The 56,141-nt window shown below is 70.3% G+C and carries 48 protein-coding genes and 3 pseudogenes (2 of these 51 cut by a window edge); 24 read left to right on the plus strand and 27 right to left on the minus strand.

Translation table 11 applies throughout. The features are described from left to right. From ACF1B9_RS27205 to ACF1B9_RS27215, 3 genes and pseudogenes are all read right to left on the minus strand, one after another. Nucleotides 1-889 (minus strand): annotated as a pseudogene (locus ACF1B9_RS27205) (DUF4139 domain-containing protein) (its annotated part extends 38 nt beyond the left edge of the window); the annotation flags it as partial. Continuing rightward, entirely contained in the window at nt 808-1,764 is a 957-nt protein-coding gene (locus ACF1B9_RS27210; RefSeq protein ID WP_391745032.1) for an aldo/keto reductase, read from the minus strand. The gene ACF1B9_RS27210 and the pseudogene ACF1B9_RS27205, both read right to left, overlap by 82 nt. After that, entirely contained in the window at nt 1,761-3,662 is a 1,902-nt protein-coding gene (locus tag ACF1B9_RS27215) for a hypothetical protein (RefSeq protein WP_391745030.1), read from the minus strand. Before ACF1B9_RS27215 ends, ACF1B9_RS27210 begins: the two co-directional genes overlap by 4 nt. Before the next feature lie 161 nt (nt 3,663-3,823). Between ACF1B9_RS27215 and ACF1B9_RS27220 the strand changes: the two genes are divergently transcribed. The 3 genes from ACF1B9_RS27220 to ACF1B9_RS27230 all read left to right on the plus strand — a co-directional run bounded on the left by ACF1B9_RS27220 (nt 3,824) and on the right by ACF1B9_RS27230 (nt 6,584). Continuing rightward, complete coding sequence (locus tag ACF1B9_RS27220; RefSeq protein WP_391745028.1) at nt 3,824-4,645, plus strand: amidohydrolase family protein; 822 nt, start codon at nt 3,824-3,826, stop codon at nt 4,643-4,645. Between the two features lie 101 nt (nt 4,646-4,746). After that, nucleotides 4,747-5,733 carry an acetylxylan esterase gene (locus ACF1B9_RS27225; RefSeq protein ID WP_391745027.1) on the plus strand — a complete coding sequence of 329 codons (987 nt, stop codon included), beginning with the start codon at nt 4,747-4,749 and terminating at the stop codon, nt 5,731-5,733. 113 nt (nt 5,734-5,846) lie between these two features. Next, entirely contained in the window at nt 5,847-6,584 is a 738-nt protein-coding gene (locus ACF1B9_RS27230) for a GntR family transcriptional regulator (RefSeq protein ID WP_391745025.1), read from the plus strand. 206 nt (nt 6,585-6,790) lie between these two features. Here ACF1B9_RS27230 and ACF1B9_RS27235 read toward each other — a convergent pair whose 3' ends face one another. The 6 genes from ACF1B9_RS27235 to ACF1B9_RS27260 all read right to left on the minus strand — a co-directional run bounded on the left by ACF1B9_RS27235 (nt 6,791) and on the right by ACF1B9_RS27260 (nt 14,607). Then, nucleotides 6,791-8,779 carry a right-handed parallel beta-helix repeat-containing protein gene (locus tag ACF1B9_RS27235; protein ID WP_391745024.1) on the minus strand — a complete coding sequence of 663 codons (1,989 nt, stop codon included), beginning with the start codon at nt 8,777-8,779 and terminating at the stop codon, nt 6,791-6,793. A 55-nt stretch (nt 8,780-8,834) separates the two neighbouring features. After that, entirely contained in the window at nt 8,835-9,746 is a 912-nt protein-coding gene (locus tag ACF1B9_RS27240; protein ID WP_391745023.1) for a carbohydrate ABC transporter permease, read from the minus strand. Nucleotides 9,747-9,755: 9 nt separating this feature from the next. Beyond that, entirely contained in the window at nt 9,756-10,712 is a 957-nt protein-coding gene (locus tag ACF1B9_RS27245; RefSeq protein ID WP_391745021.1) for a carbohydrate ABC transporter permease, read from the minus strand. Next, nucleotides 10,691-11,938, minus strand: a complete 1,248-nt coding sequence (locus ACF1B9_RS27250) for an ABC transporter substrate-binding protein (protein WP_391745019.1) — start codon at nt 11,936-11,938, stop codon at nt 10,691-10,693. The genes ACF1B9_RS27245 and ACF1B9_RS27250 overlap by 22 nt, the downstream gene beginning before the upstream one ends. 693 nt (nt 11,939-12,631) lie before the next feature. After that, nucleotides 12,632-13,324, minus strand: coding sequence for a hypothetical protein (locus tag ACF1B9_RS27255; protein WP_391745018.1), 693 nt, complete (start codon nt 13,322-13,324; stop codon nt 12,632-12,634). Beyond that, nucleotides 13,321-14,607: an alpha-L-fucosidase gene (locus tag ACF1B9_RS27260; protein WP_391745093.1), complete on the minus strand. Its 1,287-nt coding sequence runs from the start codon at nt 14,605-14,607 to the stop codon at nt 13,321-13,323. Before ACF1B9_RS27260 ends, ACF1B9_RS27255 begins: the two co-directional genes overlap by 4 nt. A gap of 108 nt (nt 14,608-14,715) precedes the next feature. Between ACF1B9_RS27260 and ACF1B9_RS27265 the strand changes: the two genes are divergently transcribed. Next, nucleotides 14,716-15,501: a ribonuclease activity regulator RraA gene (locus tag ACF1B9_RS27265; protein ID WP_391745017.1), complete on the plus strand. Its 786-nt coding sequence runs from the start codon at nt 14,716-14,718 to the stop codon at nt 15,499-15,501. A gap of 190 nt (nt 15,502-15,691) precedes the next feature. Here ACF1B9_RS27265 and ACF1B9_RS27270 read toward each other — a convergent pair whose 3' ends face one another. Then, entirely contained in the window at nt 15,692-16,963 is a 1,272-nt protein-coding gene (locus tag ACF1B9_RS27270) for an FAD-dependent oxidoreductase (RefSeq protein ID WP_391745015.1), read from the minus strand. A gap of 186 nt (nt 16,964-17,149) precedes the next feature. On the opposite strand from ACF1B9_RS27270, the gene ACF1B9_RS27275 reads away from it, so the two are divergent. Further along, complete coding sequence (locus tag ACF1B9_RS27275) at nt 17,150-17,404, plus strand: LapA family protein (protein ID WP_361453022.1); 255 nt, start codon at nt 17,150-17,152, stop codon at nt 17,402-17,404. Nucleotides 17,405-17,579: 175 nt separating this feature from the next. On the opposite strand, the gene ACF1B9_RS27280 is transcribed toward ACF1B9_RS27275, so the two are convergent. After that, nucleotides 17,580-18,398 carry an isocitrate lyase/phosphoenolpyruvate mutase family protein gene (locus ACF1B9_RS27280; protein WP_391745013.1) on the minus strand — a complete coding sequence of 273 codons (819 nt, stop codon included), beginning with the start codon at nt 18,396-18,398 and terminating at the stop codon, nt 17,580-17,582. Nucleotides 18,399-18,770: 372 nt separating this feature from the next. On the opposite strand from ACF1B9_RS27280, the gene ACF1B9_RS27285 reads away from it, so the two are divergent. The 3 genes from ACF1B9_RS27285 (at nt 18,771) to ACF1B9_RS27295 (ending at nt 21,069) form a co-directional block, all read left to right on the plus strand. Beyond that, nucleotides 18,771-19,364, plus strand: coding sequence for a fasciclin domain-containing protein (locus ACF1B9_RS27285; protein WP_391745011.1), 594 nt, complete (start codon nt 18,771-18,773; stop codon nt 19,362-19,364). A 597-nt stretch (nt 19,365-19,961) separates the two neighbouring features. Next, a complete protein-coding gene (locus ACF1B9_RS27290) occupies nt 19,962-20,426 on the plus strand; it encodes a GNAT family N-acetyltransferase (RefSeq protein ID WP_391745009.1) in 465 nt (154 codons plus the stop codon). A 325-nt stretch (nt 20,427-20,751) separates the two neighbouring features. After that, the gene (locus ACF1B9_RS27295; RefSeq protein ID WP_391745007.1) at nt 20,752-21,069 is read left to right on the plus strand and encodes a MazG-like family protein; all 318 of its coding nucleotides are present in this window, start codon (nt 20,752-20,754) and stop codon (nt 21,067-21,069) included. A gap of 208 nt (nt 21,070-21,277) precedes the next feature. Here ACF1B9_RS27295 and ACF1B9_RS27300 read toward each other — a convergent pair whose 3' ends face one another. Next, a complete protein-coding gene (locus tag ACF1B9_RS27300) occupies nt 21,278-22,150 on the minus strand; it encodes an undecaprenyl-diphosphate phosphatase (RefSeq protein ID WP_391745006.1) in 873 nt (290 codons plus the stop codon). A gap of 196 nt (nt 22,151-22,346) precedes the next feature. Beyond that, a complete protein-coding gene (locus ACF1B9_RS27305; protein ID WP_391745005.1) occupies nt 22,347-23,060 on the minus strand; it encodes a TVP38/TMEM64 family protein in 714 nt (237 codons plus the stop codon). Nucleotides 23,061-23,259: 199 nt separating this feature from the next. On the opposite strand from ACF1B9_RS27305, the gene ACF1B9_RS27310 reads away from it, so the two are divergent. From ACF1B9_RS27310 to ACF1B9_RS27325, 4 genes are all read left to right on the plus strand, one after another. Then, nucleotides 23,260-23,400: a hypothetical protein gene (locus ACF1B9_RS27310; RefSeq protein ID WP_391745003.1), complete on the plus strand. Its 141-nt coding sequence runs from the start codon at nt 23,260-23,262 to the stop codon at nt 23,398-23,400. 92 nt (nt 23,401-23,492) lie between these two features. After that, nucleotides 23,493-24,662, plus strand: coding sequence for an elongation factor Tu (gene tuf / locus ACF1B9_RS27315; RefSeq protein WP_365692149.1), 1,170 nt, complete (start codon nt 23,493-23,495; stop codon nt 24,660-24,662). 74 nt (nt 24,663-24,736) lie between these two features. Further along, nucleotides 24,737-25,582: a patatin-like phospholipase family protein gene (locus ACF1B9_RS27320; protein ID WP_391745001.1), complete on the plus strand. Its 846-nt coding sequence runs from the start codon at nt 24,737-24,739 to the stop codon at nt 25,580-25,582. Between the two features lie 22 nt (nt 25,583-25,604). Beyond that, nucleotides 25,605-26,450 (plus strand): spermidine synthase, encoded by an 846-nt coding sequence (locus ACF1B9_RS27325; RefSeq protein ID WP_391744999.1) that lies wholly within the window; start codon nt 25,605-25,607, stop codon nt 26,448-26,450. Here ACF1B9_RS27325 and ACF1B9_RS27330 read toward each other — a convergent pair. Both ACF1B9_RS27330 and ACF1B9_RS27335 read right to left on the minus strand, forming a co-directional pair. Then, nucleotides 26,412-27,713, minus strand: coding sequence for an MFS transporter (locus ACF1B9_RS27330; protein WP_391744997.1), 1,302 nt, complete (start codon nt 27,711-27,713; stop codon nt 26,412-26,414). The genes ACF1B9_RS27325 and ACF1B9_RS27330 overlap by 39 nt on opposite strands. Before the next feature lie 60 nt (nt 27,714-27,773). Further along, complete coding sequence (locus tag ACF1B9_RS27335; RefSeq protein ID WP_391744995.1) at nt 27,774-28,868, minus strand: hypothetical protein; 1,095 nt, start codon at nt 28,866-28,868, stop codon at nt 27,774-27,776. Between the two features lie 153 nt (nt 28,869-29,021). On the opposite strand from ACF1B9_RS27335, the gene ACF1B9_RS27340 reads away from it, so the two are divergent. Continuing rightward, nucleotides 29,022-29,459 (plus strand): DUF4442 domain-containing protein, encoded by a 438-nt coding sequence (locus ACF1B9_RS27340; protein WP_391745091.1) that lies wholly within the window; start codon nt 29,022-29,024, stop codon nt 29,457-29,459. 161 nt (nt 29,460-29,620) lie between these two features. Beyond that, on the plus strand, nt 29,621-30,280 hold the full coding sequence (locus ACF1B9_RS27345; protein ID WP_391744994.1) for a DedA family protein: 660 nt from the start codon (nt 29,621-29,623) through the stop codon (nt 30,278-30,280). Between the two features lie 83 nt (nt 30,281-30,363). On the opposite strand, the gene ACF1B9_RS27350 is transcribed toward ACF1B9_RS27345, so the two are convergent. After that, nucleotides 30,364-30,894 carry a gamma carbonic anhydrase family protein gene (locus ACF1B9_RS27350; protein ID WP_391744993.1) on the minus strand — a complete coding sequence of 177 codons (531 nt, stop codon included), beginning with the start codon at nt 30,892-30,894 and terminating at the stop codon, nt 30,364-30,366. Between the two features lie 154 nt (nt 30,895-31,048). Between ACF1B9_RS27350 and ACF1B9_RS27355 the strand changes: the two genes are divergently transcribed. Beyond that, nucleotides 31,049-31,804 (plus strand): acyltransferase, encoded by a 756-nt coding sequence (locus ACF1B9_RS27355; RefSeq protein WP_391744991.1) that lies wholly within the window; start codon nt 31,049-31,051, stop codon nt 31,802-31,804. Between the two features lie 20 nt (nt 31,805-31,824). On the opposite strand, the gene ACF1B9_RS27360 is transcribed toward ACF1B9_RS27355, so the two are convergent. Further along, nucleotides 31,825-32,691 (minus strand): EamA family transporter, encoded by an 867-nt coding sequence (locus ACF1B9_RS27360; protein WP_391744990.1) that lies wholly within the window; start codon nt 32,689-32,691, stop codon nt 31,825-31,827. 92 nt (nt 32,692-32,783) lie between these two features. On the opposite strand from ACF1B9_RS27360, the gene ACF1B9_RS27365 reads away from it, so the two are divergent. Next, nucleotides 32,784-33,356 (plus strand): XRE family transcriptional regulator, encoded by a 573-nt coding sequence (locus ACF1B9_RS27365; protein ID WP_351085716.1) that lies wholly within the window; start codon nt 32,784-32,786, stop codon nt 33,354-33,356. A 44-nt stretch (nt 33,357-33,400) separates the two neighbouring features. Beyond that, nucleotides 33,401-33,961 carry a YbaK/EbsC family protein gene (locus ACF1B9_RS27370; RefSeq protein ID WP_391744989.1) on the plus strand — a complete coding sequence of 187 codons (561 nt, stop codon included), beginning with the start codon at nt 33,401-33,403 and terminating at the stop codon, nt 33,959-33,961. A gap of 2 nt (nt 33,962-33,963) precedes the next feature. On the opposite strand, the gene ACF1B9_RS27375 is transcribed toward ACF1B9_RS27370, so the two are convergent. Together ACF1B9_RS27375 and ACF1B9_RS27380 are read right to left on the minus strand one after the other, a co-directional pair. Further along, complete coding sequence (locus ACF1B9_RS27375; protein WP_391744988.1) at nt 33,964-34,821, minus strand: aminoglycoside N(3)-acetyltransferase; 858 nt, start codon at nt 34,819-34,821, stop codon at nt 33,964-33,966. Between the two features lie 73 nt (nt 34,822-34,894). Further along, complete coding sequence (locus ACF1B9_RS27380) at nt 34,895-35,305, minus strand: CoA-binding protein (RefSeq protein WP_391744987.1); 411 nt, start codon at nt 35,303-35,305, stop codon at nt 34,895-34,897. A gap of 58 nt (nt 35,306-35,363) precedes the next feature. Between ACF1B9_RS27380 and ACF1B9_RS27385 the strand changes: the two genes are divergently transcribed. The 4 genes and pseudogenes from ACF1B9_RS27385 to ACF1B9_RS27400 all read left to right on the plus strand — a co-directional run bounded on the left by ACF1B9_RS27385 (nt 35,364) and on the right by ACF1B9_RS27400 (nt 41,519). Next, nucleotides 35,364-35,990, plus strand: coding sequence for a YigZ family protein (locus ACF1B9_RS27385; RefSeq protein WP_391744985.1), 627 nt, complete (start codon nt 35,364-35,366; stop codon nt 35,988-35,990). An 87-nt stretch (nt 35,991-36,077) separates the two neighbouring features. After that, nucleotides 36,078-37,024, plus strand: a pseudogene (locus ACF1B9_RS27390) (ornithine cyclodeaminase family protein). Nucleotides 37,025-37,200: 176 nt separating this feature from the next. After that, nucleotides 37,201-38,367, plus strand: coding sequence for an exonuclease SbcCD subunit D (locus tag ACF1B9_RS27395; RefSeq protein ID WP_391744983.1), 1,167 nt, complete (start codon nt 37,201-37,203; stop codon nt 38,365-38,367). Further along, a complete protein-coding gene (locus ACF1B9_RS27400) occupies nt 38,364-41,519 on the plus strand; it encodes an AAA family ATPase (RefSeq protein WP_391744981.1) in 3,156 nt (1,051 codons plus the stop codon). The genes ACF1B9_RS27395 and ACF1B9_RS27400 overlap by 4 nt, the downstream gene beginning before the upstream one ends. Here the strand turns inward: ACF1B9_RS27400 and ACF1B9_RS27405 are convergent. Further along, entirely contained in the window at nt 41,509-41,955 is a 447-nt protein-coding gene (locus ACF1B9_RS27405; protein ID WP_376217742.1) for an Lrp/AsnC family transcriptional regulator, read from the minus strand. The genes ACF1B9_RS27400 and ACF1B9_RS27405 overlap by 11 nt on opposite strands. A gap of 94 nt (nt 41,956-42,049) precedes the next feature. Here ACF1B9_RS27405 and ACF1B9_RS27410 point away from each other — a divergent pair, with 94 nt between their 5' ends. Beyond that, nucleotides 42,050-42,535: a rhodanese-like domain-containing protein gene (locus tag ACF1B9_RS27410; protein WP_391744979.1), complete on the plus strand. Its 486-nt coding sequence runs from the start codon at nt 42,050-42,052 to the stop codon at nt 42,533-42,535. Between the two features lie 105 nt (nt 42,536-42,640). On the opposite strand, the gene ACF1B9_RS27415 is transcribed toward ACF1B9_RS27410, so the two are convergent. Both ACF1B9_RS27415 and ACF1B9_RS27420 read right to left on the minus strand, forming a co-directional pair. Further along, nucleotides 42,641-44,326, minus strand: a complete 1,686-nt coding sequence (locus ACF1B9_RS27415) for a DUF885 domain-containing protein (protein ID WP_391744977.1) — start codon at nt 44,324-44,326, stop codon at nt 42,641-42,643. Nucleotides 44,327-44,374: 48 nt separating this feature from the next. Next, entirely contained in the window at nt 44,375-44,872 is a 498-nt protein-coding gene (locus ACF1B9_RS27420; protein ID WP_391744975.1) for an Lrp/AsnC family transcriptional regulator, read from the minus strand. 59 nt (nt 44,873-44,931) lie between these two features. Here ACF1B9_RS27420 and ACF1B9_RS27425 point away from each other — a divergent pair, with 59 nt between their 5' ends. Then, nucleotides 44,932-46,086: a trans-sulfuration enzyme family protein gene (locus tag ACF1B9_RS27425; RefSeq protein ID WP_391744973.1), complete on the plus strand. Its 1,155-nt coding sequence runs from the start codon at nt 44,932-44,934 to the stop codon at nt 46,084-46,086. A 97-nt stretch (nt 46,087-46,183) separates the two neighbouring features. Here the strand turns inward: ACF1B9_RS27425 and ACF1B9_RS27430 are convergent, their stop codons facing one another. The 5 genes from ACF1B9_RS27430 to ACF1B9_RS27450 form a co-directional block, all read right to left on the minus strand. Further along, nucleotides 46,184-47,623 (minus strand): GNAT family N-acetyltransferase, encoded by a 1,440-nt coding sequence (locus tag ACF1B9_RS27430; RefSeq protein ID WP_391744971.1) that lies wholly within the window; start codon nt 47,621-47,623, stop codon nt 46,184-46,186. Between the two features lie 391 nt (nt 47,624-48,014). Further along, entirely contained in the window at nt 48,015-50,744 is a 2,730-nt protein-coding gene (locus ACF1B9_RS27435) for a DUF6493 family protein (RefSeq protein WP_391744969.1), read from the minus strand. Continuing rightward, on the minus strand, nt 50,741-52,114 hold the full coding sequence (locus ACF1B9_RS27440; RefSeq protein WP_391744967.1) for an SWIM zinc finger family protein: 1,374 nt from the start codon (nt 52,112-52,114) through the stop codon (nt 50,741-50,743). The genes ACF1B9_RS27435 and ACF1B9_RS27440 overlap by 4 nt, the downstream gene beginning before the upstream one ends. Nucleotides 52,115-52,187: 73 nt before the next feature. After that, nucleotides 52,188-53,768 carry an alkaline phosphatase D family protein gene (locus ACF1B9_RS27445; RefSeq protein WP_391744965.1) on the minus strand — a complete coding sequence of 527 codons (1,581 nt, stop codon included), beginning with the start codon at nt 53,766-53,768 and terminating at the stop codon, nt 52,188-52,190. 117 nt (nt 53,769-53,885) lie between these two features. Beyond that, nucleotides 53,886-55,355: a PLP-dependent aminotransferase family protein gene (locus ACF1B9_RS27450; protein ID WP_391744963.1), complete on the minus strand. Its 1,470-nt coding sequence runs from the start codon at nt 55,353-55,355 to the stop codon at nt 53,886-53,888. 47 nt (nt 55,356-55,402) lie between these two features. Here ACF1B9_RS27450 and ACF1B9_RS27455 point away from each other — a divergent pair. Next, nucleotides 55,403-56,141 (plus strand): annotated as a pseudogene (locus tag ACF1B9_RS27455) (DMT family transporter) (its annotated part continues 110 nt past the right edge of the window); the annotation flags it as partial.

Raw genomic sequence — 56,141 nt, forward strand, 5'->3', positions numbered from 1 at the left:
TCTCCTCCTCGCGCAGTTCGACGTCGACCGTGCGGCGCTCCGCTGCGGAGCGGTCGTTGAGCGTCAGCCGGTCCTCGTCCAGCCGTGGCGGATCGGTCGCCGACGCCGAGCGGGCCGTCGACTGTGTCAGCCGTACATCCGACCAGTCCTCCCCGGTGCGCTGCCAGACCATCGCGTCGGTCTCCAGGGTCAGGGAGTCCCCGTCGAGCGCGGCCCGGTACGCGGGGCGCCACAGCGCACACGGGGTGAGGTGGCTCAGGCGCAGTGCGACGGGCCCGGCGACCGCGGCCTTCACGGTCAACTCGATGTGGCCGACCAGCTCGGCGGGCTCCTCCTCGGAGAGATCCATGGCCCGCCGGGCTTCCCCGAGTTCGACCGCGAGGGCGGCCAGCCGGGCCTCCACGGCACGCAGTCGCTCGCCCTGCATGTCACGCTCGTGGTCCACCCGGTCCAGTTCGCGGGCCCAGCGGGGCCGTTCGCGCTCCCCGGATCCGGCGCCTTCGCCGATCTCCCGCAGCACGTCGGCGGCGAGGCGGCCGAGCAGGTCGAGGCGGGCATGCAGCCGGTCGCGTCGCTGCCCCAGAGCAAGCGGCTCCTCTTCGAGGGTGTGCACGCGGTGGCGCAGGGCGGAGTCGTCGGTGGACGGCAGCGGCCCGAACCCTCCGGCGCCACGGGCGCGCTCGGGCGTCGGAGAGGTCTGCTGCCAGTTCCCTGTCCGGACGGGATCGCCATGACCGGCGACCGCCTCCACCCGGGCGGACCCGCCCCGGCCGACGGACGGGCCGGGGCGGGTCCGAGCCTGTCCGGCTAGACGGCCGGCAACTGCGAAGGCACGAAACCCTCCGCGGCGAGCCGTTGCCACAGCCGGTCCGGGATCGGGAACCGGGATGCCGCGGCGTTCGCCGTGACCTCGGCAGCCGACCGGCAGCCGACCACGACCGACGTGACGGCGGGATGCAGGTACGGGAACTGGATCGCGGCCGCGGCGAGCGGAACCCCGAACTCGGCGCAGATCTCGCGGCACCGCTGTGCGCGAGTCAGCGCCTCCGCCTGCACCGGCCGGTAGTTGAACATGGCGTCGTCCGACGGGTCGGCGAGCAGACCGGTGTTGAAGACCCCGCCCACGACCACGGCGGTGCCGGTTTTCGCGCACAGCGGCAGCAGCGTCGTCAGCGCCTCGTGGTCGAGCAGGGAGAACCGGCCGGCGATGAGGACGACGTCCACCTCGAACTCCGCCACGTACGCGGCGAGGCGATCACCGTGGTTCATTCCGAACCCGATCGCCCGGACCAGCCCCTCGTCCCTGAGGCGGCGTACCGCCGGGTAGGCGGTACGCCGGATCTCGTCCGGGTAGTCGTCCGGGTCGTGCAGGTACAGGATGTCGACCGACGGGCGCCGCAGCCGCGTCAGACTCGACTCCAGCGACGCGCGGATCCCGCGCTCCGTCCAGTCGGTCACCACCGTGCCCGGCGAACCGTCCGGCTCGGGCCGCAGCAGCCACCCCGTCTTCGTGGAGATCACCGGCTCGGCGATCCCGGCCGGCGGCAGCAGCCGGCCGAGACGGTCCTCGGCCTGCCCGTGCCCGTAGCGCGGGGCGGTGTCGAAGTAGGTGATGCCGGCCGCGGCGGCGGCCTCCAGCGTGGCGGCCGCGTCCTGTTCCGACACCTCCTGGAACAACCCGCCCAGCGGGGCCGTGCCGATCCCGAGCCGGGGCAGGTCGAAGGGCAGCCGGGAAGGCGCGCCGTGCGCCGACGCGCCGGTCATCGGGCCACCTCCCACGGGGACCGGTACGTCGGCCGGCCGTCGCGCAACGCCATCGACAGCGTCAGTCGTACCCGCGTGGCTCCGGGCAGGTCCACCCGGCAGTACGGCCCACCGACATCCTGCGCCGGTCCGTCGTCGACGCGGACGGTGTGCACGAGGTGTTCTGCGAACGAACCCGCCTGCACGACCACCGAGCGATCGGCGCCGCCGAGGTTGACCAGCTCCACCACGGTGTGGTCCGGGCGGATGTCGGACACGAGCGCCGCGACGTCCGGGGGCAGGCCGGGCCGTGGGTCGAGGGCGTCGTGGTAGCGCAGATGCAGTTGGGTCAGGCCGCCGTTGTAGAGCACCTGCGGCGATCCGGTGGTCAGTTGCAGCAGGGCCTCGGTGACCACGGGATTGAGATGCTGCCAGTGATGGATGTCCAGGGCATCAGGGCCCACGGCCGGATCCACCGGGTCGTTCTCGATGGCCTCCGTCCGTTCGGCGCAGGAGGCCATGGCGCTGAGCAGCATCCGCTCGGGGAAGTCCGGATTGCGGCCCTGGAGGAACTCGTACCACGGCTCCTCGTGCCCGGCCTCGTCCTTGATGCGCTGAGTGTGCACCGCTGTCCAGTCCCAGTTGGATCCGGCCCGCAGCTGCTCGATGCGTTCCTGATCCACCGCCTCGCGGCTGAAGTGCCAGAGCGACATGGGTAGTTGGCCGGGCATGATCGTGAAGTCGAACCAGCCGGAGTCGTTGTGCCGCTGGGGCACCATGAGCGTGCGCTCGTCGGCCATCGCCCGCAGGTGCGGCTCCCAGCGCTCGCCCAGGGTTCCCATCTCGTCGGCGCTCCGGTGCTCGGCCCGGCGCAGCACCGCGTCCAGCGGGTTGCGGGCGAGGTCGAGGAAGGACCGGTCGCCGGTCAGCAGCGTGGCGTTGGACGCTCCGGCGAGGGTGGCGCTGGCGACCGGAGAGAGCCCGTGCGGCCACGACCAGCCGTAGTGGCCGCCGTACCACCGGCCGTCCAGATACTCGCCCACCTCACCGTGCAGCCCGGCGTTGTCGGGTACGACGTCGTGCCCGGCGAGCCGCTCCCGCCACGCGCCGACGTACTCGGCCACCCAGTCCGCGTAGCGCTGGTCCCCGCCGAGCAGGTACGCGTTGGTGGCGAGCCCCGTCGCGGCCAGGTTCACGAGGGTGTCGCCGCGGCCCATGCGGTCCCACATCGCCCGGCCGTAGGCGCGAGCGCGCTCGGGGGAGGCGGCCAGCTCGTCGAAGGACGTGACGTCGTCGATCCCGTCGAGCGGCAGCCCGTAGGGGCGCAGGGCGAGACTCCACGGAAAGTACGTGTCGTGGTCGCTGAAGCCCCAGCGCGGGCCGGCGGAGCCGTTGTGCGGGGCACGGATCACCCGGTGCCCGGCGTCGTAGTTGGGACCGCCCGGCAGGTAGAAGTCGGCGAAGTGGCAGGCCATTTCGCGCAGTTGGGCGTCGCCGGGGTCGGCGAGGCACAGGCCGTAGAAGAGGAGCAGCCCCTCGCCCTGGTGGAACCAGTCGTAGCCGCGCTCAAGGCCGCTCTCCAGCATGCCCATCTCCGTGAGCTGCTCGGAGACCCCGTGCCAGTGCCGCCGTGCCGCGGTCAGCAGATCCGCGCTGCCGCCCAGCAGGTAGAGCGTCGGCCAGTTGAAGAACGGCTCGTAGAAGTCGTCCACGCCGTCGCGGCCGTCGAGACCCTCTCCCAGTGCGCCGCGGAAGACGAGGCGGCCGTCGCGTTCGGTGTAGCGGTCGGCGAAGACGCGCCACGCCTTGTCCTGGACGGCGAACAGTTCCCTTTCGAGTGCGGCCCACCGGGGAACGTCGGTGACACGGCGGGTCGCACGCGCATGCGGCACGTGCGCGGCGTCGGCGGTGGTCGTCATCGGTGCGCCACTCCTGCCACGGACGTGCCACCGATTCGCCCGGTTATGAGCATCAAGAACACCCGGCCCCTCACAATCGCCCATCGATTACCGATGGCTAGACTCACTGGCGGGGGCTGACGTGTCAATACTCGGCAACGCCTCCGGAAAGGAAGCCGTCGGTGATCGACTGCCATGCTCACCTGTGGAATCCGCAGGAGGGGTTCCCCTGGATCCGTCCGGATTCCGTGCACCATCGGTCGTTCTCGTCCGGGGATCTGGAGGACGCGGGTGCCGGCCTCGGTCTGACCGGAACCGTCCTGGTCGAGGCGTCCCGCGGCGACACCGGCGAGACGCTCGCCCTGCGCGACCTGCGTCTGCGACGGCCTGATCTCGTCGCCGGATACGTGGCGAACCTGCACGTCCACGGGAAAGCCGGCCCGGAACGCTTCCGGGGACTCCTGGACGGCCTGGGCGACACACGGCCCAACGGGATGCGTCTGGGCGGACCGGCCTGGGCCGACACGCCGGCGTCGGCCCGCGCGCTCGTCCCGGTGCTGGCCGAGGCGGGTGTGGTGCTCGAACTCAACCTCGCCACCGGCGCCCTGCGGGCCGCAGCCGACGTGGCCGCCCGGCATCCCGGGCTGACCGTGGTCGTCGACCATCTGGGCAACCCCCCGAACCTCAGGGCGGATCCGGGGGACTGGTACCGGGACGTCGAGCGCACGGCCACGACGCCCCACGTGGCCGTGAAGATCTCCGGCCTGCTCACCCAGCAGCACGGGGTTCCGGCCGACCGGGTGGCGCATCTGGTGCGGCACGTGGTGGACGCCTTCGGCCCGGATCGCTGCCTCATCGGCTCCGACTGGCCGATCTGCCTGCCGCGAGGCTCCCGGGGCGACTCGCTGGCGGTGGCGCGGCTCGGACTGGCCCATCTCCCCGCCGCTCAGCTGGAACGTGTGCTGCACACCACCGCCGAACGCGTGTACGGACTGTGTGGTTGACAGCGCTGAGAGTGCCCTGCTTCGATTCGTGGGTCATCGATAGGCGATAAGTGGTCGCCTTCTTCCGGCCGAGCCGGCCCCGACCCACGCGGAGACCCGAGATGGCTTTCTTCGACCTGCCCCAGGACGAGCTGGAGAGATATCGCCCCACCCTGGCCGAGCCGGCCGACTTCGACGAGTTCTGGCGACAGACCTTCGCGCAGCAGGGGGAGTTCGAGCTCGCCGCGACGTTCGAGCCGGTGCACAACGGGCTGGCCACGATCGACACCTTCGACGTGACCTTCGCGGGCTACGGCGGGCATCCGGTCCGCGGCTGGCTGCAACTGCCCGTGACCCGCACCGGGCCGCTGCCGGCCGTCGTGGAGTACCTGGGCTACGGAAGCGGCCGCGGCGCCCCGCACGAGAAGCGGCTGTGGGCGTGCGCGGGGTACGCGCACTTCATCATGGACACCCGCGGCCAGGGTGCCGAGACCCCCGACCCGGACCCCGCCACCGGTGACATCGCGGCAGCCGGCTTCCTCACACGTGGCGTCCTCGATCCGCACCGCTACTACTACCGCCGCCTGTTCACCGACGCGGTGCGTGCCGTCGATGCGGTCCGCACGCATCCGGCCGTCGACCCGGCACGCGTCGTGGTCACCGGCACCAGCCAGGGCGGCGGGATCGCGCTGGCCGCGGCGGGTCTCGTCCCGGACCTCGTCGCCGTCATGCCGGATGTGCCGTTCCTCTGCCATTTCCCGCGCGCCACCACGATCACCGACCACCAGCCCTACGTCGAGGTCTCGCGGTTCGTGAAGCTGCACCGGGAGCACGCGGCCACGGTGGCCCGCACGATGTCCTACTTCGACGGTGTCACGCTGGCCCGCAGGGCGAACGCGCCGACCTTGTTCTCGGTCGGGCTGATGGATCACATCTGCCCGCCCTCGACCGTGTACGCGGCGTTCAACCATTACGGCTCGGAGCGCCAGCTCGACCAGGCGGACAAGCAGATCAGTGTGTATCCGTTCAACGACCACGAGGGTGGCGGACCCGCGCACGAGGTCCTCAAACTGGAATGGCTGGCGAAGCAGCTGGAAACCGTGGAATGAGGATGAGAATCCCCGCAACTTATTGGACCGCGTCTTGGGATCTCACCATCGATAGACGATGAGCGCGTATCATGGCACAACTGGCTCTCCCCCCATCGCAGGATTGGGAATTCATGGCATCGAATGCGTCGGCTGGATTCGTCTCCACGCTGGCCACCAACAAGGACCGCTTCCGCAAAACCCTGATCTCCGACCAGGTGTACGAGTTGCTCCGCAAGGCCATTGTGGAGGGCGACCTCGCACCGAACGACCGGGTGGTCGAATCGGAAATCGCGCGGCGCCTCGGGGTGAGCCAGGCCCCGGTGCGTGAGGCGGTCAAGCAACTGGCCCGCGAGGGCCTGCTGATGCACGTCCCGCGCCGTGGCCACTTCGTGATCGAGATCTCCTCGCAGGACGCGGAGTACGCCCGCCAGGTGCGGGAGCCGCTGGAGCGGTTGGCGGCTCAACTCGCCACCGAGCGCATCACCGAGGAACACCTGAGTGAGCTCGACGCGCTCGTGGAGCAGATGCACGAAGCCGTTGCCGCCAACGACATCAGCCGGTTCCGCGATGTCGACATCGAGTTCCACACCCTGGTCGCCCAGATTGCCGGAAACCCGTTCCTGGCCCGGATGTGGGAGGTCATCGAGCCGAGTCTGCGTGCGCTGCGCGCCATCTCCGACCCGCTCTTCGAAGGTGACCGGCACGCGATGGCCGACGAGCACGGCCGCCTCGTGAGCCTGCTGCGCGCCGGCGACGCCGACGTGGCGGCCGCCGCGTTCGCCGACCATGCGGCCGGGCGCGGACCGGTGCCCGACGCACGCGCGGCGCGGAAGCCGCGGAAGGCTCCCGCAGCCAGGAAGAAACAATAGGACCTCTCGTGCGGTTCAGACGGGGCGCGTGTGCGTGGGCACACGCGCCCCGCCGCGTTCGGTGTCCCGGCCCGTTCACTGCCCCACTGGTGGGCTCGAGGGCCGATGCCCGGCGGGCGAAGGCCGGTGGCCCGGGGGAGGAACGGCGAGGCGCGTGGGGCCCGAGCCGGACATCCGGCTCGGGCCCACTTCTTGCTGCTCAGTTGCTACCGGCGGGCGCCCGCCGTCCACTTCGGCGCACCGTACTGGTAGGCGCCGAGGCTCGGGGTCGTGTCGGTCGACCCGTCGTTGATGCCCGGCAGCGGTATCGCCTGGTTGCGTGCGGGGGAACCCTCGGACAGCCGGTAGTCGCGCTGCGCCGCGTCGACGAACAGCGGATCCGTCTCCGCGGGCAGGTTGTTCGACAGCACCAGTCCGCCCTCGGTGGCACCGGCCAGGCCCCGGATGGCGCCGATGTTGTTGTAGATCCTGGTACCGGTGGACTGCCCCGGTTCCTTGACGTAGAACAACGTCATGCCACCGGTGTTGTTGTACACACCGTTGTTGTGCGATCCGGTGCCGAGGCCGTTCAGCATCACCGTCCCCTCAAGGTTGTTCCAGCCCGCGTTGTTCGCGATCACGAGGTTGCTCTGCCCGTTGTCCGCGTAGACACCGGCCACCGCGAACGGGGTGACGCCCGGGGTGGGCGTGCCGTCGTGCAACAGGTTGTGATCGATCGAGGACCCCATCATGTCGGCGCCGCAGCAGGTGTAGATCCCGGCGGTGTCGAGGCTCAGCCGGGCGTACTGGGAGATGTCGTTGTAGGCGATCCGGTCCGGCCCCGGTGTGAGGCCCTCGGTGGTGCCCCACTGCAGGTTGATCCCGCTGCGGCCGACCCGGTGGATGGTGTTGTGCATGACCGTCTGGCTGTTGCCCTGCACGGCGATGCCGGCAGCGTACGTACCCAGGTAGTCGACATCGTGGATCACATTGTCCGTGGCGGTGTTGTTCTGCCCGCGCAGCGCGATCCCGTTGCCGGCGCTCAGCGACAGATCGCTGTTGACGATCTTGTTGTGCGTTCCGTCGATCACGATGCCGGTGTCGCCGACACCGCGGGTCACGGAGCTGCCGCAGTCGGTGGTGCCGCGAGTGATGTCGGTGTAGTGCGACAGGTACGTGCCTGTGATGCCGTCCAGGGTCACGTTCGTGCTGGACGGGCCGGTCCTGATCGTCGAGGCGAACAGGCCGATGCCCTCGACCGTGGTGTGGCTGGTGTTCGTCAGGTCGAACGCCAGCGGCCTGGTCTTCGCCTCGATCCGGTGCAGAGCGGGGTCGTCCGTGCTGTACACGTACAGCCGCTTCGATTCCGGGTCGTAGAACCACTCGCCGGGCTTCGAGAGTTCCCCGATCTTGCCGGAGAGCGAGTAGCGGGTGTCCTTCGGCACCACCTTGTGGACGCACGGCGGCGCCGCGTCCAGTTCCACCGATCCGACGCCGGAGCTCTTCACGGTGGTCGTGGCAGACACGTACCAGTAGCTCGTCAGCGCACGCGCGCCGTTCCAGTACCCCGCCGGGCGGGTCAGGTCCGCGTCGGCGATCGTGGCGTCCGCACTGCCCGCACCGGCGTACTGGAGCTCCGGGTCGAGCAGGTCGAGGCCGGGATAGGGCCACTGGGCCTCGATGCCCATCTTCTTGTCCGTGAAGACCTGCACGGTGGTCACGTCGGATCCGAGGTCGACGTCCGTGCTGTAGACCCGGCCCGCCTCGACGGCCTCGCCGAACGCCGAATTCAGCGCGTAGGGGTCGGTCCTGCCGATCTCGGCGACATCGTCGCCGGTGACCGGCGACCATCCCTGGACCCGTGTGGCGCCGCTCAGCGTCACCTGGGCGCCCTTGGCGGCGCGGTAGGTGATCGGCTTCTCCGCCGTGCCCGAACGGGCCGGCACGACCGTCTCCTCGTACGTGCCGGACGCGATCACGCAAGTGTCTCCGGGAGCCGCCGTGTCGGCGCACTCCTGGATGTTCCGGAACGGCGTCAGGAGCGTGCGGCCACCGGCCGTGTCCCGTCCCCACGGTGCGACGTAATAGGTGCGGCCGTCCTTGCCCCAGGCCGGATGGGCGCCGGCCGGGACGGCGGACGCCACCACGCACATGGACGCCAGCACGGCGGCGGCTGCGGGCCACAGCCCCCGGTGGGGCCGTGACAACCGTTTCATCAGCACTCCATTGTCCTCTCTCCTTTGCTGGATGGATGGAACCGGTTCGCCCGGATCATCCCTTCACCGCACCGACCGTGAGGCCGCTGATGATGTGGCGCTGCATGTAGATGAAGAAGATGATCACGGGAGCGATCGCGAGCAGAAGGTTGGGGAACACCTTCGTCAGATCCGTCGAGTACTGGCTGATCCCGGCGTAGATCGCCGTCGTCACCGTGTAGTGCCCGGAGGACGGGCTGAGCAGGATCTGCGGGCTGATGAAGTCGTTCCAGATTCCGATCGAGTTGAGAATCAGCACCGTGACGACCGCCGGGCGCATCAGCGGGAAGATGATCGTCCAGAAGGTCCGGTACCTGCCCGCGCCGTCGATCGTCGCCGCGTGGTCGATGTCCACCGGGATGGTGCGGATGAAGCCGACGAACAGGAAGATGCTCACCGGCAGGGTCGACGCCACGTCATGCGCGACCAGACCGGTCACGGTGTTCGCGAGCCCGATCTCACGGAGCACGTAGATCACCGGGATGATCACGGCCGCGCCGGGGATGAAGGTGCCGGCCAGGAAGTACAGCAGCACCAGCTGTGTGCGCCGTTTGAGGCTGCGCGCGATCGCATAGGCCGCCGGTCCTGCGAGCGCGATGCACAGCACGTCCACGACCACGACGAGGAACAGCGTGAACCCGTAGCCGCCGATGACGTTGTACTGGGGGCTGTTGACGGCGGCGGACAGATGCTCCAGCGTCAGACCGCCCAGCGGCAGCGAGAACGGGTTGTCGAGGATGTCGTCCTGCGACTTGAACGCGTTCACCAGGAGCAGGTAGACCGGCACTATCATGATCACGAACAGCAGCGCCAGCATCACCCAGCGCACGACCGAGCGTGACTCCCGCTGTTCCGTGCTCCGGGGAGCGTCCTCGGGATCCGGCGGCTGCGTGCGCTTGTCGCGGATCTTTGCCTCTAGTACCACCACCACCGGCTCCTAACCCGTCGCAGCTTGATCTTGTCGGTTGCGCAGCGCCGTCACGATGAGGGCCAACGCGGCGGACACGACCATCAGGAACACCGCCTGAGCGGTTGCGTAACCGACCTTGGTGCCCTCGAAGGACCGGGCGAGAATGAGGTACGAGAACGTCTGCGTCGAGCCGGCGGGCCCACCGCCGGTGAGGCTCACCACGATGTCGTAGGCACGGATCAGACCGACCAGGTTCAGCACGGTCGCCACGGTCACCACCGGCGCGATCATCGGGATCACCACCCGCAGGTTCGTCTGGCGCCGGGTGGCGCCGTCGATCGCGGCGGCCTCCAGCAGTTCGGCCGGCACCGTCTGCAGGGCGGCCACGAACAGCACGACGTTGAACCCGAACCCGGCCCAGACGATCACGCCGATCAATGTGATGAGTGCGAACTGCTCGTCGAAGAGGAACCCGACCGGTTCGATACCGAACCTGGCGAGCGTGTTGTTGATGGCACCGTTGGTGCCGAGGATCGCCGCCCACAGGTATCCGAGGATCAGGGCGCTGATCACGTGCGGGAAATAGGCCACCGCACGGAAGAACGAGTTGGACCGCGACCGTCCCTTGAGGACCAGTGCGTACGCCAGTCCCAGGCCGACCATGAGCAGCGTGCCCACGGCGGCGATGAGGGCGGTCACGTACCAGGAATCGGTCGAGCTCGGGTCGTCGAACAGGTGCCGGTAGTTGTCGAGCCCGATGAACTCGGCCGCGGAGAATCCGTCCCAGTTCGTCAGACTGAGATACACCGCGACGACCACGGGCACGACGGTCATCACCGTGTAGAGCACCACGGCAGGTCCCATCAGGCCCAGGGAGACGGCTGCCTCCCGGAACCGGGCACGCCGGCGGTCCGCATCACGCCCCGCCCGGGCGGGGGCGGCGCCGGACCGCCCCCGCCGTGTCAGCTCTGCGAGTTCCACCACTTGTCCAATCCGCCTGCGGCGTCCTTCGCGGACGCGCCCGTGTACAGGGACTGGATCTGCTTGTTGAGCTCGTCGCTGAACCCGGCGATCGGCTGGCTGGGCCCGGACTTGACGATCACCGACGGCGCCTTGTCCAGGACCTTCTGCACCTCGGTGCCGAGGCTGGACATCGGATAGCTGAAGCCGCCCCGCAGATTGCCGTCGGCGGCGAGCTGGCTCTTGATGGCCTCCCGGTCGGTGACCAGCCACTTGACGAACTCGATCGCCTCGGCCTTGTGCGGCGACTTGTCGACCACGACGTACGGGTTGGAGATGTTGCCGAACTGGCCCGAGGGGTACGCGCCGTCGGTCGGCATGGTGAACACGCCGATGTCGTCGCTCTTCTTCGCGGCGTCCGCGGCGGGCACGAAGAACGAGCCCATGATGTACATTGCGGACTTGCCGCTGAGGAACGCGGTCTGGCCGTCCGCGTAGGTCAGGCCCAGGGCGCTCTTGTCCAGGTAGCCGGAGCCGATCCAGCTCTTGTAGTGCTCCAGGTAGGGCACGTAGCCGCTGTCGGCGAAGGAGACCTTGCCCTCGTTGCGCTTGACCGTCCACTTCGGGTCCTCGGTGAGGACACCGGCGTCGGCCATCATCGAGAACTGCGAGCCCGTCACCCACTGGCCGGCCGTCTGCAGCGGCTTGTAGCCCGCGGACTTCAGCTTGCCCATCGCGGTGGTGAACTGGTCCATGGTCCGGATCTGCGTCGCGTCGACCCCGGCCTTGGTGAAGGCGGCCTTGTTGTAGAAGACGAGCGACTGGATCTGCTCGCCCACGCCGACCAGGTACCGCTTGCCGTCGAGGGCGTACTGGTCGACCAGCGGGGTGTCCTTGGCCCACGGCTGGTCCGACAGATCGGCGAACAGTGAGGCGTTCTCCGCGGTCGGCGTGATCTGCTGTGCGATGTCGGGCGGGTCGCCCGCGGCCAGGTCCTGGGTCAGCTTCGCATTCGCCGAGATCGTGCCCGTCAGCTCCAGCTTCACCTTCACATCGGGGTGGCTCTTTTCGTACCGGGCGAAGAGTCCGGACCAGTACTTCTCGGTCAGGTTGGGCGTGATGTTGACGATGACGCGGAGGGTCGTCTTTCCCGCGGCGTCTTCGGAGTCGTTGCCACCGCAGGCGGCGGCCGACGCCATCACCAGCGGAGCCACTGCGAGTGCGCAGGCGCGGCGCCACATTTTTCTCATTCGGGACACGCTCCATTGCTGAGTCAATGAATAATCGATTGTCGAGATCGAAGCACAGGCGTTTCGGCAAGGTCAACAAGTAGAAGAAAGCGGAGACCCCGCCAGGGGGCGCGCGGAAATCGTTATATCGCACCGTTTGACGAAACCGCAGATCAAGTGCTGGTTCGTCGGAAATCATGATTCCCGATGTGACGTCCACGCATTTCCGACATCACCGATGTCGAAGATGATTTCCGTGCCTGGAGTTCTGGTGATACCAGGCATGTGTGACCCGCCTCGTTCCGGGACGGGGCCGTCTGCTTCCACCGATTCTCTGCAATCGCCTGCTCGGGCGGCGCGGCGAGAATGTCCTATGGGTTTTCGGTGGCTCTTTCCGGGTCAGGAATTCGGCCCTGCCCGTTTTCGGCACAGATGCCGGCCTCCGCGGGCCATCGGCCGCGCGGCGCCGGACGGACGGGAGTGCGATCGGCGACGAAGTGCCGGTCGCACCGTGGTTCCTCGAGAGTGACACGCGGCAGGGTGTCGCATCGGTGCGGGCCGCCGCTCTCGCAGTGGCGCGTCCGGTGACACGGCGACAGCCCGCCACCCCCGAAGGAGTCGCATCGGTCATCACCCCCATCGCTATCGTCTATCGATTACTGATGCTATGTGGGTCACCCCGAATGTTTCAAGAGTGCTGCGGCAACCCTCTCTTCACTGTTTCGTTGCCACCGCACGGCGACCCGGCCCTCGGCGGCGGGCTGTCCGACCGTCAGCGTCAGCCGGCTGAGCCGGTCTCCCCAACTCCGTCTCAGCTGTGGGTCGTCCAGGGCCCAGTGTTCGACCGAGGCGACGGCCACGTGCGGATCCCGGAGCATCCGCAGCCCTTCGCCCCCGGCGCCCGTGACGGTGGCCCACCCCTCGCCGCACTCGACGCCGTCGGCCGTCGTCGCAGAGCAGCAGCGCGGCGGCGACCACAGCGCTGTGGATCCAGGGGTTCCAGTTGTTCGCGGTGCCGTCGGCGCCGATCCAGTGCCAGTCCCGCTTCCGTTCGAACGGGGTGAGCACCCGCCGGTCCACCTCGCGTCGCAGACGACGGCGCAGTCCCGGCATGCGTCGGTCGAGGTGGGACCCCAGTACGTGGTCCGCCCAGGCGAAGAGCGCCGTGACCTCGGCCGCCCCGAGGTCGAGGAACGGGTCGTCCGGGTCGGGCACCACCTCCTCCCGTGCGGCGGTGATGCGATCGTGCGGAGCCCAGCACCAGGTGCTCGCCTCGGCGAACGCGACGAGCCCGTCGACCGCGGCGTCCAGATGGGGGCAGTCCCCGGACGCCGCGGACGAGGCCGCCACCTCGCCGGTGAGCACGGCCGCCAGCACCAGCAGGCTCACCCGTTCCTGCTGGATCACTCATCCCCGAGGAGTTCGAGCTCGACCACCGGAAGCAGCACATCGGGCCGGGCGATCGGCAGGGTCAGCGTGAGCGTGCCCGCCGCCTGGCTGGGCGGGGCCAGATTGTTGTGCTCGTGTTGCGTGCCGTCCAACTGCTGGAACCGGATCTCCGAACCGTCGTGCAACAGTTGGGCGTAGCGCACCCGCCCGGCGAGACCGGGCAGGTGGATCTGCTTGAGCGGCCACGCGAGCAGATGCAGATACAGCCGGCGCCCGGCCTGGGTGTAGAGGGCGTTCGCGGGTGCCTCGAAGGTGCTCGGCCCGGCATCACGTACGGCCCGCTCGTGCAGGGCCGTCCAGTCGGCGATGGCCGCCAGCGTGCCCCGGGCCCGCGGATCCAGCGCACCGCGGCCGGTGGGCCCGACGTTGAGCAGCATGTTGCCCCCGCACGCGACGGACTGCACCAGCATCCTGACCAGCATTGCGGGGTCCTTGTACTCGTGGTTGTCCCGGTCGTAGCCCCACGAGCCGTTGAGCGTGTGGCAGGCCTCCCACATCACCGGGGCGCCGTCCCGCTCCAACGGCCGGTCGGGCTGGTACTGCTCCGGTGTCACGTAGTCACCCGGGATCCCGAGCCGGTCGTTGACGAGAATGTCCGGCTGCAGCTCCCGGACCGTGGCCATCAGCTCCTGTGCTCCCCACTCGGCCGGCCCCTTGTCGGGATACGTGAAGTCGAAGAAGAGCAGGTCGATCGGCCCGTAGCCGGTGAGCAGTTCGCGTACCTGGCCGCGCAGGTACGCGCGGTAGCGCTCCATGTCCCGCGGCTCCTGCTCGGCCGGCGTCCCGCGGAGCGGGTGATAGCGGTCGACGGTGAAGTCCGGGTGGTGCCAGTCGAGCAGGGAGTAGTAGAGGCCGACGTGCAGGCCCTCGGCACGCATCGCCTCTGCGAACTCGGCCACCAGGTCCCGGCCCGTCGCGCGCACCGAGGTGTAGTCGGTCAGCGACGAGTCGAAGAGGCAGAAGCCGTCGTGGTGCTTGGCGGTCAGCACGGCGTAGCGCATGCCGGCCTCCCGGGCCGCCCGCGCCAGCTTCCGCGCGTCGAACAGGTCCGGGTCGAACCGTCCCAGGTAACGGTCGTAATCCTCCTGCGACATGGCCTCCCGGCTGCGCACCCACTCGTGCCTGGCCGCGAGGCTGTAGAGGCCGAAGTGGACGAACAATCCGAAGCGCGCGGCCTCGAACCACCCGATGGATGCTGTGGGCACTGAACTCTCCTGTCGCGGTTGACAGTCCTTATCGATCGGCTGTTATCTACCATCGATAGGCGATGATGTCACTGGTGGTGCGTGCGACGGAGTGCGCGGAGAGGCATGTGAATGAACCCGACTGGGGATCAAGGAGCGCCGTCGATGGAGGAGGCGCAGACCTACGACTCGATGCTGGCGCCGGTCCACACCGCGTCCTTCAAGCGCCCGACCGCGCGCATGGTGGAGGCCCTCACGGACGTGAGCGCGGCGACGGCCTGCGCGAAGCTGCATCAGATGGGCATCACACGGACCTTCATCGACGGGCCAGTGCCGTTGCACCGCGAGCCGGACGTCAAGATCACCGGCGGCGCCGTGACCCTGCAGTTCCTTCCGCAGCGCGAGGACGTCTTCTCCGGCGCCGACCAGGAGGACGCCGAGCGCAAGACGGCGTTGTGGGGCGTCCTGGAGTCCGTGCAGCCCGGTGACGTACTGGTGGTATCGGCGTACGCGAGCCACTTCACGGGCTGTCTCGGCGACATGCTGGTGCGCTATTTCAAACTGCGCGGCGGCGCCGGCATCGTGGTGGACGGGCGGGTGCGGGACGCGGCACGGATCCGCGCGCTCGGTGTGCCCGTCTGGTGCACCGGAGTGACCCCGCACTACGCCTCGCAGACGGAGCTCTTCCCGTCGGCCTTCAACGTGCCGGTGGGTGTCGGAGGCGCTTTGGTCACGCCGGGGGACCTCATCGTCGCCGATGAGGACGGGGCCGTCGTCGTGCCGCAGGAGAAGGCCGTCCCCTTGGCCGAGGACTCGCTGCTGCACCAGGACCGCGAGGCGTTCGCGCGTCGGCGCCTCGACGAGGGTGGGCGGCTGTCCGACTACTACCCGCTCACCGGGGCCGGCCTCACCGAGTATCTGGCAAGCCGCCCCGCCGACGGCAGCGCGTAGCCGGCGGGTCCGCGGTCACCCGCAGCGTTCTCCCCGCCTGGCCGCGTGACGCCCGGCAACGGCACTGCCCCCGCGGGCGGACCCGGACGCGCATCCGGCGGGGCCGTGCCCGCGCGCTCGTCCGTGTGCAGTAGTCCGTACGGGACAGCCCATACCCTTGCCCCGGGGAGCACACGGACGGGCCCCCGGCTCAGCGCACCGAAGCGGCCGGCGGGCGCTCACGCAGCGCGCCGTAGGCGAGGAAGTACGCCGGCACGCGGTTCAGCCACCGCGAGCGCGTGACGAGCTCGCTCAGCCGCCGGGCGCGCTTCGCGTCGCCGAACGCCGGACGGCCCGAGAGGACCGGCGCGATGACGTTCCGGTGGGCGAAACACTGCAGGGCCTGCGTCGCGACGGTGGTCGGCAGGCGGCGGCGCTGGATGCTGCGTACGGTCCGCAGGCCGACCGAGCCCCCACGCAGGGGTTCGACGAGATGGCGGGCGGCGGCCACGGCGTCCTCGACGGCCAGGTTGATACCGATGCCGAAGACCGGTGACATCGCGTGTGCCGCGTCGCCGATGCACAGCAGCCCCGGACGGTGCCAGCGCCGGAGACGGTCGAGCCGCACGTCGAGCAGCTTCACGTCGTCCCACGAACCCAGTGTGTGCACCCGGTCCGCGAGCCACGGGACGGCGGCCGTGAACTCGTCCATGAACCGCCCGAGGCCGGCGGCGCGGCGCCGACCGTCGGTTCCCTTGGGGATCAGCACGGCGCACTGCCAGTAGTCCCCACGGTCGATCATGGCGCTGACGAACCGGTCGCCCACCCCTCCCACGAGCCCGTGCGGATCGTTCTCCCGCCGCGGCAGCCGGAACCACCAGGCGTCCATCGGGCAGGCGAACTCCCGCAGCCCCAGTTCGGGCAACGACCTGGCCAGCGAGTCCCGCCCGTCGCAGGCCACGGTGAGGGTGGCGCGCAGCTCGCCCGTACGGCCGTCGGACGTGCGGTAACGGACCCCCGTGACCCGCCCCTGAGCTCTCGGCTCCGCTCGACCAGGAGGAACCTCGCCGTGCTCCACCAGGAAGTCGGTCGCCTCGGTGTTCATCCGCAGGGAGAAGGACGGCTCGCGCCCGGCCTCGTCCACGAGGAGGTCGAGCAGATCCCACTGGGGCACCATCGCAATGTAGTTGTACGTGCCCCGCAGCGCGCCGATGTTTCCGACGGTGACCAGCGAACGGTCCGGGCCGAGCGGCAGCTGGACCGTCTGCACACGCCGCTGCGGCAGTCGGCCGAACCGCTCGGCCAGCCCCAGGTCCTCCAGCAGCGCCAGAGTGGAGGGGTGCACGGTGTCGCCGCGGAAGTCGCGCAGGAAGTCGCCGTGCTTCTCCAGGACCGTGACGGCCACTCCCGCCCGTGCCAGCAACAGTGCGAGGACCATGCCGGCGGGGCCACCGCCCACCACACAACAGGTGGTCCGCTCCATGGCAACCGCTCCTTCCGGTGACGTCACCCGGCCGGTGACGGGGCGATGAACTCCGAATCCTTCGTCGTCAGGGCCGCCTGCCGGAAACCGTACCTACTGTCCGTGACAGTACTGTGCGTCCACCGACAGTGCCGGATGAATTCGACTTGTCAGGACTAATCATCCGGACCGCTTGATACTGGGACCATGGCACAGAAAACCTCTCGGCCGCACGCCCCGCCGACCCTCTCCGTCAAGGGCCGCGATGTACGGATACGCACCATCGGGCTCGTGGTGCTGGCGGGGCTCGCGATCTGGTTCATCGCCGTGAACACCGAATCGGTCGGCATCCGGTTGTGGGTCACCACGGTCACCCTGCCGCTCTGGGCGGTCCTGACAGTCACCCTGCTGGTCGGGTTGATCATGGGCGCGATCCTGGCCCACCGCCGTGCGAAGCGCTGAGTCCCCGAACGGGCGGTCCGTCCGGATGGTCGTCGATGCGCCGGGCGAACCCGGCGGCCGGAGTCCAGTGAGTGTCCGCACCTGCAGGGCGGTTGTGGCTCAGCGCGTCGATGGGTCTTTCCGCGGTGGGAAGTCGGCCACTCCTCCAGGGGTGAGGGACCGGCCGGTGGGCCGGTCAGCGGGACTCGGAGAAGAGCGCGTCGAGTTCCGGGAACGCCATGCCGTCGGCGAGGGAGGCGTAATCGCCGGCGGCGAAGAGCTCTCGCGCGGCGCGACGGGCGGCAGCGTAGGCGACCTGCGCCACGCCCGAACCCAGACTGACGCGGGCCACACCGAGCGTGCCGAGCTCGCCGACGGTCGGGGCGCCGGCGCCCGCCATGACGTTCAGCGGTACCGAGATGCCACCGGCCAACGCCGAGATGGCGGCGGCGTCGGTGACGCCGGGGACGAAGATGCCGTCGGCGCCCGCATCGACGTACATGCGCGCCCGGGTCAGGGTTTCCTCCAGCCGGGCGTCCGGGTCGCCGAGCCCGAACAGGAAGGTGTCGATACGGGCGTTGAGGAACAGGTCCGCGCCTGCCCGGTCGGCGGACTTCCGGGCCGCGGCCAGCCGTGTCGCGAGCTCGACCGGAGGACGGGAGCCGTCCTCGATATTGACGCCGACGACTCCCGCAGCGAGCACTCCCGAGACGGTCTCGGCAACGTCGGCTGCGTCCTTCCCGTACCCGCCCTCGATGTCGGCGGTGACCGGAACCGCGACGGCGGCGACAATCCGGCCGATCACCTTCAGCGCTCGGTCGCGTTCAAGGAGGTCGCCATCCGGAGAACCCAGCGACCAGGCGACGCCGGCACTGGTCGTGGCGATCGCGGGGGCGCCCGCGGCCTCGATGACGCGCGCGCTCGCAACATCCCAGGCGTTGGCGAGCGCGAGAGGTGCGGACGGGGTGTGCAGGGAACGGAAGAGATGGGCACGGTCCGGCTGCGTGATGGTCATGGGCGCAGTCAAACATCGACTGCCGCCCACCTTCTGGCGAGAATCCGACATCACGTCGATCGTGAGCCGGGCAGTGGGGCCGGGCGGTCCGTGACGTCGAGTCCGGCACTCATTCCCCCGGAGTACGTCCGCTCGACCGCTCGTGCCTGCCGTGAATGTAACGGCTCCGGGTGTGGTGGGCGCGTGGTGCGAGCGGCCGATCGTTCTCGGGGTGCGCCCCACACTGAATGGTGTCTAGGCTTGATCCGGTGGTCCACGAGGCATGCCGGAGCGGTGCAGACGACACCCCGGCCAGGACGGCCACAGTCCCCGTCCTTCGAGGGGCGCCATCGACACCTCACGGACCTTCGCCTAGAGGGAAGAGGAATCGGTATGAGGTCACATCGCATCCGCACGAGCGCCGCAGCGATCACCGCTGTGGTGGCCCTCCCGCTCTCGCTCGGCGCTTTCGCCCCGCAGGCGTTCGCCGGTAACGCAGCATCCAGCACACCGAGCCCGTTCGGCCCGGGATGCTCCAAGCTGCCGCACAGCGGCAAGGGCAGTGCCACCGGCATGTCCAAGGAGCGCGTGGCCACGGCGGCGGCCAACAACCCGAAACTGACCAAGCTGGCACTCGCGTTGAAGGACGCCGGGCTCACCACCAAGCTCAACGATGCGAAGCACATCACGGTCTTCGCTCCCACGAACGCGGCCTTCGACAAGATTTCCAAGACGCAGCTTGCCGGCCTGCTCAAGGACAAGCCGAAACTCAAGAAGGTCCTGACCTACCACGTCGTGGACAAGACCATCACCCCCAGCGAGCTTCCCAACGGCAGCTTCAAGACGCTGGAGGGCTCCAAGCTCAAGACCTCCGGGTCGGGAACGTCGTTCAAGGTCAACGACACCGCCAAGATCGTCTGCGGGGACGTCAAGACGGCCAATGCCACCGTCTACCTCGTTGACGAGGTGCTCATGCCCCCGTCCTAGGACCAGCTCCGCTTCGGGCCTCGATCGGCCGGTGACAGGTGTACGGTCCCGCCTCCCGCTCCCAGGGAGGCGGGACCACCGGCCCGGGGCAGCCGAGACCGATGTCCCGGCGAAAGTGCCCGCAGGCCCGCAGGCCTCGTCACCTTGGGCTCTTCGCGAAGCACTCCGATTCTGGCTGTTGGTTCCAGGCAACGTCTGGTCATGCTGCTCGTGACCGAGAGGGGCGATTTCATTGCCTGATTGATCTGATCTCTGACATCAGGCCGGGCTTCTTCTGGCCTGCGTAGATGGGGGTCTCCTGGTGAGTGCTATGCGTGATATCTGGCATTCACCTGGTGTGAAAGGTCGCGGCAGCTGGCGATGAAGTCGTTTGCGGCTTCAGGAGTGACCAAGGTAAGGGTGTGCGCTGCTCTGTCCCAGAGGTCTTTCAGCGACATGTTGCCGGTATGACGCCTGCTCAGCTGCACACGACGACAGACGATGTCCGGGTGTTCCCGGCCGGTCTGACGCTGCCAGAGGGCCAGAGGGCCAGAGGGCCAGAGGGCCAGAGGGCCAGAGGCAGAGCAGGCCATCGGTGCGAACTGACAGCATGGCCCCATGGATGCAGTGGATCTCAGCAAACTCGTTGTGCGTCGCGTCAGGGAGTCGGAGGCAGACGCGCTGGTCGGTATCGACTCGGTCGCGGTTGAAGGTGACAGGGAGCGAGTGGCGAGTATCCGAAGGTGGTGTCAGCAGGGCCTGGTGGTCGTAGCGGAAGGTGCGTCTGGCCTGGTTGGTTACTGTGTAGTTGAGTACACATTCTTCGAACAGGGCTTCGTCACGATGCTGATGGTTGCACCATCTGCTCGCGGCAGAGGCGTTGGGCGTCGGTTGCTGGACGCCGTGGCGGCCTCGTGCGAAACCCAGAAGTTGTTCACCTCGACCAACGTCTCCAACCAGCCGATGCAGCAGCTGCTGCAACGAGCTGGGTGGAGGCCAGTCGGCCTTCTCCACGGCCTTGATGAGGGTGACCCCGAACTGTTCTACCTCTGCCAGACGCAGACCAGGACAATGCACCTGTGACCCGTGACGTGACGGCGGCCGCACGGGTTCTTCGAGTGCGACCAAGAAGTGGGCCGGTGCGGCCTTACACCTTCCGCGTGTACCCGAAGGTCCTCAGCGTGCCGCGCTGGCCCGGCGTTCGGGTGCGCCCGAGTCGTGTTCAACGACGCGTTGCGCGCCCGCAAGGGGCCGAAGATCGCTGAGCCCCGGTTCAAATCCCGCAAGGACAGTCGGCAGTCGGTCCGCTTCACCCGGAACGCGCGGAGGGCGGTCAGGGCCGCGACCTGCGCCGCTGCTCCGGTAGCTCGACCCGATCACCACCCTTGTAGGCCGACGAGGAGAAATCATGGACAGAACGATGTGGGACGGGGTGGAGAAGTTGCGCGGGTGGCTCGACGCCGAGGATCAGGCCGCGGCCGGTGACGTGAGGCTGCTGCGAGTCCTCAAGATCGCGGAGGAGGTTGGGGAGGTCTCCGAGGCCGTCACCGGCGCCCTCGGCGCCAACCCTCGCAAGGGCGACAGCCATGGTTGGTCGGACGTCGAGAAGGAGTTGAGCGACGTCATCGTGACCGCTGCAGTGGCCCTGGCCACGATCAGCCCGGACCCGGAGAAGGCGCTCGCCGAGCGCGTCCAGGGCCTACTGGCCCGCCTCGACCTGGACTGACCCGGACGCGGACGTCGCGTAGAAGGGCCTGCACAGCCGCTTGAGGCTGTGCAGGCCCTTCTACGGGTCCCCTGATGTGCTGTCGCACAGCCGTTCAGCCGCGCGTCTCCCACGTCTCCCGAGTGGGAGAAGAGTGGGAGACGATCATGACGCGTGGATGTGCGAAAGCGTCAGATTGTGCTAGGTGGTGCTGGGTGTGGTGACTCGGTCAACCGGCGGACTCGCCCGCGTGCGGGCTCAGAACCCCGGCGCCGACCAGGATGAAGAGCAGAATGCCCAGAATGATTCGGTAGACCACGAAGGGCATGAAGCTCTTGGTCGTGATGAACTTCATGAACCAAGCGATGACGGCGTAGCCGACACCGAACGCGATCAGTGTGGCGAAGACGGTCGGCCCCCAGGACACATGTCCCTGGCCCGCGTCCTTCAGTTCGAAGACCCCCGAGGCCAGCACCGCCGGGATGGCCAGCAGGAAGGAGTAGCGGGCCGCCGCCTCGCGGGTGTAGCCCATCAGCAGACCGCCGCTGATGGTGGCGCCGGAACGGGAGACACCCGGAACCAGCGCCATCGCCTGGCAGAAACCGAAGATGAGACCGTCCTTCACCCCCAGCTCCTTGAGCGTCTTGCGCTCCTTGCTGGCCCGGTGCCTGCCGCCCGCCTCGTCGCGGGCGGCGAGACGGTCCGCGATGCCCAGGACGATGCCCATCACGACCAGCGTGGTGGCGATCAGCCGCAGATCCCGGAACGGGCCCTCGACCTGGTCCTTGAGCGTCACGCCGAGCACGCCGATGGGGATCGAGCCGACGATGACCAGCCAGCCCATCTGTGCGTCGTGGTCGCTCCGCATCGACCGGTCGACCAGTGAACGGAACCAGGCCGAGACGATCCGGACGATGTCCTTGCGGAAGTAGATGAGGACGGCCGCCTCCGTGCCGATCTGGGTGATGGCGGTGAACGCCGCACCCGGGTCGTGCCAGCCGGCGAACGCTGAGGTGAGTCGCAGATGCGCGCTGGAGGAGATCGGCAGGAACTCGGTCAGTCCCTGAACGAGGCCCAGGACGAACGATTCGAACCAGCTCATGGGGCTTTGGCCATCCCGGAGGTGATCGTGCATCGGCCGACGGCCGTGAGAGCCGTCGGCAGCGTGCGGATGAGGAGAATGAGGGCACGGCTGCGCCGCGCCCGGATATTTCGGTCGGTCGCGGGCAGGGTATCGCCCTCAGATGAACAGCATTACGTATACCCCCGCGCCGCTGCACGCCCCCGCGCGTACCGGATCACTCGGCGGCGAGGCGGTGGCGCTTGCGCCAGGCGACGACGGCCGCGCCGACCCCCGTGAGCACGATGAACCCGGTCGCGGCCAGGAACGCGGGCGACGTCGGTGACGAGGCCTCGCTGCCCGCGACGACATACGCGGCGGTGTTCGGGACCGAACCGAGCCCCGTGGCCACGAGGAAAGGCGAATACCTCATGCGTGAGACCGCCGCGCAGTAGTTGGCCGCCGCGAAGGGCACACCCGGAAACAGACGCAGGGCCAGCATCGAGCGGAATCCGTGCCGGCTCAACTGACCGTCCGCCGCCTTGAGCCAGCGCCCGCGCAGCAGCGTACGGAGCGCGTCCTGCCCCAGTACCCGGCCCAGCGCGAACGAGATGCCCGCGCCGAGCACCGTGCCCGCCAGCGAGGCGGCCAGGCCCGCCTGCGAACCGAACAGCGCACCGGCGGCGAGGTTGAGCAGCGGCCGCGGCACGAAGGCCACGGTGCACACGCCGTACGCGACGGCGAACAGCACGATCGCGGTGGCGCCCCCGCTCAGCCGGGTGGGCCAGCCGGTGGCGAGCAGCCGTTGGGGGTCGAGGAGCAGCGTCGTCGCCGCGGCGCCCAGAAGCACCGCCACGAGCAGTGAGAACCGGGACCAGGGCGAGAGCAGAGCCCTCGTACAGCGCACGGCGAGGCCGGGGGCGGGCCGGGCGGCGGGGACGGGGTCGAGCATGCGGGGAGACTAACCGACACCCGTGTGTGATCGCCGTCATGCGAACGGTACGTACCGGGCGGCCACCCGCGCCGACGCCGACGTCCTGGGGCGACGCGGCCGGGGCGCCGGGGCGGAGGCCGAACTCCCTTGTCCACCCGCGCCGTCCGCACGGGAAAACCATTCGACGTCACCATGTCCCTCGGCCATCATCGGAGCCATGTTCCGGTACGCCTTCCTCGCAGCGTCGTCCGCAGTCGCGGACGCGCCGAAGGCTGCCGTGAGCCCCGTCACCGCAGCGGCAGTCGTCGCAGCAGCGTTCGCCGCTGCCGCAGCGCCCATCGGCGGCGCCCGAAGCTGACCCTCCCCCGACAGTCCGGCGGACCCCGCAAGGGGAGGGTCGGCGGGGCCCTGGGGTCTTCTCACTCAGCTTCGAATTCCAAGGAATGAGCCATGCCCAAGACGGCATACGTGCGCACCAAGCCCCACCTCAACATCGGCACCATGGGCCACGTCGACCATGGCAAGACCACCCTGACCGCGGCCATCACCAAGGTCCTCAGCGACCGGGGAACCGGGACGTACGTCCCGTTCGACCGGATCGACCGGGCGCCGGAGGAGACGCAGCGCGGCATCACCATCAACATCGCGCACGTCGAGTACGAGACCGACACCCGTCACTACGCGCATGTCGACATGCCGGGGCACGCCGACTACATCAAGAACATGGTCACCGGCGCCGCCCAGCTCGACGGGGCGATCCTGGTCGTCTCCGCGCTCGACGGCATCATGCCGCAGACCGCCGAGCACGTACTGCTCGCCCGCCAAGTGGGCGTCGACCACATCGTCGTCGCCCTCAACAAGGCCGACGCGGGCGACCCGGAGCTGACCGACCTCGTCGAGCTCGAGGTCCGCGAGCTGCTCTCCGCGCACGGCTACGGCGGTGACTCCGCCCCCGTCATCCGGGTGTCGGGCCTCAAGGCCCTGGAGGGCGACCCGCGCTGGACCTCGGCCGTCGAGGCGCTGCTGGACGCCGTCGACACGTATGTGCCGATGCCGGTCCGCTACACGGACGCGCCGTTCCTGCTGTCGGTGGAGAACGTTCTGACCATCACCGGCCGGGGCACCGTCGTCACCGGGGCGGTCGAGCGCGGCACCGTGCGGGTCGGCGACCGGGTGTCGGTGCTGGGCCCGGACATCGAGACCGTCGTCACCGGTCTGGAGACCTTCGGGAAGCCGATGGAGTCCGCCGAGGCCGGCGACAACGTGGCCCTGCTGCTGCGCGGTGTGGAGCGCGACCGGGTCCGCCGCGGCCATGTGGTGGCGGCCCCCGGCAGTGTGACGCCGAGCCGACGCTTCACCGCGCAGGTGTACGTCCTGTCGGCGCGGGAGGGCGGTCGGACCACCCCGGTCACGACCGGCTACCGGCCGCAGTTCTACATCCGCACCGCGGACGTCGTCGGAGACGTCGACCTCGGCGCGGTGGCGGTGGCGCGACCCGGTGACACGGTCGACCTGACCGTCGAACTGGGCCGTGACGTCCCGCTGGAGACCGGACTCGGTTTCGCGATCCGCGAGGGCGGCCGCACCGTCGGCGCGGGCACCGTCACCGGACTGCTCTGAGACGTGCCGCACCAGGGGCCCGCCTCCCGTACCCCACGGGAGGCGGGCCCGATGTCGTGCGCGAGACTGACGGCATGACAGAGACTGCACTTGTGCTCGGTGCCGGCGGTGTCACCGGCGGCGCCTGGGAGACCGGAATTCTGCACGGGCTCGCGAAGGCGGGCGTGGACCTCGGCGGCGTCGACGTGATCATCGGCAGCTCGGCGGGCGCGGTGGTCGGCGCGCAGCTGGCCTCCGGGCTGGTCGGTCTTCCCGAACTGTACGAACTCCAGCTCGCCGATCCGCAGGGCATGACCGGCGGCAGGCTCGGCGTGCCGACCCTCCTGCGCTATACGGGAGCCGTGCTGTCCTCGCGTACTCCCGAGGCGTACGGCCGGAAGCTGGGCCGGATCGCGCGAGGCGCCCGCCTCGCTGTCACGGCGGAGCAACGGCGCGCGGCCATCGCCGATCGCCTTCCGTCGTCCGACTGGCCCGAGCGGGCCCTGCGCGTCACCGCGGTCGACGCGGCCACAGGCGAACTCCACACGTTCGACAAGGACAGTGGAATCCCGCTCGTGGACGCAGTCACCGCGAGTTCCGCCGTCCCGGCCGTCTGGCCCCTCGCCACCGTCGACGGGCGGTCCTGGATCGACGGAGGAGTGCACTCCACGGCCAACGCCCATCTCGCCGAGGGCTACGGACGCGTCGTCGTCATCGCTCCGGCGGCCAGTGGCAACAAGGTCGTCGTCTCGCCGCGCTCGCAGGCGGCCGAGCTCGCCGCGAAGGGCGCCCGCGTGGAGGTCATCACCCCGGACGCGGCGGCGAAGAAGGCCTTCGGGCGCAACCCCCTCGACCCGGCGTGCCGGGCCGCGGCGGCCCGAGCCGGGCTCGCGCAGTCGGCCGCGCACACCGAAGCCGTCATCGCGGTCATGAGCGGCTGATCGTTCACCGCACAATGGGGGAGTGAACGAGTCGATACCCGTCATCAGGGACGTGGACCAGGGCACCGCCAGGCTCCTCCCGGACGTCGACCGGGACAGGGCCTGGCTGCTCACCGTCGACGGCGCACCCCAGTCGTACGTCGACCTCGACGCGCCGGACCATCTCGAATTCGAGTACGTACGACGCCTCGCGCACGTCGTGGACTGCGCCGCGGCACCGGGCGCACCGCTGGACGTGCTCCACCTCGGCGGTGGTGCGCTCACCCTGCCCCGCTACGTGGCCGCGACCAGGCCGGGATCCCGCCAGGACGTCGCGGAGGCCGACCTCGGGCTCCTCGCCCTGGTCGCCGAGCAACTGCCGGTCCCCGACGGCAGCGGGATCGCCGTGCACGGCGAGGACGCTCGTAGCCGGCTGGAACGGACGCCGCCGGGATCCCTCGACGTCCTGGTCGCGGATGTCTTCGGCGGCTCCCGGGTACCCGCCCACCTCACCACCGTCGAGTACGCCGGGGCCGCCCGCCGGGCGCTGCGCGACAGGGGGACGTACGCCGCCAATCTCGCGGACGGCGTACCGTTCGACTTCCTCCGCTCTCAACTGGCCACCTTCGCGGCCGTCTTCGAAGAGCTCGCGCTGATCGCCGAACCGGCGGTGCTGCGCGGTCGGCGCTTCGGCAATGTCGTCCTGGTCGCCTCCCGAAGCCCCATCGACACCGCGGCGCTGACCCGCCGCTGCGCCGCCGACGCCTTCCCCGCCAGGGTCGAGCACGGCCTCGCGCTGGACCGGCTCACCGGAGCCGCCCGGCCGGTCGGGGACGGTGAGGCGGTCGCCTCACCCGAGCCGCCCGACGGAGCCTTCGGCATCGGCTGAGGACGACCGCGGGGCCTTGGCCGCCACCACCTCGGTGGTGGTGGCACGGGTCAGATTGCGTACCTCGGGCACGAACAGCACGGCGCCGGTGACCAGCACGATCAAGGCCGCGCAGCCCCAGAGGGCCTGGCTGCGCCCGACCAGGGCCTCGATCGGACCGGCGAGCGCGGTGGCGACCGGCATCATGGCGACCGAGCCGAACCAGTCGTACGCCGAGACGCGCGACAGTTTCTCCTCCGGGATCTCCTGGTGCATGGTCGTCATCCACGAGACTCCGAACACCTCGATGGCGACGCCGCTGACGAACATCACCATGCAGAGCCCGGCCACCGGCAGCGGGACCGCGAGCCCGGCCGACGGCAGGGCCAGCGGGAAGACGCAGAGGGTTCCGGCCAGCAGCAGCCGTCGGGGCTTCCAACGCGTCATCAAGAACGCGCCGCCCAGCGTGCCGACCCCGAACGCGGCGAGCGCGAAGCCCCAGGGACGGGCGCCACCGAGCTCGTCCCGGGCGACCAGCGGCCCGTACACCGACTCGGCGGCCCCCACAGCTGCGACCACCACCGAGAACTGGGCCACGATGCTCCACAGCCAGGGGCGGCCGATGAACTCCCGCCAGCCGTCGCGCAGATCGGCGAGCAGCCCGCAGCCCGGCGCGCGCGGGGGAATGTGGCGGACGTCGAGGAAGGCGCGGAGCGCACCCGCCACCGCGAAGGACGCGGCATCGATGGCCAGCACCCAGCCCGGATCCATCGCGGCGATCATGGCGCCGCCGAGCGCCGCCCCGCCGATCGTCGCGCCCTGCATGGCCATCCGGAACAGGGCGAAGGCGCGGCTCGCCTGCTCACGGCTGACGCTGGACATCAACATGCCCTCGGCCGCCGGGTTGAAGAACGCCTGCCCGGTCCCGCACAGCGCGGTGAGCAGCATCATCTGCCACAGCTTCGGATCGCCGGCGAGCACGAGCCAGGCGAAGGCGGATTGCGAGACGCAGTTGAGGGCGTTCGCCGCGACCATCACACGGTGGCGGGGCAGGCGGTCCGCGACCGCCCCGCCGATCAACAGGAAGAGCACCAGCGGTGCGGCCCTGGCGGCGGCGACCAGACCGACGTCGCCGCCGTCGCCGCCCGACTCGAGAACGGCGAACGCCGCCGCGATCAGCGCGCCATGGGTGCCCAGGCCCGTGATGATCGCGGCGGTGGTCAGGAGCCGGTAATTGCGGTCGGAGCGGCGCACAGGGGGAGCGGGGGCGGAAGCTGCAGTCACCAACGGACTATCGCCGCCGCGCCCTCGTCGTGCCAACTGCTTTCCCGGCGGCGGTGAGGGTCAGGAGGACGGGGCGACGTCCACCAGCCGCACAGTGCTCAGGATCTGCTGGATCGTCGTGTCCGGGAGTTCGTCCTTGACGTTGTGGGCTCCGTAGAGGACCCAGGAAGCGAACTCGCCCTTCTTGTTCTTGAAGGTGAAGGCGATCGTCTTGCCGTCGCTGTCACACTTCTTCCGCTTCGTGACATTCGGGGCGGTGGCTGTGACGACCTGGCCGGTGAGACCCGACTTGGTGGTGTACTGCTTGGCCTCGGTGAACTTGATGGTGCTCTGCGGCATGTGCTGCGCGTAGGCGGCCCACGCCCAGGTGCCGGCCTCGCTGTGGGCGTTCTTGGCCGCGTCGGTGGCGCCCTGGGCGCCCCTGGTGCCCGCGCTGGCCAGGCTCATGTCCTCCTTGGTGCCGTCCTTGTCGGAGTCGTCCACGCACCACTTGCTCTGGTAGTACGACGGTGCGGAGAAACCGATGAGGGGCGAGCCGTCACCCTTCTTGTCGTCCTCGAAGTACGAGAACGTGCCGGGAGAGCCGACCTCCCAGTCCCCGGGCACGTCGAACTGCGTGCCCCACTTGGGGTTGGTGACGACCTTCCAGCCGGCGATCAGGGGCTTGGCGTCCCCGTCGGTGCCGCGCGGATTCGCCTCGGACTCGGATTCGGACGGCTTGGCGGGCGCCGAGGAGTTCTTGTCGTCCGCGACGTCCTTGCCCTTGTTGTCGTCCTTGTTCATCACGACGACACCGGTGACCACGGCAGCCACGACGACGGCGGTGGCCGCGACGATCGCGATGGCGGTGGTCTTCTTCTTCCCGCCGTCCGGCTGCGGACCACCGGGAGGGCCGGGGACCGCGTACTGCGGCACGGTCGGCTGCTGGTACGGGTTCGGCTGCGGGTAGCCGGGCTGCTGGCCCGCTTGCGGATACCCCGGCTGCTGACCCGATTGCGGATACCCCGCCTGCTGTCCGGGGTGACCCTGCTGCTGATACCCCGGCTGCTGGTAGGGATTCGGCTGCTGGTACCCCGGCTGCTGATACGGGTTCTGGTTCTGGTTCTGGTCCTGCGGGTTCTGCTCGCCCCCGGGCGGCTGCTGTCCTGGCCACATGGCGAGTAACGATAGAGGGGCGCCGACCGCTCGGCTACGTCCGCCCCCGTGAGCGGATGGTGAAGGCGGCGACCGGGCGAGGGAGTGTGGGGATCCCGGGGATGGCCAAACCCATTTACTGATGAGTAACATCTGGTCATGAGCGCTGAACAGATGACCGTCGGCGAGATGCTCGTCGCGACGGTTCCGATGGCCCGGACCCTCAATCTCGAATTCCTGCAGACGACCGCCGAGCGAGCGGTGGTCCGCCTGCCGGACCAGGCCGACTACCACAACCACCTCGCCGGACCGCACGCCGGCGCGATGTTCACGCTCGCGGAGTCGGCGAGCGGCGCGATCGTCATCGCCGCCTTCGGCGACCAGCTGTCACGCGCCGTGCCGCTGGCGGTGAAGGCGGAGATCGCCTACAAGAAGCTCGCCAAGGGCGCCGTCACGGCGACGGCCACCCTCGGCCGCCCGGTGGCCGACGTCGTCGCCGAACTGGACGAGGGCCGGCGGCCCGAGTTCCCCGTGCTCATCGAGATCCGACGCGCGGACGGCGCCGTGACCGGTGAGATGACGGTCGTCTGGACTCTGCGCCCCAACGCCTGATTCCGGGCGGCTCCCCCGAAGGGCCGACCGCGCACCCCCGCCGGGGCGAGCGCGGCGGCCTTTCGTGCTGTCCGGGCCGATGGCGGGACAGGTAGCATTCCCGCCGTGCGCCGAGGAGTTGTCCGGCGAGCCACGAGTCGTCATCACGGGAGGAACCGGCGTTGCACATCCAGGAGTGGCTGGAGACCGTTCCCGCGGTCAGCGTGTACGTCCTGGTGGGCGTTGTCATCGGACTTGAGAGCCTCGGCATTCCGCTGCCGGGTGAGATCGTCCTGGTCAGCGCCGCACTTCTGTCGGCCGGGCACGACGGGATCAATCCATGGGTCCTCGGGGCCTGTGCCTCGGCCGGCGCGGTCGTCGGAGACTCGATCGGATACGCCATCGGCCGCAAGGGCGGACGGCCGCTCCTGGCCCGGCTCGGCGGGAAGTTCCCCAAGCACTTCGGTGTGAGCCAGATCGCCATGGCGGAGCGGTCGTTCCAGAAGTGGGGCATGTGGGCGGTGTTCTTCGGCCGCTTCGTCGCACTGCTGCGGATCTTCGCGGGGCCGTTGGCCGGCGTGCTGCACATGCCGTACTGGAGGTTCCTGATCGCGAACGTGCTCGGCGGCATCGTCTGGGCCGGCGGCACCACGGCCGTCGTCTACTCGGTGGGCGTCGTCGCCGAGGCCTGGCTCAAGCGGTTCTCCTATCTCGGCCTGGTGGTCGCGGTGCTGATCGGTGTGACCTCGATGCTGATCCTGAAGAACCGGGCCAAGAAGGCGGCGGCGCAGTCGTCGACCGCGACCGTGCCCGACGCGGGGGCCGTACCGGCCGCGGACTGACCGGCGGCGACCGGCCGGAGGCGGCTGTGCCGGCGGGCGACGAGGCGGCTCGGCGGAACCGTTCGCCGAGCCCTCGGCTCCGTTCAGCTCTCGTGTGCCTGTCGGTGCGCCTTGGCGAGCTCCACGTAGCCGACCGCGTTGAACCTGACGCCTTCCAGCTCCTCCTCGGTCAGCTGCCGCTTGACCTTGGCGGGGACTCCCGCGACGAGCGACCCCGGCGGCACCTGCATCCCCTGCGGCACCAGCGCCTGCGCCGCGATCAGTGAACCGGCCCCGATGCGGGCACCGTTGAGGACGGTGGACCCCATGCCGACCAGGACGTCGTCCTCGATGGTGCAGCCGTGGAGCACGGCGTTGTGCCCGACGGAGACGCGCTCGCCGACCGTGACGGGGAACCCGGGGTCCACGTGGACACTGCAGTTGTCCTGGATGTTGCTGTCGGCGCCGATGGAGATGGGGCCGCAGTCGGCGCGCAGTACGGCGTGGTACCAGACGCTGGAGCCCGCGGCCATAGTGATCTCACCGATCACGACCGACGTCGGTGCGGTGAAGGCCTCCGCATCGATGACCGGCTCCTTGCCGCCCATGGCCGTGATCAACGCCTGCTCTGACATCGCCCGTTCCTCCGTGCTCAGGTGTGGTGCGGTCGCGGTCGTCCGATCGCGTCAGGAAGACGGTATGCGACGGGCGGGGGACCGCCGCCGAGTGGGGTGAACATCACAGGAGGTCGCGGTGATCGTGCCGGGTGCCGCCGACTACCGTGTGCGAGTGCCGAAGAACAGGAACACGTTCTCTTCCCTTGCCGCCTGGCGTCGGCGCGCCCTGTCCAGGGCCGTCCACCGCGGCTGGCGCTGGGTGCAGGAGTCGGGCGCGGTCACCGCGGAACACCCCGGTCCGCTGCGGTTCGGCCGGATCGGCGCGGGCACCCGGCTGGCCTTCCCGCAGGGCACCGTCTTCGGGGAGCCGTGGATCGAGCTCGGCGCGCACTGCGTGATCGGTGAACAGGTCACGCTGACTGCCGGACTCATGCCCGACCTGGACCTCGGCCCGGAGCCGATCCTGACCCTGGGGGACGGAGTGGTGCTCGGTCGTGGCAGTCATATCGTCGCCGACACCCGGGTGACCATCGGCTCGGACACCTACTGCGGACCGTATGTCTACATCACGTCCACCAACCACAGTTACGACGATCCGCACGAGCCGGTCGGCAAGCAGTGGCCCCGCATGGAGCCCGTATCCATCGGACCGGGCTGCTGGATCGGCACCGGAGCGGTGATCCTCCCGGGGGCCGCGCTCGGGCGCAATGTGGTGGTCGCGGCGGGGGCGGTGGTGCGGGGGGAGGTGCCCGACCGGGCGGTGGTGGCCGGTGCTCCTGCCCGTGTGGTGCGCAGCTGGGATCCCGAGAAGGGCTGGCAGCCCCCGCTGCGCACCCCGGCCCCGGTGCCGATCCCTTCGGGTGTCACGCCCGAGCAACTGCTGGCCCTGGCGGAGCCGGGCGAGGCATCGGGTCCGGCGGGGGACTGACGCCTTCGGGATCCGGTCCCTCAACCGGTTGCCAGCAGCACCGTGCCGACCAGGGCGAGGCCGGCCCCGGCCGCCTGCACCCCGCGCAGCCGTTCCCCCAGCACTCCGCGCGCGGCCAGGGCCGTGACCACCGGATAGAGCGAGGCGAGCACGGCGGCCACGGTGACCGGGCCGTGCTGCGCGGCCAGCGAGTACGTGCCGTTGGCTGCGACATCCGCGAGCCCGACGAACGCCAGGGCGGGCAGTGCAGCCGGCACCGCGGCACTCCCGCCCTCCTCCGGCAGCGCGCGTGCCCCGCGGCGCACCGATGCGTACAGGGCCGTACCGCCCACGGCGATATTGGTCAGGCGCTGGACGAAGAGCGCCAGGAAGAGTCCGGTGACATCGGTGGACGCCTCCGCGATCAAGGACATCACCGACCCGAAGCCGAACGCGGCCACCAGCGTCAGCAACACCGCCCGGCGCTGCACCGGCGCCCCGCGCAGTTGCGGACCGCCGGAGAGCACGATGCCCACCACGGCGACGGCGACGCCCGCGAACTGCAGCAGCCCCGGCCGTTCCCCGACGATGATCCCGACGCTCACCGGCACGGCGACCCCCAGCGATCCCAGCGGGGAGACCACCCCCATCGGGCCCAGAGCCAGGGCCTTGTAGAAGCTCAGCATCGCGATCGGTCCGACAGCCCCGGCGGCGACGGCGAACCAGAGCTGCGGTCCCGCCTCGCTCCAGCCGCCGGTCGCGAGCACGACGGTCCCCAGCACCACGGCGGCGATGGTCTGCGAGACGACCACCACGGTGAGCGCGGGCACGCGTCGCGTGAGCAGCCCGCCGCCGAAGTCGGCCAACCCCCAGAGAAGGCTGGTGGCCAAGGCGAAGACTGCTGTCATTGCGTGCCTCGCAGTACAGTGCGGTGAATGGTGGGTACATCACACCGTAGTGCAGTATTTTCGACCCTGTCATCCAAAATATTGGACGGAATGTGTCTGACCTCGATCAGCTCACCCAGTCGCTGGCGCGCAATCTGAAGCGCTGGCGCGGGGAACGCGGCTTCACCCTGGACGCACTCGCAGCCCGTGCCGGGGTCAGCCGCGGCATGATCATCCAGATCGAGCAGGCCCGCACCAACCCGAGCGTCGGCACCACCGTCAAGCTCGCCGACGCGCTGGGCGTCAGCATCACCACCCTGCTCGACTACGAGCAGGGCTCACCGGTGCGGCTGGTGCCCGAGAGCCAGGCGGTACGCATGTGGTCGACGGAGGCGGGCAGTTCGACCACCCTGCTCGTCGGCACGGAGGCCAGAGGGCCCCTCGAACTCTGGTCGTGGCGTCTGATGCCGGGCGACAGCAGTGCCTCGGACCCGCACCCCGAAGGCACCGTCGAGCTGCTCCACGTCACCGCGGGCGAGCTCACCCTGGTCGTCGACGGGACCGCTTACGCCGTACCCACCGGCGGCTCGGCCACCTTCGAGGCGCACCATCCGCACGTCTACCGCAATGACGGCTCCGAGCCCGCCGAGATCACCATGGCGGTGTCCATCCCGCCCGTACGGTGAGACGCTCAACCGACGGCCTTCGGGGCGCTGTTAGCGTGGCGCGCATGCGCGCACCCATCGGATCCTTCGAGAACGCCGGACCGGCAGCCGACCGCCTCGACCTGCTCACCACGCCCGTCGCCACCGCTGTGCGCGAGGGCTGGAGCGGTGTCCCCGCCGAGCAGATCATTCATGTCGACACGGATCCGGCGATCGCCGACACGGCGGTCTTCGTCGAGCACCACGGCGCGGAGCTGCTCGACCGGTCGGCCAACTGCGTGGTGGTGGCGGGCAAGCGCGGCGGCGAGGTGACGTTGGCGGCCTGCCTCGTCCTCTCCCACTCCCGCGTCGATGTGAACGGTGCGGTCCGCAAGCACCTCGGCGCCCGCAAGGCGTCCTTCGCCCCGATGGACACGGCGGTCGGCGAGACCGGCATGGAGTACGGCGGAATCACCCCCATCGGCCTCCCGGCCGCCTGGCCGCTGCTGATCGATCCCGCCGTCGTGGACGAGGCATGGGTGCTGATCGGCAGCGGCAGCCGGCGGGGCAAGCTGATCGTCCCGGGCAAGGCACTGGCGGCGCTGCCGGGAGCGGTGGTCGTCGAGGGACTGGGCGTCCGGGGCTGAGCTCAGCGCTGCGCACGGCCGAACGCCCGGACCGGTGCTCCGCCCCGGTGCGACGGCAGCCAGTGGGACGAGAAGTCGACGGCGTCGGTGATGCGGAACAGACGGCTCGTCGACGAGCCCACGGGACCGGTGCGCACGGCCGCGCCGTCGCTCGTGTGGGAGAAGTCCGCCCCCAGGGCTGCGAAGTCGCTGTCGTCCAGCGCGACGTCCTCGTACTCCCACCACTGGCGTCGGCCCGCGGCCGTCACCACACAGCGATACGTGCGGCGGGGCGGCGCGGGCACCCGGTACTCACCGAGATGGAACGCGGTGCAGGTGTCGAACCCGGTGCCCAGCAGCAGCACTTGGGCCCGCAGGTCGTAGAGGCGGGCCAACGGGGAGTCCTCGCCGAGGTGGCAGTCGGGGCGGTGGTGCGCCACCAGTTCCCGGGCCGAGGGGCCGAGCGCGACGAAGGACGTCTGGGGGTGGCCGCTTCGGGCCGCCCCCTCGGTGAGCCGTACGGTCTCCGCGAGACGACCCATCGACGGTGCGGGCGAGGTAGCCGGGTCGAAGGGCGGCATGCCCGCCCGCACGGCCTCCCGGGCCCGCTCGGTGAGACCGCGCACGCGGTCGAGGTAGTGCGTGGAGGTGTCGGAGTTCTCCGGGGTGAACGCCGGGACGACGAGTGTGCCGCGTACCCCGAGGACGTCCCGCAACGCATCGACCACCGCCCCGGGCCCGCCGCTCACCGGCCCCACCGCACGCATCGACGCGTGCACCAGCAGAACACCGTTCCGCTCCACGCCCAGATCGGTCAGTTGTCCGGACAGCCCGGCGCGGCTGTGGCGGACGGTCGTCGCAGTCGCAGCAGTAGTACCCACAGCCCGTCATTCTCCCAGCCGGGCGCCGAATGTGACACCGCGCACATCCGTACGAGAGACGGACGTCCTGCCGCTACCGGTCCAGCGCGGGAATCTCGATCGCGGGGCAGCGATCCATGACCATGTCGAGCCCGGCCGCGCGCGTGCGTTCGTACGCCTCGGTGTCGACCACCCCGAGCTGGAACCAGACCGCCTTCGCCCCTGCCGCCACCGCCTCGTCGGCCACGGCGCCCGCCAGTTCGCTGTTGACGAAGACGTCCACCACATCGACCGGGAACGGAATGTCGGCCAGCGACGCATAGCCGTCCTCGCCATGGACCCGCTCCGCCTTCGGGTGCACCGGGACCACGCGCTTGCCGAAGCGCTGAAGCACCTCGGCGACGCGGTAGGCCGCGCGCGACCGATTGCCGGACAGGCCCACCACGGCCCAGGTCTCGCCCGAGTTCCGGAGAATCCTGCTGATCGTCTCTGCGTCTGCGTACATGATCGGGACAACGGACGGGGGACCGGGACCATTCCCGGCCGGGGCATAGGGTGGCCGGATGCAGGAGCAGTACCGGACCGTCGCCCGAGCGGGCGTGCACGAGACCGAGATCAACCGGTCGCGCTTCATCTGCGCGCTCGCCCCCGCCGCCACCGAACAGGAGGCGCAGGACTTCGTCGCACGCGTCCGCAGGGAACACCCGACCGCCACCCACAACTGCTTCGCCTACGTGATCGGCGCCGATGCCTCCGTGCAGAAGGCGAGCGACGACGGAGAGCCCGGGGGTACCGCCGGCGTCCCCATGCTGCAGATGCTGACACGCCGGGAGATGCGGTACGTCGTCGCCGTCGTCACCCGCTACTACGGGGGTGTGAAGCTCGGTGCGGGCGGGCTGATCCGGGCGTACGGAGGAGCGGTCGGCGAGGCCCTCGACGCACTCGGCACCATCACCCGTCGGCGGTTCCGCCTCGCGACGATCACTGTCGGCCATCAGCGCGCCGGCAAGCTGGAGAACGATCTCCGAGCCACCGGACGAACCGTGCGCGAGGTCCGTTACGCGGAGGCCGTCGTCATCGAGATCGGACTGCCGGACGCCGACGTGGAGTCGTTCCGCGGCTGGCTTGCCGATGCCACGGCGGGCGAGGCCGAGCTGGAGCTGGGCGGCGAGGCGTACGAGGAATCCTGACCGGGCCCGTCCGCACGCCCCCACCGCACATTCCCGGCGTCACGGGGCACTCTCGGGCCTTGATCGGCCTTGCCGGACAATGGGCCCATGACCCGTCTCCTGACCAGCAGTGACCTTCTGGCCGTGCTCGATCCGGAAGCCTCCCTGTCCGCACTGCGGGAGGGCCTTCGTCACGCCGGCCCTCCCACGCCTGCCGGGCAGCGCGTGCGCACGGATCTGCCGTTCCCGGGTACGGCGACGGCTCTCATACCCGGACTGCTGCCGGGCATCGACGCGTACACCGTCAAGGTCAACGCCAAGTTCCCCGGTGCCCGGCCGGCGTTGCGTGGTGTGATCTGTCTGCACAGCGGCCGGGACGGCGAACTCCTCGCCCTTCTCGACTCCGCCACCGTCACGGCCTGGCGCACCGGACTGGCCGCGGCCCTCGGCACTCACGTCCTCGCCGTACCCGACCCCGCGGGCGAAGCGGTGCTGGGCATCGTCGGCGCGGGTGCACAGGCCGAGATCATGGTCCGTGGACTACGGAGTCTGCGCGGCTTCCGCGAACTCGTGGTGCACGACACCGATCCGGAACGCGCCACGCGATTCGCCGCACGGCACCACGGACGGGTCCTCGGCTCCGCGGCCGACATCGCCGCCGTCGCCGACGTCGTCCTGCTCTCCACCTGGTCCCGCACCCCCTGCTGTACCTCGCCGACAGCCGCCCCGGGCAGCACTTCACCACGCTCGGCGCCGATGAGCCCGGCAAGCAGGAGATCTCCGCCGACCTGCTCACCTCCGCCCTCCTCGTCGTCGACGACCGCGAGCAGGCCGCGGCGATGGGAGCCCTGGCCGCGGCGGGGCTTCCGGCCACCGCCGCGGACGCCACCCTCGGTGAGCTGCTCAGAGGCACGCATCCCGGCCGTACCCCCGGCACGAGCCGCTCCGTCTACGCACCCGTCGGGCTCCCCTGGCAGGACCTGGCCCTCGCCTGGGCCGCGTACCGTCGGGCGGAACAGCTCTCCGTCGGAACGCGGATCGATCTTCTCGCCTGAAGGCCACGGTGGCGGTCGATGGTGATGGGACACTGTGGTCGGTGAGGGAAGAGGGGCTCACCGCCGTCGATGTGGCCGATGCGGACAACGAGGCTCCGCGCCGGACGGACCGAGCACGGCGCGACAGACCCGGGCCCCGGGGGGAGGAAGAGAACAATGCAGGTCGGAGCCGACTCTTGAGGATTCTGCACACGTCGGACTGGCACCTGGGACGGTCGTTCCACCGGGTCTCCCTGCTCGAAGCCCAGGCCGCCTACCTGGACCACCTCGTGGCGACGGTGCGCGACCACGAGGTGGACGCGGTCCTCGTCGCGGGTGATGTGTACGACAGGGCCGTTCCTCCGCTGTCCGCGGTCGAGCTCTTCGACGACGCGCTGCACCGGCTCGCCGCCGCCGGTGTGCCCACCGTGATGATCTCCGGCAACCACGACTCGGCACGCAGGCTGGGCGTCGGCGCAGGCCTGATCGGGCGGGCCGGAATCCATCTGCGTACCGATCCCGCCCACTGCGCCACCCCTGTCGTCCTGTGCGACGCACACGGCGATGTGGCGTTCTACGGGCTGCCGTACCTGGAACCGGCCCTGGTGAAGGACGTCTTCAAGGCGGAGCGCGCCGGGCACGAGGCGGTGCTGACCGCGGCCATGGACCGGGTCCGCGCCGACCTCGCGAGCCGCCCCGGCACCACCAGGTCCGTGGTGCTCGCCCATGCCTTCGTCGCGGGCGGCGAGCCCAGTGACAGTGAACGCGACATCACCGTGGGCGGGGTGGCCGCCGTGCCTGCCGGAGTCTTCGACGGCGTCGACTATGTCGCGCTCGGGCACCTGCACGGCTGTCAGACGGTCACCGACCGGGTCCGCTACTCGGGCTCGCCGCTGGCCTACTCCTTCTCCGAGGTCGCCCACCGCAAGACGATGTGGCTGATCGACCTCGACGCCTCGGGCACGATCGCCGCCGAGCGCATCGACTGTCCGGTGCCCCGTCCGCTCGCCAGGCTCCGCGGCCGCCTCGACACCCTCGTCGACGACCCCGCGCTGGAACGGCACCGGGAGTCCTGGGTGGAGGCCACCCTCACCGACCCGGTGCGTCCGGTCGAGCCGATGGCCCGCCTCGTCGAGCGGTTCCCGCACACACTCAGCCTCGTCTTCGAACCCGACCGGGCCCCCGACGACCCGCTCGCCTCGTATGCCCAGCGTCTCAAGGGGCGCGACGACCAGCAGATCGCGGAGGACTTCGTGGCGCATGTGCGGGGCGGGTCCGCAGCGGACGAGCAGGAGCGCACGGTACTGCGCGGCGCATTCGACCACGTACGGGTGGACGATGGCGTGCGCGAGGTGAACCGTTGAGACTCCACCGGCTCACCCTCACCGCCTTCGGACCGTTCGGTCTCACCCAGGACATCGACTTCGACGCCCTCTCCTCGGCCGGGATCTTTCTGCTGCACGGGCCGACCGGAGCCGGCAAGACCTCGGTCCTGGACGCCGTCTGCTACGGCCTCTACGGCGCGGTGCCCGGCGCCCGCCAGAGCCCCGGCACCTCTCTGCGCAGCGACCACGCCCCCGCGGACCTTCCCACCGAGGTCACGCTGGAACTGACCGTCGGCGGCCGACGCCTCGAAGTCACCCGGCGCCCCGCACAGCCCCGCCCCAAGAAGAAGGGCAGCGGCTTCACGACGGAGAAGGCCCAGAGCTGGCTGCGCGCGTACGCCCCCGACGACGGCTGGCAGCAGCTGAGCCGTTCGCACCAGGAGATCGGCGAGGAGATCACCCAGCTCATCGGCATGAGCCGGGACCAGTTCTGCCAGGTGGTCCTGCTGCCGCAGGGCGACTTCGCGCGCTTTCTGCGTGCCGATGCCGAGGCGCGCGGCAAACTGCTCGGCAGGCTCTTCGACACCCGCCGTTTCGCCGCCGTCGAGGAACGCCTGGCCGAACTGCGCCGCACCGCCGAAGCACAGGTGCGGACCGGCGACGAACGCGTCCTCGCGGTCGCCCAGCGGATCGCCCAGGCCGCCGGTCCGGCCGCCAGTGAATCACCGCTGCCCGACATCCAGCCCGGCGAGCCGGGACTCGCCGACGGCGTGCTGGCGTGGGCCGCCACGGCCCGTAGCGCCGCCCGCGAACGGCTCGACATCGCCGCGTGTGTGCTGACCACGGCCGACGACCGGCGGACGGCCGCCCGACTGACCCTCGACGCCGAACGTGAACTCGCCGGACTCCAGCGGCGGCACGAGGAGACGCAGCGTCGCGCCACCGCACTCGAAGCCGGCCGCCCCGACCACGACCGGCACCGGGAACGGCTCGCGCGGGCCCGCGCCGCCGACCTCGTGGCCCCCGCGCTGGAGCTGCGCGATGAGGCCGAGCGTGCCTACCGCACGGTCCGCGAAGCCCGTGACCGCGCCCGTGCGTTGCTGCCCGACACCCTGGCCGACGCCGGCGGGGAACACCTGGCGGAGCTGGAGCGAAAGCTCAGGCAGGAGCTCGGCGGGCTCGACGCCGCACAGCGCGCCGAGCGGCGCGGTGCGGAGATCGAGGCCGAGCGGGCCGGACTGGAGCGCCAGGCCCGCGCGGACGACGAACTGATCCATGAGGCGAAGGGCTGGCTGGCCGACTGGGAATCCGTCCGGCACGGCCTGCGGGCACGCATCGAGGAGGCCCAGGAGGCGGCGACCCGGGCCGAACACCTCGCCGGCCGCCTGGAGCCGGCCCGCGCACGGCTGGATGCCGCTCGCCGCCGGGACGCGCTCGCCGTCGAGGCGTCGGCGGCCGCCGAGCGGCTGGCCGTGGCCCGTGAGCGGGCCGCAGGCGCCCACGAGTCGTGGCTGGAGCTGCGCGAACGACGACTGCGCGACATCGCCGCGGAGCTGGCCGCCGAGCTGGTGGACGGCGAGGACTGCAAGGTCTGCGGCTCGGCCGACCACCCCAGGCCCGCACGCGCGGCCGACGGCCATGTCGACCGGGCGACCGAGGAAAGGGCCCTGGACGCCTACCGGCGGGCCGAAGAGGCGCGCACGGAAGCGGACCGGGAGCTGGGGGTCGTCCGGGAGAAGCACATGGCGGCCCGCGCCGCCGCACAGTCCGTGGTGCCGCAGCCCAGGGACGGCGCCGACGCCGCAGAGCCCGCCCGGGTCGCTGCTGCCGGTTCGGTCGCGTCCGGGGCGATCGACGACGGTGCGGCCCGTGGCGAGCAGTCCCCTCCGACTTCCGCCGCCGATCCCGCCACCGACCCCACGGTCGTCGAACTCGGCACCCTCGTCGATGACGTGACGCGCCGTCATGCCCAGGCGCACCGGCAGGCCGCCGGTATGCACGCGGCGCGTGAGGCCCTCGCGGTCGCCGAGCGGGAACAGTCCGAGCGTCTTGAGGGTCTGCGGCTGGCCGAGCGCCGGGCCGCGGCCCGCACCTCTCTGCGTGAAGGCCTGGACCGTGAACAGGCTTCACTGGAGGCCCAATTGGTGAACGCCCGGGGTGACTTCGGCAGCGTCGCCGAGCATGCCGCCCTGCTGGAGCGCCGGGTCGGTCTGCTGGCCGAGGCCGCCGAGGCGGTACGCGAGGAGGAGACGGCCGCCCTGCGTCGCAAGGAGGCCGACGGCCGGCTCGCGGACGCCGCGTTCCGGGCCGGGTTCGCCACCCCGCAGGCCGCCGCCGCGAGCCTCCTCACCGATACCGAGCAGCGCGAACTCCAGCGTCTGGTCGACGCCTGGCAGTCCGAGTCGGCCGCCGTGGCCGACCGGCTCGCCGAGACCGCGACCCGTACCGCCGCGCAGAGCCCCCCGGCCGCGGTGGATGTCGCCGCGGCCGCGTACGACACGGCCGAGCGGCTGCTGCGGGACGCCTCGGCGACGCTGGCCGCCGCACGCGAGCGCTGTGCCGAGCTCAGCAGACTGTCGCGCTCCGCCGCAAACGAGGTGCGCGGGCTCGGTCCGCTGCGCGAGGAGTACGACCGGGTCGCACGGCTGGCCGGGCTCACCGCGGGTACGTCCGCGGACAACGAACGCAAGATGCGGCTGGAGTCGTACGTGCTCGCGGCCCGGCTCGAACAGGTCGCCGCGGCCGCCACCGCACGGCTGCAGCGGATGTCGTCCGGCCGCTACACGCTGGTCCACTCCGACGCCCGCACCGGCGGACGCAGATCGGGCCTCGGCCTGCATGTCGTCGACGCCTGGACCGGACGCGAGCGCGACACGGCGACGCTCTCGGGCGGCGAGACCTTCTTCGCCTCGCTCGCCCTCGCGCTCGGCCTCGCCGATGTCGTCACCGACGAGGCGGGCGGCGTACGGCTGGACACACTGTTCATCGACGAGGGCTTCGGCAGCCTGGACGACCAGACCCTCGACGAGGTGCTCGACGTACTGGACTCGCTGCGCGAGCGGGACCGCAGCGTCGGCATCGTCAGCCATGTCGCGGATCTGCGCCGCCGCATCCCCGCTCAGCTCGAAGTGGTGAAGGAGCGGCACGGATCGGCGGTACGGCACCACACACCGGGGGCGGTCAGCGGCTGATGGCGCGCCGGGGGAGCGGGGAGGAGTAGACGACGCTCGTGGTCACGGAGCCGAGCGCGCCGATCCTCCCCGAGACCTCCTCCAGATGACGCATCGAGCGGGCGGTGACCTTCAGTACAAAGCAGTCGTCGCCGGTGACGTGGTGGGCCTCCACGATCTCCGGAGTCGTATCGAGCAGATCGTGGAACGGCTTGTAATTGCCGTTCGGGTAGCGCAGCCGTACGAGCGCGAGAATCGCCAGCCCCAGTCGTTCCGGGTCGACCACCGCGGTGTAGCCGCTGATCACCCCGGCCTCCTCCAGTCTGCGCACGCGCTCGGTCACGGCGCTCGGGGACATCGCCACCTCCCGCGCCAGCTCGGCGAATGTCGCACGGCCCGCGCGTTGCAGGACATCGAGGATGCGCCAGTCCGTCGAGTCCGGGGAATAGTCGGTCATGCCCGGAAGACAACAGGGAAATCACCGGCGGATCAAGAGTTGTGCCGGGGATCTCATCTTCCGGGGAAGGGGCGCCGACCATAGATTTCTGAGCATGACAACGCAGCCCACCACCGTGGCCAATCCCGTTCTCCGTGTCCCGCCGGCCTCCCCGGCCGCGGCGGCCGCCCACTTCGGCGCCGCGCTCGCCTTTCACACCGATGTCTCCGACGTCGAGGCCGCGCTCTCGGCCGACGGCGACCCCGGCTTCGTACTCCTCGACTCGCGCTCCACCGCCTCCTGGGACCAGGGGCACGTCCCGGGCGCCGTCCATCTGCCGACCGCCCTCGTCCCCGAACAGGCCCGGAACCTTCTCGACCCGGCCGTGCCCGTGGTCACCTACTGCTGGGGCCCCGGTTGCAACGGAGCGGCGCGTGCCGCGTTCGCGCTCGCCGAACTCGGCTACCAGGTCAAGGAGATGCTCGGCGGCTTCGAGTACTGGGTCCGGGAGGGCTTCGAGTTCGAGACCTGGGACGGACATGAGCGGCGTGACGCCGACCCGCTCACCGCTCCGGTCGACTCCGGTGACTGCGGCTGTTGACCGGCCCGGCCGGGAGAGTGCCCCCTCCCCGCCCGCTCTCGTCCGGGCGTTCCGTTACGGGTGGACGCGAGTGCGGGAGGGGCGGGGGAGGAGGCAGGAGCGGCGTCAGAGCCTGGACAGTTCGTCCACGAGGTCGTCGAGCCCGAGCGGCCCCTGCGACAGCGCGGCCATGTGCCAGGCCTTGGCGTCGAACGCGTCACCGTGTGCCTTGCGGGCGTTCTCCCGCCCGAGCAGCCAGGCGCGTTCGCCCAGCTTGTAGCCGATGGCCTGCCCCGGCATCGAGAGGTAGCGGGTGAGTTCGCTCTCCACGAAGTCGGCCGGACGGCCGCTGTGGTTGCCGAAGAACTCCTGGGCGAGGTCCGCGGTCCACCGTTCACCGGGGTGGAAGGGGGAGTCCTCGGGGATCTCCATCCCCGCGTGCATGCCGATGTCCACGATCACCCGGCAGGCCCGCATCATCTGTGCGTCCAGATAGCCGAGCCGGCGCTCGGCGTCCGGCAGGAAGCCCAGCTCGTCCATGAGCCGCTCCGCATACAGCGCCCAGCCTTCCAGGTTGGCGCTGACACCGCCGATCGACGCCTGGTAGCGGGAGAGGCTGTCCGCGACATGAGTCCACTGGGCGATCTGCAGGTGATGGCCCGGCACGCCCTCGTGGTACCAGGTGGAGACCAGGTCGTACACCGGGAAGCGGGTCTCCCCCATGGTGGGCAGCCAGGTGCGGCCGGGACGTGAGAAGTCCTCGGACGGCCCCGTGTAGTAGGGGGCCGCGGCGCCGCCCGGCGGGGCGATGCGGGACTCCACCTTCCTGACTCTTTCGGCGAGTTCGAAGTGCGTGCCGTCGAGCGCCTCGATCGCCTCGTCCATCAGACTCTGCAGCCAGACCTGGACCTCGTCGACCCCCTCGATGTGCTTGCCGTGCACATCGAGATGGGCCAGCGCCTCCCAGGGGCCGGCGCCGGGCAGAACCTTCTCGGCCTCGGTGCTCATTTCGGCGAGCAGCCGGTGGTACTCGGACCAGCCGTACGCGTATGCCTCGTCGAGATCCAGGTCGGTGCCGTTGAAGTAGCGCGACCAGCGCGCGTACCGCTCACGGCCCACCGTGTCCGGAGCGCCCTCGACCGCGGGGGCGTACACCTCGCGCATCCAGTCACGCAGCGCCGCGACGGACCCGGTGGCCCGACGGGCGGCGTCGTCCAGATCGTTACGCAGAGCGGCAGGGCCGGCGGCCGCGAATTCCCGGAAGAATCCCGAGCCGTCGGTGGCGGCCCATTCGTCGAGCTGGTCGATGAAGGTGGCGGTGGCCCGCGGCCCGCCGTACAGCCGGCGCTCCAGACCGAGCGCGAGCGACTCGCGGTAGCCCTCCAGTGCGGCCGGAACGGCGCGCAGCCTGTCCACGACCGCCGCCCAGTCCTCGTCGGTCTCGGTGGGCGTCACCGTGAACACCTCGCGGACGCTGTGCGCCGGGGAGGAGATGTTGGAGACCGCGCGCAGCCCCTCGTCGGCTTCGTGGACGGCGAGTTCCGCCGTGAGACGCTCGCGCAGAAGGCGTCCGCAGCGGCGCTCGGCATCGCTGTCCGCGCCGGGCAGCCGCTCGGCGGCGTCGAGCTTCGCCAGGGTGGTGCGGGCGAGTTCGGCCACGGCTTCCTGCCCCGAGGGGGAGAAGTCGGGAAGGCGGCGCGAGCTCTCCGTGACACCGAGATAGGTGCCGGCGATCGGGTCGAGTTCGATGAACGCGTCGACGTAGGCGTCGGCGACTTGGCGGGGCAGCGCGCTGCTGGGAATGTCTGACATGCGGACATCCTCGTACGGCGGAGGCCTCCGCGTCACCATCATCCTGGCTCAGAGGCCTGTCCCGGCCGGTCCGACGGTCGGGGGCAGCAGCGGCCCGCACTCCCACTGCTGGAATATCAGGCGGGTCTCGACCCGGGCCACTTCGCGGCGTGAGGTGAATTCGTCCAGCACCAGTCGCTGCAGATCCGCGGTGTCGGTGACCGCGACATGGACCAGGTAGTCGTCCGGCCCGGTGAGATGGAAGAGCGCGCGGGACTCGGGCAGCGACCTGATGCGCTCGACGAACGGCCCGATGAGCTCTCTGCGGTGCGGACGGACCTGTACGGAGAGCAGCGCCTCCAGACCGCGGCCGAGCCGCGCCGGGTCCAGACGGAGTTGTTGGCCGAGAATGACGCCGGTGCGGCGCAGCCTGGCCACCCGGTCCAGGCAGGTCGACGGCGCGACACCGACCTCGGCGGCCAGTTCGCGGTAAGTGGTCCGGGCATCGTTCTGCAGCAGCCGCAGAATGTGCAGGTCCACCGGGTCGAGAGCGACGGAATCGGCCATCTGCCGAACGTAGCACGGGACATCTGCACACAGTCCCGGTGTTTGTTCAGAGTTGTGTCATGGACACTGAAGCCTCGACGGCGCCCCGGACGACATCCCGGTCCAGGGCGCTGGCCACCGAAGCCGTGCACGCGGGCCGCGACGATCTCGCGGCGCTCGGCCTGCACGCCCCGCCGATCGACCTGTCCACCACATACCCCTCGTACGACTCCAGGGGCGAGGCCGAGCGGATCGACACCTTCGCCGCCACCGGCGCCAGGCTCGAAGGCCCGCCCGTCTACGCGCGGCTGGACAATCCGACGACCACCCGTTTCGAGAACGCGCTCGCGCGGCTCGAAGGGACCGAGAGCGCCGTGTCGTTCGCCAGCGGAATGGCGGCACTCACCGCCGTCCTGCTGGTCCGGGCGAGCATGGGACTGCGCCACGTGGTAGCCGTCCGTCCGCTCTACGGCTGCAGTGATCACCTTCTCGGCACCGGTCTGCTGGGCACCGAAGTGACCTGGACCGACCCGGCGGGCATCGCGGAGGCGATCCGTCCGGACACCGGGCTGGTCATGGTGGAGACGCCCGCCAATCCGACACTCGTCGAGGCCGACATCCGTGCCGTCGCGCACTCCTGCGGCTCCGTGCCGCTGCTCGTCGACAACACCTTCGCCACGCCCGTACTCCAGCGTCCTGTCGAGCACGGCGCACGGATCGTGCTGCACAGCGCCACCAAGTACCTCGGCGGGCACGGCGATGTGATGGGCGGCGTCGTCGCCTGTGACGAGGAGTTCGCGGCCGGGCTGCGGCAGGTGCGCTTCGCCACCGGCGGGGTGCTGCACCCGATGGCGGGGTATCTGCTGCTGCGCGGCCTCGCCACACTTCCGGTACGGGTACGGGCCGCTTCCGCGAGCGCCGCCGAACTGTCGCGCAGGCTGACGGCCGATCCGCGCATCGCCCGGGTCCACTATCCGAAGCTGGGCGGTGCGATGGTCTCGTTCGAGACGTACGGGGATCCGCACCGAGTGATCTCGGCGGTACGGCTCATCACGCCCGCGGTCAGCCTCGGAAGTGTCGACACCCTGATCCAGCATCCGGCCTCCATCAGCCACCGCATTGTGGACGAGGGGGACCGGCAGGCGTCCGGGGTCGGGGACCGGCTGCTGCGCATGTCGGTCGGTCTGGAGGACGTCGAGGACCTGTGGGCCGACCTGTGCCAGGCACTGAGCTGACGACAGGAGCGGCGTCGAGGGAGGGGCAGGTCGTAGGGCCCCGGGGTTCGTGGCCCCGGGGTCGGAGGCCCCGGAGCGGGATTCCCGCGTCGGGAGGTCAGCGACCGGCCTGTTCGTACGGTGGCAGCGAACGGATCGGAGTCGCGTCCAGTCGGGCGGTGACGACCAGCGTGCCCTCCTCGATCTGGTAGTCCAGCGGCAGGGACAGCGCACGCATGGCCGCGACCATGCCGGTGTTGGACGCCTGGGTGACGGCATATACGCTCTCGCAGCCCGCCTCGATGGCGAGCGTCACCAGACGGCCGAGGAGTTCGGAGCCGATCCCGCGGCGCTGCCACTCGTCCTCCACGAGGAGAGCGACCTCGGTCTCGTCGCCGTCCCAGAGGAGGTGGCCGAGGGCGACCAGCCGGCCAGACGCCGTCTCCGCGGCCAGGGTGCGGCCGAATCGGGGACTCAGCAGGTGGTCGAGGTAGCGGTCCGCGTCGTGGACGGGGCCGTGGTAGCGCATCCGCAGCGTCTGCTCGGAGCAGCGGTCGTGCATGGCCCGCGCTGCTGCGAGATCGCCGCGGTCCACCCGGTGCACGGTGATCTCTTCGCCCTCGGGGAGGGTCAGCACGTGCTCGCCGCGTGGCACGCGGGGTCCGAGCCGGGCGTCCAGCTCCACCAGGGCGCGGGCCCGGGCGAATTCGGTCGGGGTGAACGGAAGGTAGGGCCGCTCGACGGTGATGGCACCTCCGGACGGGTCGCGCAGCCGCATCACCGTCTCCTCCAGCATGCCCTCGATGGGTGCCGTCTCATCGGTGGAGCGGCCTGTGAACGAGACGGCGGGCAGCGAGTGGATGGTGCAGCGGCCCAGCAACTGACGCAGGGCGAGGGGGAGTTCGGCCGCGTCCAGGGCCGTGCGCGTGGCGAGGCTCAGGATGCGGGTGGGAGCGTCCACCAGGTCGTGCGCGTCGGCCCGCTCGATCCACGTCGAGCCACCCCCCGCGGCGGAGATCGCCCGACTCAGCAGCTGGGCCTGCAGCGGGGCAGGGGCACGCAGCAGAAACTCGTCGACCGTGCCCTGAGCCAGCGGGTGCGTCTGCAGGGTGAGGATGTCGACCCGGTGCCGGGCCAGCGCTGTGCACAGCGCGGCCAGACTGCCCGGGGCGTCCCGCACGGTGGTACGCATCCGCCACAGCACCGTGTCCTCGGGGGACCGGGCCGGCCCGGCTGCGGTGGCCGGGGTCACAAGTGTGTTCGCGGCGGGGTCGATGTGCTGGGACGGGGCCGCGCCGTCGCTGTTCGCGAAGGGGTCGCTGGTGGTCGGAGGGGGAGCGTGGCTGTGCCTCCGCGCCCACCAGGTGTGGAATGCGGCTGTCACGGCCAGGGCCACGGCCGAGGCGATCAGGAGGTACGGTCCGTTCGGCTGGTGCCCGATCAGGTTGGCGATCGCGTCGGCCACCGCGACCGCGGTGAACAGCGCGGCGAGTTCGGTCGCGTCCCGCCGCCAGTGGTGGGAGCGGCGGGCGGACTTGGCGGATGTCACATCAGTCATGCCATCACTGTGACCCAGCGGTGTTGCCTGACCGCGAACGCTCTGTGACTGATGGGTTAAGTGTGGATCTGGACCTCTATCGCCGGTTTTGGCGGTTTATTGTCTTGATCGATTCTGGATAGGCCGGTAGGGCAGGTCCTGCTGCCCGTGGTCGGGACCGGGGTGTGGGGTGGGGGACGGCGGCTTCCTTCCGGGCCCGGGGCGGTGAGCGAGGCCCGCGTATCCCGCGGGGTCGGAGTCGGGCAGCTGCTGTCCGCGCGCTGCGAGGAGCAGCGCGCCCGGACGACAATCCTCGGTCGGGACGGCGCTGGTCCGACCCGGTCCGGTCCGCGTCGGTCCGACCCTGACCCGTCCGGGCGTCACTCATCGGCCTCGGGCGTGCCCCTGCGGGTTACGCCACGATGTCCTCGCCGCTCCCTGTCGGTCCGGAGGCCATCGGTCCGGAGTCTGTCGGTTCGGCTGCCTGTTCCAAGACCGTCTTCAGGCGCATCGCTTGTCGTACCAGCTGCGAGGATCCGCCACGCGCCACCACTTCGGTGAGACCGGGTATCGGCTCCGAGCTCACCGGCCCACAGTGCTCCACGCACTCGGCGGCCACGGAGAGCAGGTCGCTCAGTCCGCGAGGCGCCTTCTCCTGAGCGAGCAGCCCTGGCAGGACGGGGACCAGTACGGAGAGCACCATCCGGTATGCGCCCGTGACCGCCGCGGTACGGGCGGAGTCCGCTAGCCGGTTGGGCTTCACCAGCTTGTGGTCGAGGAGGATCGCCAGGTTCTGGCCGACTGATGCTGCGTCCAGCCGGTCCTGGGCCGCGAGCATCAGCAGGGCGTCCACCGCCGACAACCGGTCCTCCGGATGACGGGCCCCCAGCCCGTATGCCACGGAGAGATGGATGGCCTCGGGGGCGGCCGGCCCGCCGAGTTCGACCAGTCCGGGCAACGGTTCGGCGGTGCCACACAATTCGTGCGTCGCGCAGGTCGCTGTGGTCGGCAGCAGCCACGCTGCCAGCGTTTCGCCGTCTTCGGGCAGCGTGGCGAGCCACGTACCCGAGTGGTCGCCCCAGTGGTGGCAGAGGCGGTGGTCCGGTGAATGCGGATGGCCCAGCCAGTGGAAGGAAAGGGGGAACTCCTGCTGGATGACGGGGTGTTCTTCGCTCGCCATCAGGACGCGCCGCGTCCAGTCGGTCGGTTCCCGCAGCGGCCGGCCTCGTGTCGAGGTACTGCCCTTGTCCAGATCGAAGCGGAACACGCGCGCGAGCGGCACGTCGCTCCGCAGCCAGGCGGCCAGCCGGTCACCCTCCGCGGTGCCCAGGAGGGCCGCAGCCGCTGCGGCCTCGTGCTGACCGCTGCGCCGTACGCGCAGCAGGGCCTGGGCGAAGTCGGCTTCCCCGGGCCGGATCCCGAGCCGCTGGTACGTGCGCAGTCGCTCGACGAGCACGGCAGGGTCGATCGAGCCCGTGTGCCACGTCGGGAAGGCGAGCAGGAACGGTGCGGTGCCGCTCAGTACAGCGTCGGCGGCCTCCCACAGCCGAGCCTTCATCACTCCCGTGAGCGCGGCATGGACACAGGTCCCGGTGCCCGTCCACGCGGCACGCCCGTCATGCACGGCCTGTGCCGGTACCCGCCCGAGCAGGACGGCCACGACGAGCTCGATTCCCGCCTCCGAACGGAGCCGCCGTTCCACCAGTGACTGCGGTTCGTCGCCGAGCCACCACTGTCCCGCCAGCGCTTCACGCAGCGCGTCGGCCAGTGCCTGCCGGTCGGCGCGGGCATGGCGGACCAACCCGTCCAGCGCCCGCTCGAAGGCGGTGCTCTCCTGCGATGCGGATCTCGCGAGGACCACCACCTCCTCGACGAGCTCGGGCAGCGTTCCCGACGCCGGTTCGAGACGTTGCCGTGCGGGGACCGGCGGCAGAACCTCCTCGTACGGCTCCGCGGCCGACGGTTCGTCCAGCAGATCGCCGAACACCTCCGCCGCGGCCGTGCGGTGCGCCGGACCCAACAACGATGCGGACAGGGCGATTTCTTGGCGCACCGGATCGGCGACGGCGGGCAGGTGGCGTGCTACCAGTTTGAGCGACCGCTCCTGGATGTCGATGTCCTCGTGCCCGAAGGCCTCGGCGACGACGGGCAGCAGTTCGTCGGCCGTCGACGGTTCGCGTCGCAGCACCTTGCCGAGCAGCACGAGCTGGGCCCGGACCAGCTTCTTCTCGGAACGAAACAGCACCGAGCCGGAGACATCCGCCAGTGCCCGTACAGGTAGTTCGCCCCGCTCATTCAGCCGGGCGAGCACTGCCTGGGCATGACCGGCCACGGTGGAGATCCCGTCCGCGGCCATTCCGATCCAGTCGGCGATCCTTTCGGCCTCCTCCCGCTCGGTCGGCGCGAGCCGACGGAGCACCGTCAGGAAGAATCGCAGGTCGCCGGGCTTTCCGCCGCGCAGCAACCGGGTCACACAGCTGTCGACGAGGCCCCGCCGCTCCAGCAGTCCCTCGTCCGCCAGGACGGCCAGCGTCTGGGGCCAGTGGCATGGGTCGTCGGGCTGCTCGTACCAGGTCACCTGCGGCGGCAGCTCCGTCAGCTCGAAGAGCCGAGGGACGAGAACAGCCAGATGCGGGTCGGCACGAAGGCGATCGATGAGGGCTCGTGTACCGCGTCGTCGCCACCGTACGGTCGAGACCGTCTCGGCCCAGCCCCGCACAAAGCCGTCCGTGGTGGGCACGGGGCACTGCGCGATCTTCACCAGTTCGTCGATGAGCTCGTACGTCGTCTGTGCCGTCGCCGGCCGCGCCGCCAGCCGGTGTGCGACGTCACCGAGCCAGGCGGGGTCACGGTCCGCCAGGGCTTCGAGGACCAGTGGGTACGGGGACCGTGTCCAGCCCAGCAGGTCCCGGCCGCCGATCCAGGTCGCGCAGCCCGCAGCGCCCGCGTGACAGCCTGCGCCGGCGATCAGCAGGGCCTTTCGGATCCTCTCCTGCTCGTGCCAGTGCCAGCCCCGCGCCTCCTTGCGCAGTGCCTTCAACTCCGCCAGCGCCGAGCGTCGTTCGGCTGCGTCGAGTTGGGCCAGCAGGGCCGGTACATCCTCCTTGCGTCCTTCCCGTACGGCGGTGAGCAGCTCCTTCATCGCGCACCTCCGGCAACCGGCGCACCGCGGCGGACCATCCGGACGGCAAGCGCGTGTTTGCACGGGCCCCTGCGCCCGCGGTAGTCGACCCACCATTGGCAGGTGCAGCTCAATACTCCGTCTTTCTCCCTCACCTGGTACCGGAGTTCCGTCGAGGTCACGGTCGCCACTTCCCCGTCCAGTACGACGGCGCCCGCGCCGGCCAGCTGGCGGGCCGCCACCAGCCGCGGATTGTGCCGCTCGGCCCGGTCGGCGTCGTACGGCAGCTCGCGGTGGAAGTAGGTCGCGTCGGCGAGGTCATAGCCGACCCGGCCCGCCGTCCCCAGCCGGGTGAGCGCGGCCCGCACCCGCTGCATCGTCAGGCCCGACTGTTCCGCGAGATCGGCGGTTTCGATCCGCGGCTCCCAGGCCAGGAGCACGGACACCAGCTCGGCGTCGGCCGCGGCATCGTCGGTGGCCAACGCGTCGAGCACCCCGCCCTCGCCGGAGAACCCCCGCGAGGCATCGGGCGAGAGCGTCAGGGTGAGCCGCATACCGGGGAGCACCGCCTCCCAGGCGCTCGCCGTCACCGCACCCTCGGCCACGGGCCCGTACACCCGCAGTGCCGTCGCATGACGCAACACTCGTTGCAATGCCGCCAACCGCTCGGGGCCCGGCAGACACACCGCACCCGCGACCGGTCGGGTCGTCGGCCGCAACGTCTTGCCGACGGGAACGACCCACTGAGCGCCCCGCGAGGCATTCCCCGACGAGCGAGGCAGGGTACGCAGGAACCGTACGGCCTCCGCGGCCGGAAGTTCGGCCCGCAGATCGAAACCGGCCGACACCACCTGCGCCTCGGCGAAGCCACGCAGCCATCGGTCGGGCAAGGGCACCTTCTTCTCCACGACCGGTCCGTCCGTGGTCATGACCGCCAATTCGTCCGGTCCCACGCGCATATGCAGTGGATCGTCTCCCGCTATCCGCGAAAGTGCCTCCCGGAGTGGGTTGTTGACATCCACATTCGTCGTGCCATGACCCGTCCGCGCGCCGTCCAAACCGTCCTGGAGTACATCGAGGCGCGCGTACACGCCACAGCAGCCGGAGAAGGACTCGAAGCGCAACCGGTCACCGTTGCCCGTCACCACCGGGTCGAGCGAGGCGGGCAGGGTGCGCTGGTAGTAGCGTGTGGATGCGACGTCCGCCACCGCCAGCAGACCGCGCGCGGCGATCCTCGGTGAGGTGAGGAACCCGGAGAAGAACCGGGGATGAAGCTCGCTGCCCCGCGGCGTGAGGCCACCGGCGGTCTCCAGACCGAGGAGCTGCCCGGCCTGCGAGGACTGCAGCGCGGAGGGGCGTGAGTAGGCCAATGCCTGAACGGATCGGGTCATGCAAGAACCGTAGAACCCACCACTGACAATCGGCCCCGGCCCACTGCACGGGGCCGATTGCCGGTGAGTCGGTTCACTGCCCGACGCGTCCCGGCTGCAACACCCTGCTGAACAGCACGGAACCGCCCTGGGCCCGCAGTCGGACAGTCAACTCGCCACTGTCGCCGTCGATGTCGACCTCGCCGAAGAACTGCGGAGACTCCATCGGCGACACGTTCGCGCGGTCGGGTGCCCGCACGAAGACCTGGTCGGGACCGAACGTCGCATCGAGTGCGTTGGCCGGGAACTGGCCGGCCGCCAGCGGTCCGGACACGAACTCCCAGAACGGCGCGAAGTCCTTGAACGCCGCACGCTCGGGCTCGTAGTGCTGCGCCGATGTGTAGTGCACATCGGCTGTCAGCCAGACCGTGCCCGTGATCCGCCGGTGCTTGATGTGGCGGAGCAGTTCAGCGATCTGGAGTTCACGGCCGAGCGGCGCTCCGGGATCGCCCTGGGCAACCGCTTCGAAGTCCGTGGCGCCGTCGGTGACCACCAGTCCGAGCGGCATGTCCGCCGCGATCACCTTCCACACCGCGCGGGACCGGGACAGCTCGTGCTTGAGCCAGCGGAGCTGCTGGGCGCCGAGGATGCCGGTGGTGTCGTCGGGCTGTCGGCCGGGGGAGTTGGCGTTCCGGAAGGACCGCATGTCGAGGACGAACACGTCGAGCAGCGGTCCGTGCCGGACCACGCGGTGCACCCGGCCCTCGTCCGACGAGGCACGCAGTGTGGACACCGGGAAGTACTCGCGAAATGCCCGCATCGACCGGGCCGCCAGCACATCGACGTTCTTCTCGGTGTAGCGGGGGTCGCCGAGGATCTGCCCGGGATACCAGTTGTTGCGCACCTCGTGGTCGTCCCACTGAATGATCGAGGGCACCTGCGCGTTGAACTCGCGGAGGTTGTGGTCGAGCAGGTTGTAGCGGAAGTTTCCGCGGTACTCGGCAAGGGTCTCGGCGACCTTCGACTTCTCCTGCGTGGTGACATTGCGCCAGACACGCCCGTCGGGCAGGGGCACGCTCGGCTCGATCACCCCGTCCGCGTAGATGTTGTCACCACTGCACAGAAAGAAGTCCGGGTCCAGGCGGCGCATCTCGTCGTACACCACATAGCCGCCGATGTCCGGGTTGATGCCCCAGCCCTGACCGGCGATGTCGCCGGACCACAGGAAACGCACCCCGTCCCGGCGCCGGGCGGGTGCGGTCCGGAACGTTCCGTACACCGGCTCGCCCGTGCGGCGGGGGTCTTCAGGGTCGCAGAGCGTCACCCTGTAGTGCACCTGCTCACCCGGTGGCAGCCCGTACAGCGGTGTCGTCCCGGTGAAGTCCGTGTCGGAACCGACCAGCGGACCGTGCCATGTGCGGGCCCGCCGGAAGGACTCCGTCGCCGATGTCTCCACGACCATCCGGGCCGGACGGTCCGACCGGACCCAGACCAGCGCTGACGACGCGGTGACATCGCCCACCTGCACGCCCCATGCCGCGCGCGGCCTGCCGGACAGCGCGAAGGCGGGGGCGGCGGCGCCGACCGCGGGGAGCGTGAGCGCCGCCGACGCGACGAGTGAACCGCGCAGCACACCGCGGCGGTCGAGGGACGGAATACGCGGACGGTACGACATCGAGGCGCCTCCGGGGCAGTGGACAGGGGACGAACGGGTGGCTGGTCGACCGACCCCACCCTTGTGCCCGTCGGCGGCGCGCACACCAACCTCAGATGAACACCCGGCCCCCGGCCCTCACCGATGTCCGGTCCGCTTCTCGTATCGCTGAGCCGCTGCCAGCAACCGCACACCCCGCGTGATGTCCTGAGGAGCCAGATGCGCGTAGCCGAGAACCAGGCTCACCGCCCGGTCCGTGGAGGCTACGGTGCCGAAGTCGCCCAGTGGCCGCAGGGCCACCCCTGCCGCGGCCGCGCGCGCCATGAACACCGGCTCGGGGCCGTACCGTTCGGGCAGTCGGGCGATGATGTGCAGACCGGCGGCGATCCCGCTCACCTCGGTGCCGGGGAAGTGCTCAGCCAGCGCCGCGGTCAGTGTGTCGCGCCGCTCACGGTAGGTGAGCTGGCAGCGGCGCAGCTGCCGGTCGTAGCCGCCCCGGCTGATGAAGTCGGCAAGGACCGCCTGGTCGACGGCCGGATTGCCGAGATCCATCGTGCGTTTGCGGGCGACGATCTCGTCGGTCATCTTCGCCGGGGCGAGCAGCCAGCCCAGCCGCAGTCCCGGGGCGAGCGATTTGCTCACCGAGCCGGTGTACGCGACATGCTCCGGGTCGAGCCCCTGCAACGCGCCGACGGGCGCGCGGTCATAACGGAAGTCGCCGTCGTAGTCGTCCTCGACCACCAGCCCGTCCGTGGCGCGTGCCCAGTCCAGAAGCCTGCTGCGACGGGCGGCGGAGTAGGCGATTCCGGTAGGGAACTGGTGCGCCGGAGTGGTCATGACGGCGCGCACGCCCGAACGTACGAGAGGCTCGGCAGCCAGCCCTTCGTCGTCGAGCGGTAGTCCGGTGGTGGCGATTCCGGCGGCTGCGAACAGCGCGGCGTGCTCGGGGCTCCCGGGATCCTCGACGCCGACGGTACGTATCCCCCGCCCGTGCAGCACAAACCCGAGCAGGGTCGTCGCCTGCGCCACGCCCGAGCACACCACCAGACGCTCCGGATCGGCCACCACTCCCCGGCGCCTGACAAGCAGTGCGGCCAGGGCCTCTCGCAGTTCGGGCAGCCCACGCGGATCGGGGTAGCCGAGTGCGCTGTGCGGAAGCCGGCCGAGCACCGAGCGGTACGTGGCGGCCCAGGCGCTGCGTGGAAACAGCGAAAGATCAGGCGTGCCGGGCCGGAAATCCGCACGAGCGCCCGGGGCACGAGGAGCTAGATCGCGCGCGCCCGGCGTGGCGGCCCGGACCGCCCCGCTCACCCACGTGCCCGCACCCCGTCCGCTGCGCAGATACCCCTCCGCCGTGAGCTGCTCGTACGCCTCGGTGACCAGTCCCCGCGACACCCGCAGATCGGCGGCGAGGGCACGGCTGGACGGCAGCCGCGTACCCGGAACAAGACGGCCGGAGCGTACGGCCTCGCGCAGTGCCGACTGGAGTGCGCGGCCGCGTCGACGGGCCGGGGCCGCGGCAGCCGGAAGCAGCAACTCCCAGGCAGCGGACACGGACTCCCCGGACTCCATGCCGTCCGATGGCGAATTGGTCCCCGAAGACATCATGAAAGTGGACCTTAAACCGGACCGTCCGGCTGCCTACCGTCGGCTCCATGAACGCCACTTCCCTGCGCGGGGCGCTCCTCGCGGCCGTCGCCTGCATCCTCGTGGGCGCCTCCTTCACCGCCAACAGCGTGCTCGGCGACTACCCGTACGCGGGCGGCCAGGCACTGCGCTACGGCCTGGCCGCGCTGTTGTTCCTGCCGCTGCTGGCTCGCGACGGGCAGCCCCGGCCGACCGCCGCGCTGCGCGCCCTCACCCTGCGCGAGTGGGGACGGCTCGCGCTGCTGGCAGCCGTCGGCATGGTCGGCTTCAACCTGGCCGTACTCGGCGCGGAACGATCCGCGGAACCCGCCGTTCCAGGGGTGTTCGTCGGATGCGCCCCGATCCTCGTCGCCGTTCTCGTACCGCTGCTGGACGGCCGCCGGCCGATGCGCGCGGTCCTGTATGCGGCCGCGCTCGTTGCCATTGGGGCCTTCGCCGTTCAGGGGTGGGGTCGTACGGATCCGGCGGGCATCCTCTGTTCGGCCGCTGCGCTGGCGGGCGAGGTCGGCTTCGCCGTCCTCGCCGTACCCGTGCTGCGCCCGCTGGGACCGAAACTGCTGTCAGCCACGGTCTGCGGAGTCGCCACCGTGGAGTCCCTGCTGCTCGGTGTGGCGCTCGACGGCGGAGCCGTTCTGCGGATGCCCACATCTGGCGAGGCCGGGGCGCTGCTCTGGCAGGCAGCCGTGGTCACCGTTGTCGGCTTCGTCTGCTGGTACATGGGCATGCAGCGCATCGGCGCCGAACGGG

The sequence above is a fragment of the Streptomyces sp. NPDC014727 genome, from assembly GCF_043083485.1.
Taxonomy (GTDB): domain Bacteria; phylum Actinomycetota; class Actinomycetes; order Streptomycetales; family Streptomycetaceae; genus Streptomyces.

What these genes read in the sequence shown, in the direction of transcription:
- ACF1B9_RS27210 (WP_391745032.1), bottom strand. Translation starts at nt 1,764, where the DNA reads ATGACCGGCGCGTCGGCGCACGGCGCGCCTTCCCGGCTGCCCTTCGAC.
- ACF1B9_RS27215 (WP_391745030.1), bottom strand. Translation starts at nt 3,662, where the DNA reads ATGACGACCACCGCCGACGCCGCGCACGTGCCGCATGCGCGTGCGACC.
- ACF1B9_RS27225 (WP_391745027.1), top strand. Translation starts at nt 4,747, where the DNA reads ATGGCTTTCTTCGACCTGCCCCAGGACGAGCTGGAGAGATATCGCCCC.
- ACF1B9_RS27230 (WP_391745025.1), top strand. Translation starts at nt 5,847, where the DNA reads ATGGCATCGAATGCGTCGGCTGGATTCGTCTCCACGCTGGCCACCAAC.
- ACF1B9_RS27235 (WP_391745024.1), bottom strand. Translation starts at nt 8,779, where the DNA reads ATGAAACGGTTGTCACGGCCCCACCGGGGGCTGTGGCCCGCAGCCGCC.
- ACF1B9_RS27250 (WP_391745019.1), bottom strand. Translation starts at nt 11,938, where the DNA reads ATGAGAAAAATGTGGCGCCGCGCCTGCGCACTCGCAGTGGCTCCGCTG.
- ACF1B9_RS27265 (WP_391745017.1), top strand. Translation starts at nt 14,716, where the DNA reads ATGGAGGAGGCGCAGACCTACGACTCGATGCTGGCGCCGGTCCACACC.
- ACF1B9_RS27270 (WP_391745015.1), bottom strand. Translation starts at nt 16,963, where the DNA reads ATGGAGCGGACCACCTGTTGTGTGGTGGGCGGTGGCCCCGCCGGCATG.
- ACF1B9_RS27275 (WP_361453022.1), top strand. Translation starts at nt 17,150, where the DNA reads ATGGCACAGAAAACCTCTCGGCCGCACGCCCCGCCGACCCTCTCCGTC.
- ACF1B9_RS27280 (WP_391745013.1), bottom strand. Translation starts at nt 18,398, where the DNA reads ATGACCATCACGCAGCCGGACCGTGCCCATCTCTTCCGTTCCCTGCAC.
- ACF1B9_RS27285 (WP_391745011.1), top strand. Translation starts at nt 18,771, where the DNA reads ATGAGGTCACATCGCATCCGCACGAGCGCCGCAGCGATCACCGCTGTG.
- ACF1B9_RS27290 (WP_391745009.1), top strand. Translation starts at nt 19,962, where the DNA reads ATGGATGCAGTGGATCTCAGCAAACTCGTTGTGCGTCGCGTCAGGGAG.
- ACF1B9_RS27295 (WP_391745007.1), top strand. Translation starts at nt 20,752, where the DNA reads ATGGACAGAACGATGTGGGACGGGGTGGAGAAGTTGCGCGGGTGGCTC.
- ACF1B9_RS27300 (WP_391745006.1), bottom strand. Translation starts at nt 22,150, where the DNA reads ATGAGCTGGTTCGAATCGTTCGTCCTGGGCCTCGTTCAGGGACTGACC.
- ACF1B9_RS27305 (WP_391745005.1), bottom strand. Translation starts at nt 23,060, where the DNA reads ATGCTCGACCCCGTCCCCGCCGCCCGGCCCGCCCCCGGCCTCGCCGTG.
- ACF1B9_RS27310 (WP_391745003.1), top strand. Translation starts at nt 23,260, where the DNA reads ATGTTCCGGTACGCCTTCCTCGCAGCGTCGTCCGCAGTCGCGGACGCG.
- tuf (WP_365692149.1), top strand. Translation starts at nt 23,493, where the DNA reads ATGCCCAAGACGGCATACGTGCGCACCAAGCCCCACCTCAACATCGGC.
- ACF1B9_RS27320 (WP_391745001.1), top strand. Translation starts at nt 24,737, where the DNA reads ATGACAGAGACTGCACTTGTGCTCGGTGCCGGCGGTGTCACCGGCGGC.
- ACF1B9_RS27335 (WP_391744995.1), bottom strand. Translation starts at nt 28,868, where the DNA reads ATGTGGCCAGGACAGCAGCCGCCCGGGGGCGAGCAGAACCCGCAGGAC.
- ACF1B9_RS27340 (WP_391745091.1), top strand. Translation starts at nt 29,022, where the DNA reads ATGACCGTCGGCGAGATGCTCGTCGCGACGGTTCCGATGGCCCGGACC.
- ACF1B9_RS27350 (WP_391744993.1), bottom strand. Translation starts at nt 30,894, where the DNA reads ATGTCAGAGCAGGCGTTGATCACGGCCATGGGCGGCAAGGAGCCGGTC.
- ACF1B9_RS27360 (WP_391744990.1), bottom strand. Translation starts at nt 32,691, where the DNA reads ATGACAGCAGTCTTCGCCTTGGCCACCAGCCTTCTCTGGGGGTTGGCC.
- ACF1B9_RS27370 (WP_391744989.1), top strand. Translation starts at nt 33,401, where the DNA reads ATGCGCGCACCCATCGGATCCTTCGAGAACGCCGGACCGGCAGCCGAC.
- ACF1B9_RS27380 (WP_391744987.1), bottom strand. Translation starts at nt 35,305, where the DNA reads ATGTACGCAGACGCAGAGACGATCAGCAGGATTCTCCGGAACTCGGGC.
- ACF1B9_RS27385 (WP_391744985.1), top strand. Translation starts at nt 35,364, where the DNA reads ATGCAGGAGCAGTACCGGACCGTCGCCCGAGCGGGCGTGCACGAGACC.
- ACF1B9_RS27405 (WP_376217742.1), bottom strand. Translation starts at nt 41,955, where the DNA reads ATGACCGACTATTCCCCGGACTCGACGGACTGGCGCATCCTCGATGTC.
- ACF1B9_RS27410 (WP_391744979.1), top strand. Translation starts at nt 42,050, where the DNA reads ATGACAACGCAGCCCACCACCGTGGCCAATCCCGTTCTCCGTGTCCCG.
- ACF1B9_RS27415 (WP_391744977.1), bottom strand. Translation starts at nt 44,326, where the DNA reads ATGTCAGACATTCCCAGCAGCGCGCTGCCCCGCCAAGTCGCCGACGCC.
- ACF1B9_RS27420 (WP_391744975.1), bottom strand. Translation starts at nt 44,872, where the DNA reads ATGGCCGATTCCGTCGCTCTCGACCCGGTGGACCTGCACATTCTGCGG.
- ACF1B9_RS27425 (WP_391744973.1), top strand. Translation starts at nt 44,932, where the DNA reads ATGGACACTGAAGCCTCGACGGCGCCCCGGACGACATCCCGGTCCAGG.
- ACF1B9_RS27430 (WP_391744971.1), bottom strand. Translation starts at nt 47,623, where the DNA reads ATGACTGATGTGACATCCGCCAAGTCCGCCCGCCGCTCCCACCACTGG.
- ACF1B9_RS27435 (WP_391744969.1), bottom strand. Translation starts at nt 50,744, where the DNA reads ATGAAGGAGCTGCTCACCGCCGTACGGGAAGGACGCAAGGAGGATGTA.
- ACF1B9_RS27440 (WP_391744967.1), bottom strand. Translation starts at nt 52,114, where the DNA reads ATGACCCGATCCGTTCAGGCATTGGCCTACTCACGCCCCTCCGCGCTG.
- ACF1B9_RS27445 (WP_391744965.1), bottom strand. Translation starts at nt 53,768, where the DNA reads ATGTCGTACCGTCCGCGTATTCCGTCCCTCGACCGCCGCGGTGTGCTG.
- ACF1B9_RS27450 (WP_391744963.1), bottom strand. Translation starts at nt 55,355, where the DNA reads ATGATGTCTTCGGGGACCAATTCGCCATCGGACGGCATGGAGTCCGGG.